38 protein-coding genes are annotated in these 50,707 nt (G+C 65.0%); 25 read left to right on the top strand and 13 right to left on the bottom strand.

All coding sequences use genetic code 11. The features are described from left to right. The 5 genes from NK214_RS20995 to tssB form a co-directional block, all read right to left on the bottom strand. On the bottom strand, positions 1-345 hold a 345-nt coding region (locus NK214_RS20995), incomplete at its 3' end, for a DUF3304 domain-containing protein (RefSeq protein ID WP_253315405.1). A gap of 49 nt (positions 346-394) precedes the next feature. After that, entirely contained in the window at positions 395-1,171 is a 777-nt protein-coding gene (locus NK214_RS21000; protein WP_253315406.1) for a DUF4123 domain-containing protein, read from the bottom strand. A 13-nt stretch (positions 1,172-1,184) separates the two neighbouring features. Then, positions 1,185-3,566: a type VI secretion system Vgr family protein gene (locus tag NK214_RS21005; protein WP_253315407.1), complete on the bottom strand. Its 2,382-nt coding sequence runs from the start codon at positions 3,564-3,566 to the stop codon at positions 1,185-1,187. Positions 3,567-3,623: 57 nt separating this feature from the next. After that, positions 3,624-5,156, bottom strand: a complete 1,533-nt coding sequence (gene tssC / locus NK214_RS21010) for a type VI secretion system contractile sheath large subunit (RefSeq protein WP_253315408.1) — start codon at positions 5,154-5,156, stop codon at positions 3,624-3,626. A gap of 15 nt (positions 5,157-5,171) precedes the next feature. After that, positions 5,172-5,678, bottom strand: coding sequence for a type VI secretion system contractile sheath small subunit (tssB, locus tag NK214_RS21015; protein WP_107799467.1), 507 nt, complete (start codon positions 5,676-5,678; stop codon positions 5,172-5,174). 507 nt (positions 5,679-6,185) lie between these two features. Between tssB and tssK the strand changes: the two genes are divergently transcribed. From tssK to NK214_RS21075, 12 genes are all read left to right on the top strand, one after another. Then, positions 6,186-7,529 (top strand): type VI secretion system baseplate subunit TssK, encoded by a 1,344-nt coding sequence (tssK, locus tag NK214_RS21020; RefSeq protein ID WP_253315409.1) that lies wholly within the window; start codon positions 6,186-6,188, stop codon positions 7,527-7,529. Beyond that, the gene (locus NK214_RS21025; RefSeq protein WP_107799465.1) at positions 7,526-8,188 is read left to right on the top strand and encodes a DotU/TssL family secretion system protein; all 663 of its coding nucleotides are present in this window, start codon (positions 7,526-7,528) and stop codon (positions 8,186-8,188) included. Before tssK ends, NK214_RS21025 begins: the two co-directional genes overlap by 4 nt. Positions 8,189-8,200: 12 nt before the next feature. Next, a complete protein-coding gene (locus NK214_RS21030; RefSeq protein ID WP_235089090.1) occupies positions 8,201-9,844 on the top strand; it encodes an OmpA family protein in 1,644 nt (547 codons plus the stop codon). Positions 9,845-9,969: 125 nt separating this feature from the next. Next, entirely contained in the window at positions 9,970-10,455 is a 486-nt protein-coding gene (locus NK214_RS21035; protein ID WP_107799463.1) for an Hcp family type VI secretion system effector, read from the top strand. 148 nt (positions 10,456-10,603) lie between these two features. Then, complete coding sequence (tssH, locus tag NK214_RS21040) at positions 10,604-13,225, top strand: type VI secretion system ATPase TssH (protein WP_253315410.1); 2,622 nt, start codon at positions 10,604-10,606, stop codon at positions 13,223-13,225. 192 nt (positions 13,226-13,417) lie between these two features. Then, positions 13,418-14,275 (top strand): flagellar motor stator protein MotA, encoded by an 858-nt coding sequence (motA, locus tag NK214_RS21045; RefSeq protein ID WP_107799462.1) that lies wholly within the window; start codon positions 13,418-13,420, stop codon positions 14,273-14,275. Positions 14,276-14,290: 15 nt separating this feature from the next. Further along, complete coding sequence (gene motB / locus NK214_RS21050) at positions 14,291-15,220, top strand: flagellar motor protein MotB (protein ID WP_107799461.1); 930 nt, start codon at positions 14,291-14,293, stop codon at positions 15,218-15,220. A gap of 19 nt (positions 15,221-15,239) precedes the next feature. Then, positions 15,240-15,983, top strand: a complete 744-nt coding sequence (locus tag NK214_RS21055; RefSeq protein WP_253315411.1) for a class I SAM-dependent methyltransferase — start codon at positions 15,240-15,242, stop codon at positions 15,981-15,983. Then, on the top strand, positions 15,970-17,295 hold the full coding sequence (locus NK214_RS21060; protein WP_227103701.1) for an HDOD domain-containing protein: 1,326 nt from the start codon (positions 15,970-15,972) through the stop codon (positions 17,293-17,295). Before NK214_RS21055 ends, NK214_RS21060 begins: the two co-directional genes overlap by 14 nt. Positions 17,296-17,300: 5 nt before the next feature. Next, on the top strand, positions 17,301-18,104 hold the full coding sequence (locus tag NK214_RS21065; RefSeq protein ID WP_227103699.1) for an RNA methyltransferase: 804 nt from the start codon (positions 17,301-17,303) through the stop codon (positions 18,102-18,104). Positions 18,105-18,134: 30 nt separating this feature from the next. Continuing rightward, entirely contained in the window at positions 18,135-18,695 is a 561-nt protein-coding gene (locus tag NK214_RS21070; RefSeq protein WP_235089085.1) for a hypothetical protein, read from the top strand. A 110-nt stretch (positions 18,696-18,805) separates the two neighbouring features. Further along, the gene (locus NK214_RS21075; RefSeq protein ID WP_253315412.1) at positions 18,806-20,788 is read left to right on the top strand and encodes a rhomboid family intramembrane serine protease; all 1,983 of its coding nucleotides are present in this window, start codon (positions 18,806-18,808) and stop codon (positions 20,786-20,788) included. Positions 20,789-20,801: 13 nt separating this feature from the next. On the opposite strand, the gene NK214_RS21080 is transcribed toward NK214_RS21075, so the two are convergent. From NK214_RS21080 to trkA, 7 genes are all read right to left on the bottom strand, one after another. Further along, on the bottom strand, positions 20,802-21,920 hold the full coding sequence (locus NK214_RS21080; RefSeq protein ID WP_253315413.1) for a 2-methylaconitate cis-trans isomerase PrpF family protein: 1,119 nt from the start codon (positions 21,918-21,920) through the stop codon (positions 20,802-20,804). Position 21,921: 1 nt separating this feature from the next. Next, entirely contained in the window at positions 21,922-23,145 is a 1,224-nt protein-coding gene (locus NK214_RS21085; protein ID WP_253315414.1) for a multifunctional CCA addition/repair protein, read from the bottom strand. A 15-nt stretch (positions 23,146-23,160) separates the two neighbouring features. After that, positions 23,161-24,108 carry a complex I NDUFA9 subunit family protein gene (locus NK214_RS21090; RefSeq protein WP_253315415.1) on the bottom strand — a complete coding sequence of 316 codons (948 nt, stop codon included), beginning with the start codon at positions 24,106-24,108 and terminating at the stop codon, positions 23,161-23,163. A 203-nt stretch (positions 24,109-24,311) separates the two neighbouring features. Continuing rightward, positions 24,312-26,207: a lytic transglycosylase domain-containing protein gene (locus NK214_RS21095; protein ID WP_233246680.1), complete on the bottom strand. Its 1,896-nt coding sequence runs from the start codon at positions 26,205-26,207 to the stop codon at positions 24,312-24,314. A gap of 80 nt (positions 26,208-26,287) precedes the next feature. Next, on the bottom strand, positions 26,288-27,742 hold the full coding sequence (locus NK214_RS21100) for a TrkH family potassium uptake protein (RefSeq protein WP_253315416.1): 1,455 nt from the start codon (positions 27,740-27,742) through the stop codon (positions 26,288-26,290). Positions 27,743-27,745: 3 nt separating this feature from the next. After that, positions 27,746-28,138, bottom strand: coding sequence for a VOC family protein (locus tag NK214_RS21105; protein ID WP_199226016.1), 393 nt, complete (start codon positions 28,136-28,138; stop codon positions 27,746-27,748). A 2-nt stretch (positions 28,139-28,140) separates the two neighbouring features. Then, positions 28,141-29,514, bottom strand: coding sequence for a Trk system potassium transporter TrkA (gene trkA, locus NK214_RS21110; RefSeq protein WP_107801804.1), 1,374 nt, complete (start codon positions 29,512-29,514; stop codon positions 28,141-28,143). 183 nt (positions 29,515-29,697) lie between these two features. Here trkA and NK214_RS21115 point away from each other — a divergent pair, with 183 nt between their 5' ends. The 7 genes from NK214_RS21115 (at position 29,698) to NK214_RS21145 (ending at position 37,837) form a co-directional block, all read left to right on the top strand. Beyond that, positions 29,698-30,429 (top strand): glutathione peroxidase, encoded by a 732-nt coding sequence (locus tag NK214_RS21115; RefSeq protein ID WP_107799452.1) that lies wholly within the window; start codon positions 29,698-29,700, stop codon positions 30,427-30,429. A 148-nt stretch (positions 30,430-30,577) separates the two neighbouring features. Continuing rightward, complete coding sequence (locus NK214_RS21120; protein ID WP_253315417.1) at positions 30,578-31,972, top strand: dihydrolipoyl dehydrogenase; 1,395 nt, start codon at positions 30,578-30,580, stop codon at positions 31,970-31,972. A 517-nt stretch (positions 31,973-32,489) separates the two neighbouring features. Beyond that, on the top strand, positions 32,490-33,221 hold the full coding sequence (locus NK214_RS21125; protein ID WP_253315418.1) for a DUF1120 domain-containing protein: 732 nt from the start codon (positions 32,490-32,492) through the stop codon (positions 33,219-33,221). A gap of 135 nt (positions 33,222-33,356) precedes the next feature. Continuing rightward, a complete protein-coding gene (locus NK214_RS21130; RefSeq protein WP_253315419.1) occupies positions 33,357-34,085 on the top strand; it encodes a fimbria/pilus chaperone family protein in 729 nt (242 codons plus the stop codon). Between the two features lie 15 nt (positions 34,086-34,100). After that, entirely contained in the window at positions 34,101-34,772 is a 672-nt protein-coding gene (locus tag NK214_RS21135) for a DUF1120 domain-containing protein (RefSeq protein ID WP_253315420.1), read from the top strand. A gap of 33 nt (positions 34,773-34,805) precedes the next feature. Then, the gene (locus NK214_RS21140) at positions 34,806-37,283 is read left to right on the top strand and encodes a fimbria/pilus outer membrane usher protein (protein ID WP_253315421.1); all 2,478 of its coding nucleotides are present in this window, start codon (positions 34,806-34,808) and stop codon (positions 37,281-37,283) included. Continuing rightward, the gene (locus NK214_RS21145) at positions 37,280-37,837 is read left to right on the top strand and encodes a hypothetical protein (RefSeq protein ID WP_253315422.1); all 558 of its coding nucleotides are present in this window, start codon (positions 37,280-37,282) and stop codon (positions 37,835-37,837) included. The genes NK214_RS21140 and NK214_RS21145 overlap by 4 nt, the downstream gene beginning before the upstream one ends. Positions 37,838-37,847: 10 nt before the next feature. Here NK214_RS21145 and NK214_RS21150 read toward each other — a convergent pair whose 3' ends face one another. Next, entirely contained in the window at positions 37,848-39,155 is a 1,308-nt protein-coding gene (locus NK214_RS21150; RefSeq protein ID WP_253315423.1) for an MFS transporter, read from the bottom strand. Between the two features lie 99 nt (positions 39,156-39,254). Between NK214_RS21150 and NK214_RS21155 the strand changes: the two genes are divergently transcribed. From NK214_RS21155 to NK214_RS21180, 6 genes are all read left to right on the top strand, one after another. Next, on the top strand, positions 39,255-40,637 hold the full coding sequence (locus tag NK214_RS21155; protein WP_253315424.1) for a DUF3404 domain-containing protein: 1,383 nt from the start codon (positions 39,255-39,257) through the stop codon (positions 40,635-40,637). Further along, positions 40,634-41,278: a response regulator transcription factor gene (locus NK214_RS21160; protein WP_253315425.1), complete on the top strand. Its 645-nt coding sequence runs from the start codon at positions 40,634-40,636 to the stop codon at positions 41,276-41,278. Before NK214_RS21155 ends, NK214_RS21160 begins: the two co-directional genes overlap by 4 nt. Beyond that, positions 41,278-42,054, top strand: a complete 777-nt coding sequence (locus tag NK214_RS21165; protein WP_253315426.1) for a DUF2861 family protein — start codon at positions 41,278-41,280, stop codon at positions 42,052-42,054. The genes NK214_RS21160 and NK214_RS21165 overlap by 1 nt, the downstream gene beginning before the upstream one ends. A gap of 83 nt (positions 42,055-42,137) precedes the next feature. Then, positions 42,138-44,402, top strand: coding sequence for a glycoside hydrolase (locus NK214_RS21170; RefSeq protein ID WP_253315427.1), 2,265 nt, complete (start codon positions 42,138-42,140; stop codon positions 44,400-44,402). Positions 44,403-44,806: 404 nt separating this feature from the next. Then, the gene (locus NK214_RS21175; protein ID WP_253315428.1) at positions 44,807-47,398 is read left to right on the top strand and encodes a TonB-dependent receptor; all 2,592 of its coding nucleotides are present in this window, start codon (positions 44,807-44,809) and stop codon (positions 47,396-47,398) included. A 547-nt stretch (positions 47,399-47,945) separates the two neighbouring features. Then, on the top strand, positions 47,946-50,540 hold the full coding sequence (locus tag NK214_RS21180) for a TonB-dependent siderophore receptor (protein WP_253315429.1): 2,595 nt from the start codon (positions 47,946-47,948) through the stop codon (positions 50,538-50,540). Positions 50,541-50,707 lie beyond the last annotated feature (167 nt).

Below are 50,707 nucleotides of genomic sequence, written 5' to 3' on the forward strand. Positions count from 1 at the left end.
TGAGGGGAGAATCTGTCCATTTTTATCCCGTTTGGACGGTGCAAAGGGATTGGGATCTTTTTCCCACTCGACGGTGGACATCAGTCCGGGCCGCCATTGGCGCGGCAGCGCGGCGCAGCAGGATTGTTTGCCGCCGCCGCTAAACGGGCTGACATTGGGGCCGCCGGAGCGGTTGACGCTAAAGCGGTTGATATTGGCGGAGGTGTGGTTATAGCCCTCGACCGGTGCGGGTAGCATCTCATTGGCCGGCTTGCTGCCCATGGCCTGGGCCGGCAATAGCGCGGCGAGGGCCAGCCCGGCCAGGCCGTGTTGGATGGACCGCCAGACGGCGGCGAGCTCAGACATGGTCAACTCCTTGCTTGCGGTGGCGTGGCGCGCGGGTAGTGATCTGCCATCACGGTACCGCGGGCTGTTGCGTCGCCAACTGACTGGCGATCCAGTTTCCGCGCTCCGGCTCTTCCCACAGCGATTGGGCGTCCGCCTGACAACTTAGCGCCGCCAGGTGGTCCAATAACGCTTCCCGGCCGCACAGTTCCGGCTCGTCTTCCTGGCGCTGTTGCAACAGCGCATGGGCTTCGGCATAGGCCTCCAGCTGCTGGCGCTGCTCGACGTTCAGCCGCAGCGCTGGCTCCGCTGGCGGCGGCATGGCGGCCGGGGGGCTGAGCTTGGCCAGCTCACCGTCGCGGTCGCGCCACAGCCAGCGGTCGATGCCGTGGTTCAGCGCAGCGGCTTGCACCGGTGTCAGGATGTGTTGCACCACGCGTAGCAGCCGCGGGTCGTAGTAGCGCAGCAGCGTTCTGGCGCCGTCGTCCAGCTCCGCCAGTAGGCAGCGGCGCAGTTGTTGGACAAGAGTGGGCAGCGGGCTGGGGCTGAGCAGCACGATCCACTGTGGCTGCGACCACAGCAGGCTGAGCGCGCCGTCCAGCCAGTCGCAATGGCTGGGCTGCGACAGCATCACCCGCACCAGCAGCGGCGAGTCCTGCCGCAGATCGCTCAAGGGGGTGTCGTCGAACAGGCGCAGGCATTCCAGCCGCGGCTGGATCATGGCGAGGCGATGGAGCCAGTTGTCGCCGTCGGCGGCCGGGTCCAGCAGCAGGTCCAGGTGGCCGTAGCGCCGCTGCGCCGCGGCTGCGCTGATCTGGTCGAGATAGCGGTGGTGAGGTTCGGTCATGTCGCTTCCTTTCCTAGGCGGCGGTTTCCAGCGGGACCAGCGGATTGGCGTTCGCCAAGGCCAGGCGCAGGCATTCCTTGCACACCGAGGCCGGCAGTTCCGGCAAGGGCAGGGTCTGGCCGCCGGGCGGGGCCATGTCGTAGACGCCGCGCAGTTTGAGGTCGCCGGGGCTGTGGATGTCGATCTTGCCGTCTTGCAGGCGGATGAAGGCGCCGCCGCTGGCTAGGGTGATGCCGTTCTTGGCGTTGAGCAGTAGTTGGCCGTTGACGGTTTGCAGCGTCATATTTTTTTCGCTGCTCAGGTCCAGCGCGTCGCCGTGGGCTTCCAGCTGCAGCTTGCCCTGGCCGGCCACCAGCCGCATGCCCTGGCTTTGCGCCAGCAGGGCGATGGCCTTGACCGCCACCGCGTGCAGCGATTCGCCGCTGCCCAGATTGATGTCGTCGCCGGCCTGAAGGTGGATGGCCTGGCCGGCGCTGGCGAGGAGGGAGGCGGGGGTGGCGTGGGCGATGCCGGCCGGCGCGTGCGCCAACAGCGCCGATCCGGCTAGTTGCTTGCTGTTGTCTAGCAGGGTTTGCAGGGTGTCCAGCATGGGTTTGGGATTGCGGTGCTCGCCGGCCAGGCGCAGCAGTTCCCGCGCCTGGTTCATGGCGGCGTCCAGCTGATCCAGCGCCGCCTGCATGTCCAGTTGCTTGCCGCGCGCCTTGGGTTGGGCGTCGGTGCTGAGGAACAGGCCCTTGGCGGCGCGCAGCGCGCCCCAGCCGTCGGTTCTGAGTTCAAAGCCTTCGCCGCGCGGCGCGCGCTGGCCGTCCACGGCGTGGCCCAGATTGAGCTGGCTCTTGTCGAACTCGGTGGCCAGCTTGATGTGCTCCTGGCCCTTGCGGTCTTCCAGCCGCAGCTTGTTGTTGGCCCAGGTGCGGATCAGGTTGCGGCTGTCCCAGTGCGCGCCGGGGTTGCTGTCGGTGAGCTCGGAATTGTGCAGGCAGCCGCTGATATAGGGCCGGTCCACATCGCCCAGCACAAAGCTGACCAGTACCTCGGTGCCTGGGTGCAGCGGGAAGTGCAGGCCGTATTCCGGGCCGGCGTAAGGCCGGGCCAGCCGCAGCGGGCGGCTGTCGCCGCCGGGCGACCATTCGTCCAGATCGAAAGGCAGGCGCACGCAATAGTGGCCTTGCAGGTCGATGGCGCCGTAATGGGTTTTTTCCGGGGCGACGACGCGGGACGGCAGCGCGCCGGGGAGGCGCGGCGCCGGGGTCAGCCGTTCCTGGCGATAGGGCCGGTCGGCGGGCGTGGCGGTGAAGGCGTTGCGGTAGGCGTCGCGGCGGCCGCCCTGGTGGCGGACGGAGACCAGCAGCCAGCCGTCCGGGGCCGGAGCCAGCACCGGGCCGTCGTGCTTGAAGATCTGGCCGGGGGCGAAGGCTTGCAGGCAGTTGCCGTCGCCGGCGGCGATCCACTGGCGGCAATGCTCGCGCTGCTGGGCGATCAGCACCGCGCGCTGTCCCTGCTCCGGGTTTTTGTAATGCTCGCCCCACTGGTAATCGACGCCGCGGGCGCCTGGGGTCTTGGCCGGCGGGCCGCCCTCGGCCAACAGCGGCTGGTTGGCGTCGCGGTAGTTGTAGTCCTTGCGCTGGAGGCGGGCGCGGATGGGCTGGGCGGCCAGTTCGAAACGGCTCAGGGTTTCTTCGTTGTCGGCCATGCCGGCCTGGGGGCGGAGCTTGAGCTTGACGCCGCCCTGGGGCGGCTGGGCGGGATCGCGGCCGGTGCGGACGTAGGCGTCGATGTCGTCGCCGAAGACAATGGTTTCCCAGGCGGCGTTGTCGGGCTCGGTGAGCAGGTAGTAATAGAGGCCGGCTTTCTCGGCCAGCCGATGGATGAAGTCCAGATCGGACTCCTGATACTGGGTGACGAACTCCAGCTTGGGATAGGGATTGGGGTCTTGGCCGAACAAGGGGCGCAGCCGCCAGGCGACTTCATGGCCGCGATAGCCGTGGCGTCGCAGCACGGTTTCGATGATGTCCGGCACGGTTTGCTGCTGGAAGATGCGGGAGAAGCGGCCTTCGGCCAGGCGGGCGAGCTGGGATTCGACGCGGACCTGATACAGCGCCTCGTCGCGGCTGGCGCTGAGGCGCTGGGCATGGCTGACCACGCCGCGCCAACGGCGCAGCAATTGGGGCGGGGTGTCGGGAAAGAGGGCTGCGTCCGGGTGGGGTCCGTGGATGGAGAACAGCGCGTAGCGGTCCAGCAGGGAGACGAGGTCGATGTCTTGCTGGGCGGAGGTGAAGCGGATGTCGGCGGCGAAGGGCCGGCCCAGGGTTTCGTCCAGAGTGAAGGATTCGACCGACAGCAGCTCGGCCGGCAGTTCGGCGATCTTCAGGTGATAAAACTGTTGCGGCGGCATGGCGGAGTCTCCAGGTGGACTTGCCCCTCGGGCCGTGGAGGCGGCCCGAGGGAGCGCTTAGTTCTTGGCCTTGGGCATTTGCGAGACCAGGGACAGGTTGATGTCCAGGCCTTCCACCTGGAAGTGCGGCACGATGAACAGCTTGACCTTGAAGAAGCCCGGATTGTCTTCGATGTCTTCGACGACGACCTGGGCGTCGCGCAGCGGGTGCGAGGCTTGCAGCTCGTCGCTGGGGTCGGTCATCTCCGTGACCAGGAGCTTGATCCAGGTGTTGAGTTCCAGTTCCAGCAGACGGCGGTCCTTGGTGGCGCCGATGTTTTCGCGCTGGATCAGCTTCAGGTAGTGCGCCAGCCGCGACAGCAGGAAGATGTAGGGCAGCCGCGCGTTGATGCGGCTGTTGGCGCTGGCTTGCTTGGTATCGTACAGCGCCGGTTTTTGCGTGGAGTTGGCGGAGAAGAAGCAGGCGTAATCGCGGTTTTTGTAGAAGGACAGCGGGATGAAGCCCAGGTTGGCGAATTCGAATTCGCGGGTTTCCGGTATCAGCACTTCGGTGGGGATCTTCACCTGATTGCCTATGCCCAGGTCGTACAGGTGGATGGGCAAGTCTTCCACCAGGCCGCCGGCCTGCGGGCCGCGCACTTGCACGCACCAGCCGTTGCCGATGAAGCTGCGCACCATATTGGCGGCAAAGGCGAAGCCGGCGTTGGTCCATAGGTAGCGCTGATGGTCCGGGCCTTTGACGTTTTCGGCGTAGTTGAAGCTGCGCACCGGCACGGTGTCGGGGCCGTAAGGCAGGCGGGCCAGGAAGCGCGGCAAGGCGAGACCGATGTAGCGGGCGTCGTCGCTATCGCGGAAGCTGCGCCATTTGATGTATTCCGAGCGGTCGAAGTAGTTGGCCACGTCCTGGATGGCGGCGACTTCGTCCATGCTCTCCTTGCCGAAGAAGGCCGGTCCCACGGCGCCGATGAAGGGCATGTGGGCGGCGGCGGACACTTTGGCGATGTCGCGCAGCAGGGCGATGTCCTGCGGGCCGCGGTCGAATTCGTAGTTGGAGATGATGGCGCCTATCGGTTCGCCGCCGGGGGTGTCGTATTCCTGGATGTAGGTGTGTTGGTACAGGCCGCTCTGAATCACTTCCGGCGCGTCGTCAAAGTCGTTGCGCAGGTCTTCCTTGCTGACGTCCAGCACTTCGATCTTGACGTTTTTGCGGAAGTCGGTGCGGTCCACCAGGAAACGCAGTCCGCGCCAGGCGGATTCGATTTGCTGGAAGGACGGGTTGTGCATCACCGCGTCCAGCTGACGGCTGATTTGCGCGTCGATGCGGGCGATGTGGAAGTCCAGCAGGCTTTTGTCCAGGCGGTCCACTTTTTGCGAGGATTCCTGAATCATTTTCAGGAATACGTTCACCGCCACGGCGATGCGCTCGTCCAGCGGCGCGTCCGACATCGCTTCCGCGGTTTGGTAAGCCTCGATGGGCTGGGCGCGGGCCACCGGGGACAGGTTGATCTTGGCGCATAGCGATTCATACACGCTGGCCGGGGACTCCAGCACGATGGTGTCCTCGGGCTGCTGTTGTTTCTGGGTCGACATGAGCGGGCTCCTGATTTAGTGGGCGGCTTGGCTGAGCGGGATGATGCGTTCCAGTTCGCTGCGCAGGTTGGCGGAGAGGGAGTCGTCGCGCAGGATTTTTTCCAGCTCGCGGCGGAAGGAGGCGTTGTCCAGCAGATTGGCTTTGAGGTCGCGCAGCAGATTGCGCATCGCCAGCAGCGCGCGCAGTTCCGGAATCCGCGCCGCCACCTGTTCCGGGTGAAAGTCCTTCATGGCCTTGAAGTCCAGTTCCACCGCCATTTCGGAACCGTCGCCGGCCAGCGTGTTTTCCACCACCAGCTTGGCCTTGGGGTTGAGTTCGGCCAGCACCGCGTCGAAGTTGTTTTTGTCGATGGACACCTTTTCCCGTTCCGCCAGAGGCCGCTGTTCCTGGCCATGGCTGTAGTCCCCCGCCACCAGCAGTTTCAGCGGGAGTTCGACTTTCTTCTGCGCTCCGCCGGTATGCAGGTCCAGCTTGATGTTGACCCGCGCGGCGGGCACTTCGTTTTGAAAGCTTTCAGCCATGGTGTTTCCTCCTGCGATCAAGGTTTGAAGCATGTCCATTTCCCCTGCAGGCAAATGGGCGGTTGGCCATGTTTCGCGTCATCGCCGTATTTTTTGGCGATGCGCGATCTGGCGGATATTCTGTGTTTTCCCCTTTTTTTATTTAGGTCAACAAGCTTGCGTTATTTGATTTTGTATTTATGGATGTTTCGTTTTGTTTTTCAATGTTAACCAGATTATGGGGTTTGAGGCAATATGGTCGTTGGGTTGACAGGGGGGCTTGTTTGGTGGCTAGAATACGCCATGTTTATGGCTTCGTGCTCTATTGATTTCAATGTCATAAGTAGTTTATTTGTTTGTTTGTATTGATTTTATGGTTTAATTTTTGAAAATGTTTTTTTGTTTTTATTGGTTATTTATTTTTGATTTTTTATTGTGATTGGCTTGCTGTGAATTTTCAAATAACTCCGTGCGCTGTTTTTCAATGTTACGGCGTGCTGTTTCAGAGCCTAATCAGAGGTTGTCCGCATGAAAGTTTTTCGTCCGATGTGGGTGGAGGGCGCTTTATTGTCCCCTCAGCATTTTCAGCAGCAGTCCTTGTGGTTTTCCCATTTGGCGGCCTTGTTCGGACGTTTGGCTCAGCCCTATTTTTGGGGCTGTTGGGAGGTGGAGTGGGATGAGGCCGCGCTGAGCCTGGGCAAGCTGAAGCTGGAAAGACTGCGTTTGGTCCTGCCGGACGGCGCCGTGGTCGACTGCGCCGAGGCGGACCGCTTGCCGCCGGCGCGGGATTTTGCCGCGCCGGCCGAGGCGCTGAGCGTGCAGGTTTTTCTGGGCTTGCCTTTGTGGGAGGCCGGGGGAGGCAATTGCGAGCGCGAAGGCGAGACGCCGGCGCGGCCCAGGCGGCAACGTTGCGAATACCTGGAAGTGGAGGACTTGTACGACGGCCCGCCGGCGGAGCTGGGGGTGGAGCGAGGCAATTTGCGCTTGCTGTTGGAGTTTGAGGAGCGGGAGGACTATGTCTGTTGCCCCTTGCTGCGTTTGAGCCGCAACGGTCAGGGAAGATGGACGCGGGATGCGACGTTCTGGCCGCCGGCGCTGCGTTTGGACACCGCGCCGGGTTTGCTGGACATGCTTGGGCGGATAGAGGAGATGCTGCTGGCGCGCAGCCGCCAGTTGTCGGAGCGCCGCCGCGAGCGCGGACACGGCTTGGTGGATTTTTCAGTGTCGGACGCGGGCCTGTTCTGGTTTTTGCACTGCGTGAACAGCGCCTGGCCGGTGCTGGCGCATTTGCGGCAGACGCCGGCCAGCCACCCGGAAACGCTGCACCGAGCGTTGGCGCAGTTGTGCGGCATGCTGTCCACGTTTTCGCTACAGCAAGATCTGGCGGATATTCCCGCTTACCGGCATGAAGACGCCAGGCCGGGTTTCCTGCGGCTGGAAGACTGGATCAGGGGCTGCCTGGATACGGTGATCCCCTCCCAGGTGGTGTCGGTGCCTCTGCAGAAAGGGGAGTCGTCGATGTGGCATGGCCAGTTGGCGGATCCCAGGCTGGGCGAGCAGGGCGGCTTTTATCTGTCGGTGAGGGCGGATATGCCGCCGGCGCAGTTGCTGGAGCGTTTTCCGGCGGTGTGCAAGATCGGCGCGCCGGAGGATGTGGAGACCGTGGTCAGCACCGCTTCCGGCGGCGTGCCTTTGAGCGTGCCGCCGCGTTTGCCCGCCGCCTTGCCGGTGCGGATGGAAAACCTGTACTTCGTTCTGGACGCCGGCCATCCGGCCTTCCAGCGCATGCTGGCCGCGCAGGCGTGCTCTTGCTATGTGCCCGCGTCTTTGCCGGGCGTGGTGGTTGAACTCTTCGTGGTGTTGAAATCATGAGCAAGCAATTTCCGCCGGAGGCTTTGGCCCGCAGTTTCCGGGACACCGCGCTGACGGTGTCGATGTTGGCCGACAAGGACGCGCCGGAGCATGTGGAGGATTGGCGCGAGCACGCGGCCGGACTGGTGAGCGCGACGCGCGAGGCGCTGCGTCAGGCCGGCGCAGGCGAGGCTTTGATCGAGCGGGCCAGTTACGCGCAATGCGCCTTGCTGGACGAGGCGGCGCTGCGCCGACTTGAGGGCGCGAAGCGGGCGGCTTGGGCGCGGGAGCCTTTGCAAGTGCGCTTTTTCAACAGTTATCAGGCCGGCGAGGTGCTGCTGGGACAGATGCGGGCGCATTTGGCGCAGCCGGCCGCGGAGCCGGCGCTGGGCTGGTGCTATGCGATGGTGCTGGCCTTGGGGTTTCGCGGCGGGGAGGACGACGCGGCCAGTCAGGTTCTGTTGGGGCAGTTGAGCGCGGGCCTGCCTGCGCCCTTGCCGCTGCCTTCCGGCGAATTCGACGGTGGGGTTGCCATGTTGCGCGGCGGCGCGTCCCGGCGTTTCCGGCGCTTGGCTTTGCCGCTGGCCGCGGCTGGGGCGGGCTTGCTTGCGGTGTGGCTTGCGCATGCCGCGCTGAGCGGTTGGTTGAATGCCGCCGATGCCGCCTTGGCGTTGACGTAAAGGGGGCGGGCGATGCGTATTCACGCGCATTTTTTCTGTTTATGGGCGCTGTCGCTGGCGGCGGCCTTGTGGTGGTTGGCGCAAATGGCGCCGTGGAGCGGCGCGGCGCGCCTGGGCGCGGGGCTGGCGGCTACGGCGTTCTGCTTGGGCTGGGCGGGCTTGAGGCTGCGGCGCTGGCGCCGCGACGGCGCGACGTGGGAGTTGTTGCTGCCGGGTTTGCTGGATTTGCCGCAGGGCTGGCGCAGCGGACGCGCTGCGGTGGTGGAGCTGGAAAGCCGGCGCGGCGCCTATGTGGCGGTGGAGGACGGCGTGCTGAGGGTGATGGTGCCGACTCCGGCTTTGCTGGAGCGCGCGGTAGCGGAACTGGTGGCCTGGCGGCGAGGTTCGCCGCCGGACGCCTTGGCCTTGCGTTTGGACGCGGCGGCCGAATGCAGCGAGCCGGCCTGGTTGGGGCGCTTGCAAGCGTGGCGACAGGCGATTGCCGACGTGGAACGTCGTTTGGCTTGCCGCTTGCCGGTTTATTTATTGGTGGGATTCCCCGCGCCGGCGCGCAGCGCAGGCATGGACGGCGCTCTGGGCGTGGTGTTGCAAGGCGCTCCGTGCGCCAGCCTGCGGCAGTGGCGAGAGCGGTTGGAGGATTGGCGCGGCCGGATGGAACTGCAGCCGCCGGCCTTGGGCGACGAGGGCGCGCGAGCGCTTTTCGATTTGCGTTTGCGCGCCGGCGCGGTGGGAGGTTGGCTGGGCGCTCAGGTCTTGCCCGCCATATTGCAGGGGGCGACGCCGGCCCCGGCGCCCGGCTTGCAGGGCATCGCCTTGCTGCCGGCTCAAGGGCGGGACGCGGCGTTGTCGCCGTGGGGCCGTTGCCGGCAGGCCTTGAGCGGTTTGGCCGTGCGTTCGCTCAGCCTGGACACGGGCGAGCCGGAAGGCGTGCCTAGAAGCTGGCTGTTCGGTTTGGCGCCGGGCGCGCGCCTGCCTGCCGTCTGGCGGCTGGTTTTGAGTCTTTGGCTCTTGGCTTGCCTGACGGCCGTGGCGGCGTTCGCCGCTTCGGCCTGGTCCAACCGAGCGTTGCTGGAGCGCTTGTCGGCCAATGTCGCGCATTACCGCGCGCTGCCGATAGAGCGGGACGAGGCGCGTCGCCAGGCGCTGCTGACGCTGGAAGGCGACGCGCGCGAGTTGCGGAGCCATGTCGATCTCGGCGTGCCTTTGCGCTTGGGATTCGGCTTTTACCGGGCTCAGCCGTGGCGGGAGCGCATTGCCCGGCTGATAGCCGATTACCGCCCGCCGGCGGCGGCTCCGGCCTCGGTGTCGCTGGACAGCCTGTCCTTGTTCGATAGCGGCAAGGCGGTGTTGCGCGCCGGAGCGGAGGCGGCGTTGCAGCCCGCATTGGCGGCGCTGGCGCTTTATCCGGAGCGAAATGTGCTGGTGGCCGGCCATACCGACAGCGTGGGCCAGGCGGAAGCGAATCAGCGCTTGTCGTTGCAGCGCGCCGCGGCGGTGCGCGACTGGCTGGCGCAGGAGACCGGCTTGCCGCTGACCCGTTTTGCCATCCAGGGCTACGGCGCTACGCGGCCGCTGGCGGGCAATGAGGATGAGGAGGGCCGGGCGCGCAACCGGCGAGTAGAGATTACCTTGCTGCCGGCGCTGCCCGTCAGGTGACGGGCGGCAGGCGGCGAGGAGGCCGCAGGGTGCGGCGCGCTCGCTCCGCGGCGTCGAGCTAGGACGAGACGGCGAGCGAGCTTGTTTAAACTTAAGTTATTAAGTTAAGCCAAGGAGGGTTTGATATGGCGATACCAGCGTATATGTGGTTGAAAGACGACGGTGGCGCGGACATCAAGGGTTCTGTGACGGTGCAAGGCCGGGAGAACAGCGTGGAGGTGGTGGAGTTCGACCACGCGGTGCGCATTCCCACCGATGGCAACACCGGCAAGTTGACCGGCACCCGCGTGCATGAGGCGCTGACCCTGGTCAAGGAGTTCGATGCTTCATCGCCTTATCTGTACAAGGCGGTGACCAGCGGCCAGACGCTGAAGGAGGTCGAGTTCAAGTGGTATCAGATCGACGACGCCGGCAGCGAGCAGGAGTACTTCAACATCAAGCTGGACAACGTCAAGGTCGTGTCGGTGGCGCCTAAGATGTACAACATCAAGGACCCGGACCGCGAGCGCTACAACCACTTGGAGGAGGTGGAAATGCGCTACGAGAAAATAACTTGGGCTTACAAGGACGGCAACATCATCCACTCCGACAGCTGGATTGAAAACCGTTAGCGCCGCCGCGCACGGCAAGCGCGGGGCTTAGGCGAGCGGCCGGCTTGGCGGTTCGTCGCAGCGCCTCGCGCTTGCCGGCGGGGGTCCAAGGGAATTAGCGATGCCGGCCTTTCTGGCCGGCATGCGCTTTGTTTGGGAAAAGACGGAGATGACTCTCGATTCTGTTCATTTGCTGCGGAGACTGAACGAGCACTGCGCCCGGGCGCTGGAGGCGGCGGCCGGGTTGTGCCAGGCGCGCACGCATGCCGAAATCACGGTTGAGCACTGGCTGGTGAAGTTATTGGAGCAGGGAGACGGCGATTTGGCCGCTTTGCTGCGGCATTACGAGATCGACGTGGATGAGATCTGGCAAGGCTTGCTGGCCGCGCTGGAGCGCCTGCCTCGGGACCGGCGCGGCAAGCCGGGCTTGTCGCGAGGGCTGCAGGAGTTGCTGCAGGCCGCCTGGTTGATCGCTTCGCTGGATTTCGGCGGCCAGCAGATGCGTTCCGCTCATCTATACCTCGCCTTGCTGGCGGCGCCGGAGCGTTTGTCTTGCCGGCAGGCCTGGCCATTATTCAGTTTGTCCGCCGCGCAGGTGCGCGCGCGCTGGGCCTGGCTGGAGCAGGTGTCGGCGGAATCCGAGGCGTTGGGATCTGTGGAGGCCGCGGCGTCTGCGCCGCCGGAGGCCGGCCGCGACGGGGCCGCGGCGGCGGATGAGCTGCCTGAGGTGTTGAGCCGTTTTGCCGGCGACCTGACAGCCAAGGCGCGCGAGGGTTTGATCGATCCCGTGTTGGGGCGCGACAAGGAAGTGCGCCAGATGGTGGATATCTTGCTGCGTCGGCGCAAGAACAATCCGATCCTGGTGGGCGAGCCGGGGGTGGGCAAGACGGCTTTGGCCGAGGGCCTGGCCTTGCGCATTGCGGCGGGCGAGGTGCCGGAGGCATTGCGCCGGGTGCGTCTGCTCGCGCTTGATCTGGGCTTGTTGCAGGCCGGCGCGGGGGTCAAGGGCGAGTTCGAACAGAGGTTGAAGCAGGTGATAGAGGCGGTGCGCACGGCGGCGGAACCGATTTTGCTGTTCATCGATGAAGCGCATGTGCTGGTGGGCGCCGGCAATTCCGCCGGCGGCAGCGATGCGGCCAATCTGCTGAAGCCGGCGCTGGCGCGCGGCGAGCTGCGGACGATAGCCGCCACCACCTGGTCCGAGTACAAGCAGTATTTCGAGCAGGACGCGGCGCTGGAGCGTCGTTTCCAGATGGTGAAGGTGGACGAGCCGGACGATGCCGCGGCCTGTTTGATGCTGCGGGGTTTGAAGCCGCGCTATGCCGAGCATCACGGGGTGGCGATCCGCGACGAGGCGATCACGGCGGCGGTAAGCTTGTCGCGGCGCTACCTGGCCGGCCGGCAGTTGCCGGACAAGGCCGTGGATTTGATCGACACGGCGGCGGCGCGGGCGCGGATGAGCCTGGAAGGGGCCGCGGCGGAGCTGCAGGGCGCGCAGGCGCGGGTCTTGGCGCTGGAAAGCGAGAGAGAGGCTTTGCGGGAGGATGCGCGGCTGGGCGCGGGCAACGCGCAGCTTGAGTCCCGCCTGAGGGCGATCGAGTTGGAACTGGCGGCGGCGCGGCTTGAGAACGAGGCTTTGCAAGGGCGTTACCAGCAGGAACGGCAGGGCGCCGAGGCGCTGCGCAGGCTATGCCGGGAGTGGGGCGGGCGGCCGGACGGCGCGGCGCGGCTGGCCCAGGCGCGGGCCGATCTGGCGGCTTTGCAAGGGGAGCGCCGCCTGGCGGCCGCCGACGTGGACGCCGCCTTGGTGGCGGAGGTGATTGCCGATTGGACCGGGGTGCCGGTGGGCAAGCTGCTGGCGGATGACGCGGCCAATCTATTGGGTTTGGCGCCGGCCTTGCGGGAACGGGTGCGCGGTCAGGAGGCCGCGGTGGCCGAGATCGCCCAGTCCCTGCTGGCGGCCAAGTCCGGATTGGCGCCGGGGCGAGGCCCCTTGGGCGTGTTCTTGCTGACCGGGCCGTCCGGCGTCGGCAAGACCGAAACCGGCCTGGCCTTGGCCGATCTTTTGTTTGGCGGTGAGCAGGCCTTGCTGACCATCAATCTATCCGAGTATCAGGAGGCGCATACCGTCTCGCAATTGAAAGGCTCGCCGCCGGGTTATGTCGGCTATGGCCAGGGCGGGGTGCTGACCGAGGCGGTGAGGCGGCGGCCGTACAGCGTGATCTTGCTGGACGAGGTGGAAAAAGCGCACCGCGATGTGCTGAACCTGTTCTACCAGGCGTTTGACCGGGGTTTCATGCGGGATGGGGAGGGCCGCGAGATCGATTTTCGCAATACCCTGTTTCTGATGACGTCGAATCTTGGCAGCGAGCTGTTGCTGGAACAGGAGGGGGAGTGGGAGCGCGGGGCCTGGCTGGACGCGTTGCGCCCCGTGTTGCTGGCCCATTTCCAGGCGCCGCTGCTGGCGAGGATGCAGGTGGTGCCGTTTGGGCTGCTGTCCGAGTCCGCCTTGGCGGAGATCGCTCAATTGAAGCTGGCGACGCTGGCCGCGCATCTGAAGGAGTCGCAAGGCATTGAGCTTGAGGCCGGAGAGGACTGCGCGCGGGCGATGGCCGGCGCTTGCGGTAGGCGAGACAACGGCGCGAGGGGTCTGGATCATCTGATCCGGCAGCAGTTGTTGCCGGAAATGGCGGCGCAGTGTTTGCAGTGGCGTTTGGAGCGGGGGGGCATGCCGGCGCGGATTGCGCTGGCGGCGGGGCAGGACGATCAGCTGGAAATGACGTTGTTGTAATCGTCCCGGAGCCTCGCCGATACTTGGCTTCGTCATTTTTCAGCTCTAGTGAATATCACCTTCCATGTTTTTTGCAGCTGGGAAAGCGGATTGATACAATTCAATCCGCTTTTTCTATTATGAATAGAATAAAAGTCGTGCTGTAATGGAAATCGCAGCGATCCGAAAAATCACAAAGACAGGACTTGACGCATGTTCGTCGGAATCGGGTACCTCATAATTCTTGGCTCCGTGCTGGGGGGATTCGTCGCTGCGGGGGGGCATCTCGCCGCGTTGATGCAGCCGCTGGAGGTGGTGATGATCGCGGGCGCCGCGCTCGGCGCTTTCGTGGTGGCCAACGGCGGCGCGCCGCTGAAGGCCACGATGAAGGCTTTCCCCACCGTGTTCAAGGGCACGCCTTACAGCAAGGCCTTCTACATGGAGTTGTTCTCGCTGCTGTTCGAGATTCTGACCAAGGTGCGCAAGGAAGGCCTGATGTCCATCGAGGCCGATGTCGAGAATCCGGAAGCCAGTCCTGTCTTTTCCAAATACACCACCGTTCTGCACGACCACCACGTGGTGGAATTCATCTGCGATTACCTGCGCCTGATGGTGGGCGGCAACCTCAACGCTTTCGAGATCGAGAACCTGATGGACGTGGAGATCGAAACCCACCATCACGAGGGCGAAGTGCCGGTCAACGCGGTCAAGGGCCTGGCCGACGGCTTGCCGGCCTTTGGTATCGTGGCGGCGGTGATGGGGGTGGTGCACACTATGGAGTCCGTGGGCGCGCCGCCGTCCGAGCTGGGCATGCTGATCGCCCACGCGCTGGTGGGCACCTTCCTCGGTATTTTGCTGGCCTACGGCTTCGTCGGCCCGCTGGCCACCATTCTGGAGCACAAGCTGGGCGACGGCACCCGAGTCTACCAAACCATCAAGGTCACCATTCTGGCCAGCCTCAACGGCTACGCGCCGCAAGTGGCGGTGGAGTTTGGCCGCAAAGTGCTGGCTTCGCATGATCGTCCGTCCTTCAAGGAACTGGAAGACCATGTGAAACAGGCGAAGAAATAAGCGGGGGGCGCGATCATGGCTGACGAATCGCAACGGCCCATTATCGTCAAACGCATCAAGAAGGGCGGCCACGGCCACCATGGCGGGGCCTGGAAGATCGCCTACGCCGACTTCGTGACCGCGATGATGGCCTTCTTCCTGCTGATGTGGCTGCTGGGTTCCGCGTCGCAGGGCACCTTGAACGGCATCGCCGAATACTTCAAGACGCCGCTGAAGGTGGCGCTGTCCGGCGGCGCCGGCGCCGGCGACGCCACCTCGGTGATCAAGGGCGGCGGCAATGATTTGACCAAGCAGACAGGCCAGGTCAACAAGTCCGGCTCGCCGCAAGACGAGATCATGCGCAAGCAGCAGGAAAAAGCGTCGATGGAGCAGCTGCAGAACAAGATCCAGAGCACGGTGGATCACAGCGAGCTGCTCAAGGAATACAAGAATCAGCTCAAGCTGGAAATCACCCCGGACGGGCTGAAGATCCAGATCGTGGACGAGCAGAACCGTTCGATGTTCGACTCCGGCAGTTCGCGCATGCTGCCGCATACCCGCGTCTTGCTGCAGCAGCTGGCGAAAGAGCTGAACATGATGCCGAACAAGATCAGCATCTCCGGCCATACCGACGCCAAGCCATTCGGCAGCGGCCAGGGCGGCTACAGCAACTGGGAGCTGTCGGCGGACCGCGCCAACGCGGCGCGGCGCGAGCTGGTGGCGGGCGGCCTGCAGGACAACAAGGTCTTGCGCGTGGTGGGCCTGTCCTCGGCCAACCCGCTGGTGAAGACCAATGTGTTCAGCCCGGAAAACCGGCGCATCGCCATCGTGGTGCTGAACAAGGAAGCCGAGAGCAATATCCTCAACGACGGCTACAAGCCGCAGATGAACCAGGATGTGATTGGCGGGCCCGCGGAGGGCGGGGCGGAGCCGGCAGAGGCGCCGGCGGAAGCGCCGGCCAAATAATGCCGATGCGAGCGTTGCCTTGTTGAGCCGCTTGCGCCATCTGGGCCTGCAAGTGCTGGCGGCCTTGGCGGCGATGTATTTCGTCGCCCCCGCCGCCCAGCCCTTGGCTTGGGCGATCCTTCAGGGCCTGTGCGCGGCGGCCTTGGCCATTTTCATGCGCCTGCCGGGCTGGCAGCGTTTGCTGCACGGGCTGTTCGTGCCGGCGCTGGCCTTGATGCATCAGGCGGCCTTGCCGCCTTGGGTGTATTTGCTGGGACTGGCGCTGACTGTCGCGCTGGGCCGCAACGCCGTGCTGGAACGCGTGCCCTTGTATCGCTCTTCCGCTCAGGCGGCGGAGCGCCTGGCCGAGCGCCTGCCGGGGCGGGCCGCCTTGCTGGAGGCCGGCTGCGGAGACGGCAGGCTGGCGGTCTGGCTGTGCCGGCTGCGGCCGGATGTCAGGGTTAGGGCGCTGGAAAGCGCCTGGGGCAGCTGGTTGTTGGCCCGCGCGCGCTGGTGGCTGGCGCGGCGGCCGCGGCGGCTGGAGTTCGCCTGCCGCAGTTTTTGGAGGGAATCTTGGGGAGAGTACGATGCGGTGTACGTGTTTCTGTCCCCGGAGCCGATGGCTAAGGTCTGGCGCAAGTTTGTGGCGGAAGGCCGGCCCGGCAGCCTGCTGGTCAGCAACACCTTCGCCGTGCCCGATGTCGAACCCGATGAACGCATCCCGCTGGGAGGCGCTTTGCAAACCGAATTACTGATCTGGCGCCACCCACATGGAGCTTGCTAACTGGATCAAGTCCATCGCCGAACGGCGTTGGCCGATTCTGCCCAATACGCTGGGCGAGCTGAAGGACATCTGCGCTCGCCACAGCGATCTGATCAATTTCACCGACCTTGCCAATCTCTGTCTGTCCGACCCCTTTCTGCTGTTGGACCTGGTCCGGGTGGTGGGCGGTTCGCGCGCCTTGCAGCGCAATGAAAGCATTCCCTCGGTGGAGCAGACGCTGCTGCTGATGGGGCTGGAGGCGGTGACCAACCGCTTTGGCCGCGTCGCCGCGCTGGAGGCGGTGCCGGACAAGCTGGACGCCGAGGTGCTGGAGGCGGTGGAGGACTGGCTGGGCCGTTCCCGGGTGGCCGCCTTGCTGATCAAGGAGTGGCTGTCTCTGCAGGGCGATCACAAGGTGGAAGACTGTTTCGTGGCCGCCTTGCTGTACAATCTGCCCGCCTGCCTGTTCATGATGCAGCGCAATCAATTGCCGGACCGCCCGCTGCTGCAGGAAATGTCCAACGCCTTCGATTGCGATTACGCCCAGGTGCTGGAGCAATTCATCAAGCTGATGCCCTTGCCCACCGGCCTGAACGCCCTGCTGGGGCCGGGCAGTCCGACCAAGCGCCGCCAATTGCTGCGCCTGGCGATGGCCACCGCCAACTCTCTGGAGCAAGGCATTTGGCGCAGCACCTGGCAGGTGGGCGTGGAGGCCGCGGCCAAGCTGATAGGCTGCGCGCCGCATCTGGCGCATCAGGCGGTGGTGCACGCGGCCTTGTCGGTGGCGCGCCACCCCCGGGCGGTGGGCTATATGTACCCGGTGCGCAGTCTGTTGATGCTGGAAGGGGAGTACAAGCGGCCCAGCTTGCAGAAAACCGCGGCCTTGAGCGACGCGGAGCAGATGGAAAAGGCGATACGCGAATCCATCCGCCACCTGGCCAACGATCTCAAGTTCGAGCGGGTGTTGTACTACCGTTACGATCAGGACGCGCATGCGCTGAAGCTGCGTTATCAGCTGGGCCTGGGCGACAGCCATCCGCTGCGCAAGCTGGCCCTGGGGCTGGAGCCGGGCTCTTTCTTCGCGGTGTTGACCAGCAAGCCGCAAAGCTTTCACGCGCCGGCCCTGGTGCGCCAGCAGTTGGAGCGGCGCTACGAGGACCTGTTTTTCGAGCATGTCGGGGACAATGAATTCGCCCTGATCACCCTGTTTGTCGGACATGCGCTGTCCGGCGTGTTCTATGTCGACAACGGCCATAGCGGCCAGGCGATTGACGAGGACAGTTACCACCGTTTCAAGGATTTAGTGGCGCGCCTGACCCTGCTGCCGCAATAGGACACATGTCGTACATCAGCAAAACCATCACTTCCGCCCATAACGACGAAATCAAGCAATTGGCGCGCCTGGCACAAAGCCCGCGCGAACGCCGCAAGCAACAGTTGATGTTGCTGGAGGGCATTCATCTGACCGAGTCCTGCCTGGACGCCGGCATCGTTCCCGAGCGGGTGTATCTCAACGAGGCGGCGCAAGCGCATCCTGAGGTGCAGGCCTTGTTGCGGCGCCTGAGCGCGCCGACGGTCGTGGTCACGGTGCCGGAAGCGGTGTTGGCCAAGGCCACCGCGCTGGCCAGCGCCGGGGAATTGCTGGCCTTGTGCCCGCGGCCGCAAGCGCGGCCCTGCCCGGAAGCCGCGTCGCGGGTGATGCTGGAGGATATCCAGGATCCGGGCAATCTGGGCACCATTCTGCGGTGCGCGGCGGCGGCTGGCGTCAGCGAGCTGATGTTGTCCAAGGGCTGCGTCGACGTCTATTCGCCCAAGGTGCTGCGCGCCGGCATGGGCGCCCACTTCGTGCTCAATATCCACGAGCAGGCCGATCTTTGCGCCGAACTGGCGCGCTACGACGGCCGCAAGCTGGTCACCCATCTGGAAGGCTCGACTTCTTTGTACGCGCAGGACCTGCGCGGACCGGTGGCTTTCGTGTTCGGCAACGAGGGCGCCGGCGTCAGCGCGGAGGCGCTGGCCCTGGCCGATGCGCGGGTGCGGATTCCGATGCCGGGCCACGCCGAATCGCTGAATGTGGCGATGGCGGCGACAGTGTGTTTGTTCGAGCGGGTGAGGCAGCTGGAGACGGATTTCTCATCCTGAGCATTGAGAACGCTGGACTAGGGGGGATATATGACTAGGTTCGCGCTGGCGGAGCGCATTCTGCCCAATTATCAGTTTGTCGAGACGCATTCCCGCATTCTGGCCGCCGATGCGGCCTCGACGCTGGACGCGGTGCAACGCGTCGCGCCGGCGGACGACCCTTGGGCGCGGCGCTTCATGGCGCTGCGCGAACTGCCCGGCCGCCTGAGCGGCGCCTTGCCCGGCAATCGTCCGCCGTTCGGCATGCACAGCTTCACGCCGCTGGCGCGCGACGGCGATAGCGAATTGACGCTGGGCCTGGCGGGCGCCTTTTGGCGCGCGGACTTCGGCCTGCGCGAGATCGGCGGCCTTGAGGATTTCATGGCTTTGAATGAGCCGGGCGTGGCCCGGCTGTTGCTGAGCTTTCACTGCGAAACCGTCGCCGAAGGCGTGCGCCTGTCGACTCAGACCCGCGTGCATTGCCCCGACGCGGGCACCCGTTGGCGTTTTGCGCCGTACTGGTATCTGATTCGTCCGGTCAGCGGCCTGATCCGCCGGCGCATGCTGCGGCAGGTGGAGCGGGAGTTGTTGCGCGACCCGGCAAGGGCTTGAAGCCTTGCGCATGAAAATTGAGTAGCGTTTGATTTTTATTTTGCCTGGTTTGCTTTATCATGCGCCGGAGATATTTAAACGGCAAATTGAAACAAAGGAAACCAGCACAGATGAATGAGACCGCGCTTGATTCTTCCCCATCCCGCTTCGGCGGGCTTTCTTCTTTTCTGCGGCAGCAGTGGGCCACCATCGGCCTGGTGCTCGCCAATCTGATCGTTTACGTCTGGATGGGCGCCTCGGGCGTTTCCTGGACTGAGCCCGATCCCGAGCAACTGGTGAGCTGGGGCGCCAATCTGGCGCCGTTCACTCTGGGCGGCGAAAGCTGGCGGCTGTTGAGCAGCATGTTCGTGCACGGCGGCGCCATGCACCTGCTGCTCAATATGTATATGTTGCTGCTGATCGGCCCCTTGGCGCAGAAGCGCTTCGGCGGCATCGGCTTTCTGGCGATTTACCTCGCCACCGGCCTGACGGCGGGCCTGGTCAGCGCCTGGTGGTACGGCACGCATCCGGTGACCAATCTGCTGATGCAGAGCAGCATCCGCCTGGTGGCCAGCGTCGGCGCGTCCGGCGCCTTGATGGGCCTGGCCGGCGCGCTGTGCGTGGCCGGCCTCAGCGACGCCGACATGGGCGGCTCGCAGGGCAAGGCCTTGGCGCAAGTGGTGCTGTTGAACCTGGGCATGGGTTTCATGGTGTCCGGCGTGGACCAGGCCTGCCATATCGGCGGCTTGTTGGCCGGCCTGCCGCTGGGCGTGCTGGGGTGGCTGAGCCTGCGCCCGTTGCGGCGGCATTTGATGTTCGCCGCGCTGGCCGGCGCGGCGGTGGCCGGAGCGCAGCCGGCGAGCCAGGCGCTGGGCTCCGAGGAACTGAGTGAAATGGCGGCCAAGGTGCGTCAGCAGCGGCAGGAGGAGTTGGAGCAGGCGCGGCTGGAGGCGGAGAAAGCCCGGCGCGTGGAGTTGGCGCGCAGCGAGCGGGCGGCGCGGCCCAAGCCAGTGAGCCGGGAGCAGGCGGCCGGCGTGGAGATTCCGCTGAATCTGAGCGGGGTGTACGGTTCGGGCGTGTTGAGCGCGGATGGCGCCCGCCTGTATCTGGTCGACACCGAGCAAAACAGCCTGGAGGTGGTGGACCTGCGACAGCAGCGGCTGGAGCGCAGCATTGCCGGCCCCAAGCTGTTGGTGCCTAAGAATGCCATTTGTGGCCAGAATCTGTGCCGTGGCATTGGTGCCTGGTCGGTGGCGCTGAGCTCAGACGAGCGCTGGGCCTTGGTGCCGGGGATGGCGAACGACGCGGTGGCCTTGGTGGATTTGCGGACGGGCGGCATCGTCCACCGTTTCGCCACCGGTAAATCGCCGAGCCAGGTACTGTTCAGCCGCGACGGTCAGCGCGCCTATGTGATCAATGCCGGCGACAATACCTTGAGTACCCTGGATTTGGCGCAGCGCCGTGTCATCGGTCAGCCGGTGCGCTTGGGCGAGCCCAGTCAGGAAGTGGGCGCGCGCTTCAACAAACCGTTGCTGCGCCTGAACACCGTCGGCGACAAGCTGTTGTTGAGCGATGCGCGCAAGGACACGCTGCAATTGCTGGACCTGCGCTCGATGCAGCCTAGCGGCAAGCCGCTAAGCTTGCCCTCGGACGCGCTGGATGACTGGGCGGCGGACCCGGCCGGCAATCTGTGGTGGCCGACGCGTGGCGATGTGATGTGGCAGTATCAAGGCGAGCCGTTGGCAGCGCGTCAGGCCTGGCTGCATTGCAAGGCTGAGGGTTGGCAGAAGCTGGCAGCGAGCCCGGACGGCGCCTGGTTGGCCAGCCACAAGGACAGCGGCGGAGCGATCCGCTTGCTGAGCCGCCGCAGCCTGAGTACCGTCGGCGTGTTCCCGGTGAACTCCATGCCGCGGCAGCTCTTGTTCAGTCGCGACGGCAAGACCCTGTTGAGCGTGCACTATCACGGCGTGACGATTTACACCTTGGACAAGAGCATGGATGCGGCGGCCTATGTCGCCGAGAACGAAGAGGCGTATTGCAATGTGCGCACGCCGCAGCAGATGGCCGCGGCGAAAGAGCGCCTGCGGCAGTCTGGCTGGCCGATGCTGCCTTGACGTGGCCGTTCCGTTACTCCAGCGGGATGTAGACTTCGCCGCGCATCAGCGGCCTGGCGGTGCGGGTCATCACCACTTCGCTGATGGTCCAGCCGTATTCGTCCGAGTGGCCCAGCACCGCTTCCACCGTTTGTCTGCCGCTGGCGTGGCTGAAGGTCAGCGGCATGCCGCGCACCGGCGCGCCGGCCACTTGCTGCGGCAGCGTGCCTTCGGTGGCGCAGGCGCAGGCCAGCGCGATGGCGCCGGTGCCGGTGTAGGCGTGGTGCAGCGAGCGGCCGGAGGTCAGGATGCGGGCGTTGATCTGGCAATCCTCGTCCCGGCTTTCCGATAGCAGGCTGATCCGCGGCGAGCCGGGCCGTTCCCGCCGGGCGGCGAAAATGTCGGGCGCCAAGCCCATGACCACGGCGGCGATTTCCCGCGCCCATTCCAGCCGGTGGCGCGCTGTCTCAGGCAAGGCCGCCATTTCTTCGTCGCCCTTGAGGCCGAAGTCCCGGGCGCGGACGAACACCGTGGGATTGCCGGCGTCCACCAGGGTGGCTTCCACCCGGCTGCCGTCCGGCAGCGTCAATTCGTCCACCAGCTTGCCGGTGGGGTAGAGTTCGCCGGAGCTGCCGCCGGCCGGGTCCAGGAAACGCAGCCGGATCGGCGCGCCGGGAAAGGCGACGCCGTCGATGCGGTAGTCGCCTTGCCAGACCGGCTGGCCGTGCATGATTTCCAGTTCGGCGACGATGCGCTTGCCGACATTGGCTTGCCAGATGCCGATGGAGGCCACGCCGTCGCGCGGCTCCACCAGTTTTTCCATCACCGCGAACAGCGGCACCGCGGCGCTGAGGTTGCCGCAGTTGCCGGACCAGTCTATCAGCGCGTGTTCTATCGATACATGGCCGAACAGGCAATCGACGTCGCAATCGTCGCGCCGCGACGGGCTGAGTATCATCACCTTGCTGGTGCTGGCCCGGCCGGTGCCCAGGCCGTCGATCTGCTTGCCATGCGGATCCGGGCTGCCGATGGCGCGCAAGAGCATGCGTTCCCAGGAGGAGGTGTCCTCGGGCAGCGCATCGGCGCGGATGAACAGACCCTTGCTGGTGCCGCCGCGCATCAGCGTGGACGGCAGACGGTAGATCGCGGCCATGTCAGTGCGTCTCCAGTTGCTCCTTGCGGACGGCGATGGCGCGGGTCCGGGCGCGATCTATCGCTTCCGGCAGCGTGCGCTTGTCTTCCCACTGGCGGGCGATGCCGCCGGCGTCCACCGCCAGCGCCGCGTCCAGCAGCGCGGACAGGTAGTCCGCCTGCGGATAGGGCCGGTCGTGGAAGCCCAGGCGTCCGCGCGCGTCCGCGCGGCAGGCGTCCAGCATCAGCAAGAAGCGTTCCGGCCGCCGCAAGGCGTCGGTTTGCTTGAACAATCTCAATATTGTGCTTGGCTTCAATTCGAAAGCACAGTGTACTTTGGTATGGCTCAACAGCGTGACGCGCGCCAGGTCGCGACAGTCGGCCGGCACCCGCAAACGCTGACACAGCGTCAGCAGCGGGGCTTCGCCGGCGGCCTCGTGGCCGATGTGGCGCGGCAGCACGTCCGCCGGCGTCAGCGCCTTGCCCAGGTCATGGGTCAGCGCGGCGAAGCGCGCCGCCAGCGGCAGGCCTTGCTCGGCGGCGCAGTCCAGCGCCCGCATCACGTGGTCGCCGGTGTCGATTTCCGGGTGGTGGTCGGCCCGCTGCGGCACGCCGAACAGCGCGTCCAGCTCCGGCAGCACGCGGGCGAGGGCGCCGCAGGCGCGCAGGACCAGGAACATGCGCGACGGCCGCTCCTCCATCAGGCCCTTGGCCAGCTCCTGCCACACCCGCTCCGCCACCAGGGCGTCGGCTTCGCCGTCCGCCACCATTTGCCGCATCAGCGCCATGGTGTCCTCGGCCACGGCGAAGCCGAAACGGGCGGCGAAGCGCGCCAGCCGCAGGATGCGCACCGGGTCTTCGGCGAAGGCGGGGCTGACGTGGCGCAGGACGCCGGCCTCGAGATCGCGCCGGCCGTGGTAGGGGTCGATCAGGCTGCCGTCCGCCGCCTCGGCGATGGCGTTGATGGTCAGGTCGCGTCGGGCCAGGTCCTGTTCCAGCGTCACGTCCGGCGCGGCGTAGACGGCGAAGCCGTGGTAGCCCTTGCCGGTTTTGCGCTCGGTGCGCGCCAGCGCGTATTCCTCGTGGGTGTCCGGGTGCAGGAACACCGGAAAGTCCTTGCCCACCGGCTTATAGCCCAGCGCCAGCAGATCTTGCGGGCTGGCGCCCACCACTACCCAGTCGCGGTCTTTCACCGGCAGTTTCAGCAGGCGGTCGCGCACGGCGCCGCCGACGATATAGCATTGCATTGATCCGTTTCCCGTTCAGCGCGCGATCTGGCGGCGGTAGGCGGACATCTGCAGATTGAATTCCTCCGTGCCCAGCAAGGCCGGCGCCAGCGCTTCCAGCGCCGTGGGGCTGAAGCCCAGCAGAGCGGCGGGGAAGGGCTGGTCGCTGACATTGTCCACGCTCAGCGAGCGCACATTGTCGCGGCTGATCAGCGCGGGACCGGGCAGGCATTCCATCAATGCGGCCTGCAGCATGGCCAGGCCCTGCGGCAGCGCGATCACCGGGCGCGGCTTGCCGATATGGCGGCCCACCAGGCTTACCAGTTCGGCCAGCGTGTAAACGCCGGGGCCGGCCAGGTCCAGGCTTTGGCCGATGGCGGCGCGGCGCGACAGGCTGGCCGCCACCGCGTGGGCGACGTCGCCGGCCCAGATCGGCGCGAAGCGCGTCTTTGCGCCGGCCAGGGGCAGAAAGGGCGCTTTGCGCAGCAGGCCGGCGAACATATTGAGGAAGCTGTCGCCGTGGCCGAACACCACGGACGGCCGCAAGAGGGTCCATTCCAGGCCGCTTTCGCGCACGCGCGCTTCGGCGCGGCCCTTGCTTTGCTGGTACAGGCTGGGGCCGCGCTCGTCGGCGCCCAGCGCGCTGATGTGGATCAGCCGGCGCACGCCCTGGCTGCGGCAGGCCGCGATCACCTTCTCGGTCAATTGCACATGGGCTTTGTCGAACTGCGCAGCGCTGCCGTGCAGGATGCCCACCATATTGATCACCGCGTCGTGGCCGGAAATCAGTTGTTCCAGCGCTTCCGGACGGTGGATGTCCGCTTCCACCAGCTGCGCGCCGGGCAGCACCAGCAGCGAGGCCTTGGCACGTTCGCGCCGGCGGGTGGCGATGGTCAGCTGGCAGTCTTGTTCGGTCAGCCGTTCCGCGATGTAGCTGCCGATGAAGCCGCTGCCGCCGATGACGCAGATGCGTTGATAAGTCATGGGTTCCCTTTCTTCGAGCCTGTTCAAAGCCTGCTGCGCGTCGTCGATACGGCGTTAAAAACGATTTCGAAATGCTCATGTACCGCATGTACATTCCGCTTTCTCTATCGTTTTCGCCTTGTCTCGCTCTCGCTCGCTAGCCCTTGAACAGGTTCTTTATGGTACTTGTGGGAGGGCGCGCCGCCCTTGGGCGGCGCAGGCTTTCAGCGGGACGGCACCACGCCCATCCGGTTTTTCAGCGAGATGTTGGCGTGGCCGAAGGTGCTGGAGTAATAAGCGGCGTTGGCCATCACTTTCTGCACGTAGTCGCGGGTCTCGGTGAAGGGGATGGTTTCGGCGTAGATGGTGCCGTCCAGCGTGCGGTCCGCCTGCCAGGCGCGCGCGCGCCCCGGGCCGGCGTTGTAGGCGGCGGTGGCCATCACTTCGTTGCTGGACAAGCTGTCCAGCACGTAGCGCAGATACCAGGTGCCCAGTTGCACATTGGTTTCGATGTCGTTGACCGCGTATTGGCCCAGGCCGATTTTCTTGGCCACCCATTTGGCGGTGGCCGGCATCAGCTGCATCAGGCCGGAAGCGCCGACGCCGGAGCGCGCCATGGTAATGAAGCGGCTTTCCTGGCGGATCAGGCCGTAGACCCAGGCGTCGTCGATGTCCAGTTGCTTGGCGTAGCGCTGGGTGACGTCGCGGTAGGGCGTCAGGTAGCGCAAGGAGTAATCGTGTTCTTCCTTGGTGCGTTCGGCGCTGTAGATGGCCATATCGTAGAAGCTGGCGCGGCGGCCCACTTCGGCGGCGGCCAGCAGTTCGATGTCGCTGCGGTTGCGCATCGCCCAGCGCCATTCGCGCTGCGCGTCGGCGCGGAACTCGGGCTTGACGTGGCGTTCGGCCAGCTCCAGCAACGCCAGCGCGCGTTTGATCGCCGGCTCCTCGCTCATCTGCTTGATGTCGTCCTTGGCCGGGCCGCTTTTACTGGCCGGGGTGGACAGGCTGTTGCCCAGTTCTTCCAGCGACAGCAGCGCGTAGTAGTTGTGGCCGATGCTGGCCTGGCTGAACAGCGGCGTCGCCTCGTTCTGCCGACCCAGCTGTTGCAGCGAGCGGCCGCGCCAGTAGCGCCAGGCCGGTTTGGCGCTGACGGTGACAGGCATGGCGCGGATGATTTTCTCCAGCTGGGTCCATTGCTCCAGGCGCAGCGCCGAGCGCGCCCACCATTCCCATTGCTCGGAGGTCAGCTGGTCGGCGTCGGCCTTGTCGAACCACTGCAGCGCTTGCGCCGCCTGCTGTTTGCGCGCGGACAGCAAGGCCAGTTGGCCCCAGGCGAAGCCGGCGCGTTCCTTGCTCAAGGACTTTTCGTGATCGAGCAGTTTGCCCAGGCCGTTGCTGATATTGGCCTTGCCCTTGATCACGATGTCGTAGACCGCCGCTTCCTGGCCGCCGGGGGTGGACAGATCGGCGTTGGCCGGCTTGCTGAGCGCGGCGTTGTCCAGCGGCAGGCCGGTGTTGGCGGCCAGTTGGCGCGCCTGGCTCAGGTAGTTGCCGGCCAGGAGCAGGCGGGCGCGCTGCCACAGCCAGTCGCGCTTCACGACGCCGCGGCGCGCGGCCTCGGCGATCAGGCGGTTGCAGCCTTCCGGCAGCGGACGGCTTTCCAGGAAGCGGTCCAGATCCGTCGGCGCCTTGCCCTGATTCAGCTCGTTGAGCTGACCGTAGCAGCTGGATTCTTCGTCCCGGCCTTCCGGCGGCAGTTTTTTCCACTCCGCGGCGAAGCGGCTCCAGCTTTCGCGCGCGGCCAGTTTTTTCAGCCATTCGTTGCGCACGCGCTCCGGCATCAGGCCTTCGTCCACGCGGGCCAGGAAGTTCTGGGCCGGGCCGTCGTCGTCGCCGTCCAGCGCCTTGAGCGCCAGCCAGTAAGCCGGGTAGTCCTTCAAGGGGTAGTTGGACGGCATGCCGCCCGCCAGGCTGGCCAACTGGCCCAGCTTGTTGCCGCGAAAGGCGTCGCGGGCGGCGATCAGTTCGTCGTCGGCGCCTGCGAAGGCGGGCAGGGCGGCCGTCAGCGCCAGGCTGAGGGCGAGCATGCGGCTGGGGGCGGTGAATGTCATAGGGTTCATGATCCGGTTTCGTCTTTATTATCCGGCGCGGGGCGCCGCTTTGGTTCAGACCCGCGCGCGGCGGGTAAATTCTTCGCGTCCTATTTGCGCCAGAAGGCCGGCGTGAACAGGATCAGCAGGGTAAACACTTCCAGCCGGCCCAGGAGCATGGCCAGGCTGCAAGTCCATATCTGGAAGTCGGACAGCGACGCGTAGTTCGACGCCGGCCCGACCACGCCGAGCCCGGGCCCGGCATTGTTGATCGAGGCGATCACCGCGGTGAAGGCGCTGAGAAAATCCAGGCCGCTGGCGATCAGCGCGAAGCTTAGTATCACTATGCACATGCAGTAGACAAATATGAAGCCCATTACCGACAGCATCACGTCTTGCGGCACCACTTTGCCGCCGATTTTCACCGGGCGCACCGCCGCCGGATGCAGCAGCCGCGTCATTTCATTGACGCTTTGCTTGCTCAGCATCAGGGTGCGCACCATCTTGATGCCGCCGCCGGTGGAGCCGGAGCAGGCGGTGACGCTGGACAGGAAGAGCATCCACAATGGCACGAAGATAGGCCAGCGCGCGTAGTCCACGCTGGCGAAGCCGCTGTCGGTGGCGATGGAGATCAGATTGAAGCTGACGTGGCGCAGCGCGGTGGGGAAGTCGTAGACGCGGTGGGCCCACAGATAGGCGCTCATCGCCAGAATGCTGCCCAGCAGCAGCCACAACATGGCTTTGGCCTCCGGGTCGCGCAGATAGGCGCGCAGCGAGCGCTGACGCAGCGCCAGGAAGTGGGTGGCGAAGTTCATCGCGCCGACTATCATGCCGAAGCTCAGGATCAGTTCCACCGGCAGGGAGTCGAATGCGCCCACGCTGCTGTCCCGGGTGGAGAAGCCGCCCAGGGACAGCGCGGCGAAGGCGTGGCACACCGCGTCCAGCCAGTTCAGGCCGGCGGCTTTCAGGGCCAGGGCCACCGCCAGCGTCCAGCTGCTGTAGACCAGCCACAGGTTCTTGGCGGTTTCGGTGATGCGCGGCGCCAGCTTGCTGTCCTTCATCGGCCCCGGCGTTTCCGCCTTGTACAGCTGCATGCCGCCGATGCCGAGGATGGGCAGGATGGCCACCGCCAGCACGATGATGCCCATGCCGCCCATCCAATTGAGGAAGTGGCGCCAGAAGTTGAGCGAGGCCGGCAGGGCGTCCAGGCCGCTGATCACGGTGGAGCCGGTGGTGGTGAGGCCGGACATCGCCTCGAAGAAGGCGTGGCTGAAGGACATGTCCGGCCGCGCCAGCATGAAGGGGAAGGAGGCGGTGATGGCGAAGCCCACCCACAGCGTGGTGACCAGGATGAAGCCGTCGCGCGGCTTCAGTTCGCGCTGGTAGCGGCGGGTGGCGGACCACAATGCGAGGCCGATGGCCAGGCCGGCCACGGCGGCGGTGACGAAGGTGTCCAGCGCGCCGTCGCGGTACAGGATGGAGACCAGAGCCGGCGCGAGGAAGGTGCAGGAGAACAGCATGATCAGCTTGGACAGCACATAGAGGATGGCGAGTATCTTGCGCATGTCTCAGTCCCGCGGCTGGTAGAACTCGAGCGGCAAGCCGTCCGGGTCCGCGCAGAAGAAAAAGCGCGCGCCGGTGTATTCGTCCACGCGGACATCCTCCACCGCCACGCCCTCGGCCAGCAGGCTTTGGCGACAGGCGGCGAGATCGGCGCAGGCGAAGGCCAGGTGGCGCAGACCGCAGGCTTCCGGCCGCGTGGGGCGCGGCGGCGGCGAGGGAAAGCTGAACAGTTCCAGCTGGCCGCCGCCCGGCGCGGCCAGGTCCAGCTTCCAGGACTGGCGCTCGGCGCGCCAGTGTTCGGCCAGGATGGGCAGGCCGAGGACGCGGTGGTAGAAGTCGCGCGAGCGGGCGTAGTCGGAGGCGATGATCGCCACGTGGTGCAGGCCGGTCAGATGCATGGTCACAGAAAGCCCAGTTTGACCTGAATGAGTTTTTCCACCTGGCGGATCACCCGGCGGCGCGACAGGAAGATGATCAGATGGTCGCCGTTTTCCACCGTCAGATCGTGATGCGCCATCAGCACCTGTTCGCCGCGGATGGCTGCGACGATGTGGCTGCCGTGCGGCATGTCGATCTGCTCGATGCGGCGGCCGGTCAGCCGCGATTGCTGCGCGTCGCCGTGGATGATGACTTCCATCGCCTCCGACGCGCCGCGGCGCAGCGGATGCACCGCCTCCACGTCGCCCTGGCGGATATGGGCCAGGATGGAGCCTATGGTGGACAGGTGGGGCGAAATCACGATGTCGATGCGGTGGCCTTCCAGCAGGTCCACATAGCTGGTGCGGTTGACCAGGGCCACCACCCGGCGCGCGCCCATGCGCTTGGCCAGCAGCGTGGACATGATGTTGTCCTCGTCGTCGTTGGTCAGCGCGCAGAACACATCCATCTCGTCCACGTTCTCGGCGTCCAGCAGCTCTTCGTCGGTGGCCTCGCCGCGCAGCACCAGCGCGTGCTCCAGCCGTTCCGCCAGCCATTGCGCGCGTTCCGGCCGCGCTTCTATCACTTTGACGCTGAAATCGTTCTCCAGCAGTTTGGCCAGCCGGTAGCCGATATTGCCGCCGCCGGCGATCATGATGCGCCGCAAGGGCCGCTCGCTGAAGCGCAGCTCCTTGAGCATGGCCTGCACGTGCTCGCGCGCGGCGACGAAGAAGACCTCGTCGCCTTCCTCCAGCACGGTGTCGCCGTCCGGCACCAAAAGCGTGTCCCGGCGGTGGACGGCGCAGACGCGGCAATCCGCGTCCGGCATGTGTTCGCGTATATGGCGCAGCGGCATGCCCAGCAGCTTGCCGCCGGAGTGGGCGCGGGACACCACCAGTTGCAACTTGCCATCGGCGAAGTCCAGCACTTGCAGCGCGCCGGGGTAGGCGAACAACTGATAGATGTGGTCGGTGACGATCTGTTCCGGACAGATGGCGGATTCGATGCCGAAGTGGGCGAGCGGATCGCCGTGCTCGGATTCCAGGTAATCGCTGGAGCGGATGCGGGCGATGCGGGTGGGGATGTTGAAACAGGCTTCGGCCATTTTGCAGGCCACCAGATTGGTTTCGTCGTCGCGGGTCAGCGCCAGCACCATGTCGCTGTCCGCCGCGCCTGCATCGGCCAGCACCTGAGGATGGGCGGCGTTGCCGGCCACGGTGCGGATGTCCAGCCTGTCCTGCAGCTGTTTGAGCCGCGCGGCGTTTTGATCCACCACTGTGATGTCGTTGTTTTCCGAAAGCAGGTTTTCCGCCACATTGGCGCCGACCTGTCCGCCGCCGAGAATCAGAATCTTCACCGCGTTGGCCTGATTGTTGGTTTGTTTATGCAATTTTAACGGTTAGCGCGGCCGCTTGCTTGTCGATTAAAAAAGCAAATCAGCAGCCTTGCCACAATCAATTAGACGAATTTGCTCTCAGCTATCAGAATGCATCCATCGATTTATTAAACCTGTCAGTCAATCCAAACAAGGAGTCTCGCCATGTTGCAAAACCGTGAAGGCCAACGCGTACCGAATGTCACTTTCCGTGTTCGTGACAACAACGAGTGGAAAGATGTCAGCACCGCCGAACTGTTCGACGGCAAAACCGTAGCGGTGTTCTCGCTGCCGGGCGCGTTCACCCCCACATGTTCCTCCACCCACCTGCCGCGCTTCAACGAGCTGGCGCCGGCCTTCTTCGCCAACGGCGTGGACGCCATCCTCTGCGTATCGGTCAACGACACCTTCGTGATGAACGAATGGGCCAAGGATCAGGAAGCGCAGAACCTGGTGATGATCCCGGACGGCAACGGCGATTTCACCGCGGGCATGGGCATGCTGGTGGACAAGCAGGACCTGGGCTTCGGCAAGCGCAGCTGGCGCTACTCCATGCTGGTGAAGGACGGCGTGGTGGACAAGATGTTCATCGAGCCGCAAGAGCCGGGCGATCCGTTCAAGGTGTCCGACGCCGACACTCTGCTGGACTACGTCAATCCCAGCGCCAAGAAGCCGGACCAGGTGGTGGTGTTCTCCAAGACGGGTTGCCCGCACTGCGCGCGCGCCAAGGCGGTGCTGAGCGAAAACGGCTATGACTTCGTCGAAGTGCCGCTGGACAACAAGGTGCGCGGCAAGGTGCTGGGCGCCGTGGCCGGCAAGATGACCGCGCCGCAGGTGTTCATCAACGGCCAACTGATCGGCTCCGCCGACGAAGTGGAAAAGTACTTCTCCAAGTAAGCCTCAACCGTGTTCGTCCCCGGTGGCTCGGGCCCTGATGCCACTGGAGTTGTTGCGGGCCGGATGCTCCGTCCGGCCCTTTTTTTACCGGGATACGAGACGGCATGCCCAGCGTGCCGTGCCGTATCCCGATACCGAAAGGAATGAAATGCATACCTTGAACATCGATGTCGCCGTGATCGGCGCCGGCACCGCCGGCCTCGCAGCCTACCGCGCCGCCAAGGCTCGCGGCGCCAGCGCCGTGGTGATTGAAGGCGGTCCTTACGGCACCACTTGCGCCCGCGTCGGCTGCATGCCGTCCAAGCTGCTGATCGCCGCCGCCGAGGCCGCGCACGAACTGCGTCACAGCGCGCCTTTCGGCGTGCATGTGGACGGGGACGTGCGCATCGACGGCCGCGAGGTGATGGACCGCGTCAAGCGCGAGCGCGACCGTTTCGTCGGCTTCGTGCTCAAGGGCGTGGAAAGCATTCCGCCGCAAGACCGGCTGCGCGGCTACGCGCGCTTCATCGACAACACCACCTTGCAAGTGGACGAGCACACGCTGGTGCAGGCGCGCCGCGTGGTGATCGCCACCGGTTCCTCGCCCTTGATCCCGCCGCCGTTCCAGGTGTTCGGCGACAGATTGATCATCAACGACGATGTGTTCGATTGGGACACGCTGCCGGACAGCGTGGCGGTGTTCGGCCCCGGCGTTATCGGCCTGGAACTGGGCCAGGCGCTGTCCCGCCTGGGCGTCAAGGTGCGCCTGTTCGGCCGCGGCGGCGGCGTCGGCCCGCTGTCGGACCCCGCTGTGCGCGACTACGCCAGCCGGGCGCTGGGCCGGGAGTTCTATCTGGACCCGGACGCCAAGGTGCTGGAAATGGGCCTGGTCGACGACAAGGCGCAAATCCGCTACGTCAATCTGGACGGCGAAGAAGTCTGCGAGCGTTTCGATTACGTGCTGGCCGCCACCGGCCGGGCGCCCAATGTGCGCGGTCTGGCGCTGGAAAACGCCGGCCTGGAACTGGACGCGGGCGGCGTGCCCAAGTTCGATCCGCGGACGCTGCAGTGCGGAAATTCGCCGATTTTCATCGCCGGCGACGCCAACAACATCCTGCCGCTGCTGCACGAGGCCGCCGACGAAGGCAAGACCGCCGGCGACAACGCCGCGCAGTATCCGGCAGTACAGCCCGGCCTGCGCCGCTCCAGCATCGCCGTGGTGTTTTCCGATCCGCAGATGATGATGGTGGGCAGCCGCTTCGCCGATTTGCCGGCGGATGGCTTCGTGGCGGGCGCCGTCAGTTTTGAAGACCAGGGCCGCAGCCGGGTGATGGGCGTCAACCAGGGTCTGCTGCATGTATACGCCGAGCGCGGCAGCGGCCGCTTCCTGGGCGCGGAAATGATAGGTCCGCGCGCCGAGAACCTGGCTCACTTGCTGGCCTGGAGCCATCAGCAAGGCCTGACCGTTGCCCAGATGCTGGAGATGCCCTTCTACCACCCGGTGATAGAAGAAGGCTTGCGCACCGCACTGCGCGACGCCGCCACCAAGCTGGCGCAAGACTGAGTCTTGCCGGCGGCATTCCCAAGCGGGATGTCGCCGTTTTTCCGCCCGTCCATGGTCCCCGCCATGGCGGGCTTTTTTGCGTCCGCCTAAGACCCGCTAACCAAACCCCTGATCCTGTGTTGCGCCTCCTTGTCGTACGGCTGGCGCTGCCTGCGTCGGCGCGTCTTGGCTCAGCTACGCTGCGCGGCTTGTTAGCGGCTCTAAGTGGAAGGCCATGAGTGAAATCCTCAACAACTCTAAATATTAATATATTAATTATTTAGATTTATTGATTTTTTTGAAGTGATGTGACTGAGGTTTGTTGTGCGTTTTGTATTTGTGAATATTGAAATTAAATTGGTGTGCTTGTTGTTTTTTTAGGAAAAATCCTATTGTGGCTGTTCTCGCGAAAAAGCAAGATGGCCTCGCCGCGAATCAATAAGCGGATGTCGCCGGAATGGGGCGGCTGTCTTGCAAGAAAACATCGTTTAATGCGAATGATTTGATTGCGAACTTTCATCTAATTGGAGGTTGAATTGTGAAGAAGCAGAATATGATTTTGGTGGTGGCCACGGTTTTTGCCGGAGCCGCTCAATGGGCTTCGGCAAATAGCGCGGATTTGCTGATTACCGGCAAGCTGGTGCCGCCCGCGTGCACGCCGGCTTTGAGCGGCGGCGCGGTGATTGATTATGGCGATATCCCGGTATCCAACCTGAGCAATGGCGCAGCCTACACACTGGAAGATCGCAATGTCAGCCTGACGGTAACCTGCCAGGAGGATACCGCGCTGGGCATCCGCATCACCGATGCTCGCACGGAGAGCAAGCCCTTGCTGGGTAGCGAAATTCCGCTGCCGAATTTGCACCCTTCCGGCAGCCATGCTGTAGCCCGGCTCAACGAGCAAACCATGGGTTTGGGGAACGATGCGGAGGCGGGAAAACTGGGCGTTTGGTGGCTGAGCATGGAGTTTGACAAGCTGAAGGCAACCAATAGCGCGAACGCGGAGGTGGGCGATACCAAACTATTGTACTCGTCTAATAATGGCGCAAGTTGGGCCGGGACGAATACCACTCCGCTTAACTCGCATTACGGCGGCGCCAATGTCACCACTTTCGCCATCAAAGGAAAAACAAATAGTACCCCTGCGGTAGCCTCCGTACATGAGTTCCCCATGGTGGTGGGGGCGGCATTGAATACCAAGGGGCGCTTGAGTGTGAAGGACGACACCAAGCTGGACGGCAAGGGTACTTTCACTATTTATTATCAGTGATTGGGTTGCGCGAGTCGGCGCTGAATAAGTCTTGAGTCAGCGTGCTTGAATACGGGCCGGCGGCATGCTTGCCGGCCCGGTTGATACGGTTTGACGCGGTGAATCAACGCCGTCCTTGATGGAAAAGAGTTTCATATGATGCATGCGCTGAATGTGTTCGCCGTTGCGGTCCGCGGCGGCGCTATGGCCGGCGCCTTGGCGCTGGCCCTGCAGCCCGCGGCGGCCTGGTCCGCCGGCGTGGTGCCGGAAACCTCGCTGGTGGTGGTGGAGGAAGGCGACGGCGAGGGCGTGATCAACGTCAAGAATACCGACGCCCACGCCAGCCTGATGTATGTCCGGCTGGAAAACCTGCCCGAGGACCCGGAGCAGCTATTGCTGGCGACGCCGCCGATTTCCCGGGTGGAAGGCGGGGAGAAACAACTGGTCCGCTTTTTGTTGAAATCGTCGCAGCCGCTGCGGACCGAGCGGCTGATGCGGGCGTCCTTCGAGGGGATTCCCGCGGTATCCGCCGATAAGGGGCATCGCATTCAGATGACTTTCAATCAGAACCTGCCGGTACTGATCCGTCCCAAGGGCCTGCCGCGCGAGCGGGAGCCGTGGGTCAAGCTGCAGTGGGGCCTGACGGAAGACGGCCGGGTGGAGGTCAAAAACGACAGTCCTTACGTGGTGCGCCTGTCCACGCACAAGGTGGAGTTGCAGCCCGGACGGCAAGGGCTGGAGCTGCCCAAGGCCTATATCCTGCCCGGCGAGCGCTTGCAGCTGGCGTCGGCCGGCCAGACGCCCTTGGACGCCACTCACGTCAAGCTGTGGCCGGCGACCAGCTACGGCTATGCGGTGGACTCCTTTACCGCGACCTTGAACTGAGCGGCCTAGCCCGTGATGAAATATCGTCAAGCAATCGCCGCCGCGCTATGCGCATCCATGCCGGTGCTGGCGGCGAACGCGCCATTCGCGCTGACGGCCGAGGTGGTGCCGCCCAGCTGCACGCCCGGCTTTTCCCATAACGGCGTGATCGATTACGGCCTCATCCCCTGGTCGGCCTTGAGTCCAGGCGCGACGCTGCTGGGCGAGCGGGAGATCAGCTTGCATGTGCAGTGCGATCAGCCGGCGCTGGTGGGTTTGAGCATACGGGACAACCGCGGCGACAGCCGCGCCGGCATCGCCGCCATGGCCGGGCTTCAGACGACGGGGGCCGCATCGCCGTCGCTGCCGGCGGAGGCGGAGCAGACTCTGGGCCTGGGCCGGGACAGCCGCAAGCAAGCGCTGGGCTATTGGTGGCTGAGCCTGATCGAGGCTCATGCGGACGAGCGTCCGGCGACGCTGATGCGCAGCGCCGGCCGGCAGGAAGGCTGGTCGCAGGCCGGCGGCGAACCGCTAAACCTGCGTTACGGCTATGCCTTGGGCTCGCCGCAGCGCCAGGCGCTGCAGCCGGCCGGCACCCACGTGTTCAAGCTGCGCGTCGGCGCGGCGCTCAGGGGGCGGCAGGCGCTCAGCGCGCGCGAACCGGTGCACTTGGACGGTCACGCCACCGTCACGGTTTTCTATCCCTGACGTCTCCATCCATCCAATCTTGGGTCCTGTTAGATGAAGTGTTCAATTGAATGGCTGCTCAGACCCATTCCGCTATTGCTGTGGCTGGCCGGGGCGTTCCCGACGGCGTCGCTGGCGGAGACCGGGGCGCGCGACGCGCCCGGCGAGGGCGTGCAGTTTGACCTGGGCGTGTTGAAGGCGAGCGGCATCGATCCCGGCGTGGCGGAATACTTCAGTCTGGGCGCGCGCTTTGCGCCGGGCAGGAATCGGGTGTCCTTATTTGTCAACGGCGCCGGTCGCGGCGGCGCCGAGGTGAGCATAGACGAGGGCGGCCGCCTGTGCGTCGACGACGGATTCTGGACGGCAGCCGGCTTGCTGCCCGCGGACGGCCAACCGCCGGCGGAGGCTGGCTGCCGCGAGCTGACGGCTTTTTATCCGCAGGCGGTGGTCAAGCTGCGGCCGGAGCTGGCGCGGGTGGACATCCTGGCGCCCAGCGGCGCCTTGCGGCGCGAGCAGGAGCCACTGGGCGGCTACGACAGCGGCGGCACGGCCGGCCTGTTCAATTACGAGGTGCTGGCCATGCGCAGCAGCGGAGGCGGGCGGAGCCAGCAGTATCTGCAAGGTTTCACGGAAATCGGCTTCAATTGGCGGGACTGGATGGTGCGCAGCCGGCAAAGCTTCGCGCGCAACGAGGCGAGCAATCGTTTCCAGTATCTGTACAGCTATGCGCAGAAGACCCTGGTGGACAGCAAGGCCATCCTGCAAGTGGGCGAGTTGTCGCTGAACAACCCCCTGTTTGCCGGCGTGAATTTCTCCGGCGCGCAGTGGCTGCCGCAAGGGGCCTTGCTGCCGCGCGGCAATCAGCCGCAGGTCAGGGGCATCGCCCAGAGCGAGGCCCGGGTGGAGGTGAGGCAGGCCGGCGCTTTGGTGTACAGCACGCTGGTGCCGCCCGGCGCTTTCGAATTAAACGATGTGCCCATCCTGTCGGCGGGCTTCGATCTGAATGTCACCGTCACCGAAAGCGATGGCGGCCAGCACGCCTTCACCGTGCCGGCGGCGGCGTTTTTCGCCAGCCCGGGCGGCGACGTCGAGGGCTTCAATATGGCGGCGGGCAAGATGCGTCAGTTTGGCGGCCAGGACGGCGACACGCCGTGGTTGTTCTCCGGCAGCCGCAGTTGGCGGCTGGGCCGGGAACTGGACCTCAGCCTGGGCGGCCTGTGGTCCGAACGCTTTCATTCCGTCGGCGGGGCCTTGTCTTATCTGTTGAGCCCCGGGCTTGTGGCCGGCATGCGCGCGGTGGCCTCCCGCGACGGCGAGGCGGGGCGGAGCGGCGCGCAATACAGCGCGTCCTTGAGCGCGAGCTGGGGCGAGCGCCTGTCGGGCGCGTTGAACCTGAGCCGGCAGAGCGTCCACTTTCGCACGCTGTCGGATTACGCGGCTCGTCAACAAGAGGCGTCGGCCGCGCTGACGCAGTACGGCCTGTCCTTGTCCTACCACCATGAACTCATGGGCGCGTTCAGCCTGGGCGCGACCCGCTCGCATCACGGCGGCGACGCCTCGCAGCGCTTGAACGGCGGCTGGTCGCGGCGGATGTGGGGCGCCAATGTCTCTTTGAACGTGGGCCGAGATTTGAGTCGGGGCGCGGGCGCGCATCGCAATCAGTTTTACTTGAACGTGGATCTGCCGCTGGAGCGCGCCAGCCTGAGCGCGTATCTGCAACGCTATGGCCAAAGCCAAATTTTGGGGACCAGCTACCGCGAAGTCGTCAGCGACAGCTTGAATTACGGCGTGGCGGTGGATCGCGACGCGGACCGGAACAGCACCGGCTTCAACGGCAATCTGCACTGGATTCCGCGTTACGCCCAGCTGGGTTTGGGCATGAGCCAGCGCGGCGGCGCGCAGTCGTACAACGCCAGCCTGCGCGGCGGCGCGCTGCTGCATGAGGGCGGACTGACCTTCTCTCCCTATCCGCTGCGCGACAGCGTCGGGGTGCTGTCGGTGGGCGGCTTGCCCGGCGTGAAGTTCAGCACGCCCAGCGGCCCGGTGTGGAGCGATGGCGACGGCCATGCGGTATTGGCCAATCTGAACGCTTACGCCGATACCCGAGTGGAACTGCAGACGCCTAGCCTGCCGCGCAATGCGGACGTGGCGAACGGCTTGAAAGTGGTGCGCGCCGGACATGGCTCGGTCAGCCGGGCGGAGTTCTCGGTGCTCAAGACCCAGCGCTTGCTGATCCAGATCGCGGCGGAGGACGGCGAGGCCTTGGCGTCCGGCCTGAGCGTGGTGGATGGGGAAGGGCGTTTCATCACGCTCACCGGGAGCGGGGGCGAGGTGTTTCTGGATCAGGCGACCGCGCGGAACGGGCTGTATGTGGAGTCTCCGCCGAGGCGGCGCTGTCGCTTGGACTATGTCTTGCCGGACGAAGACGCTTCAGCCTTGTACCAAACCGTCAGGGCGCGCTGCGCTCCGGGTTCGCTGCTTGAAGCGGACGCGTCGGAGCGCGGCGCCGGAGACCGAGGAGTTGAGGGATGAGCATGGGGAAATGGGTTTTGATGGCGCTGACGGCCTTGAGCGCCGGCGCGGCGGCCGAGGAAGGGCCGTGCGCGTTGAGCTTGAGCACGCCCAATCTGGACTATGGCGTGCTGCCCTTGGCCGCCTTGCGAGAGGGCTTCGGCCGGGGTGAGCCGGGGGGCGGTCTAGAGGCGCGGACCTTGAGTTTGCAGGCCGTTTGCGAAGGGCCCCGGGCTTTGGCCCTGCGTTTCAACGGCCCGGCGGCGGACGCAGCCTCGTTCCGCTTCGGGCCTCAGGGCGCGGTGCGCCTGATCTTGCGCGCGGCGACGCTGGATGGCCGCGACGCCTATTTTCGCGTGGAGGGGGAGAGCGGCGGCGAGCGCCTGCGCTCGGCCCCGCTACGCCCCGGCCAACTGGTGCGGGTGTATCCGGACAGCGGCGGCGGGACGGGGCGGGCCTTGCGCTTGGAGCTGGAAGTCCAGCCGCTCTTGCCGGCCGGCGCGACGCATGTCCGCGAGCGGGAGCGCTGGCGGATGGACGGCGTGTTCGAACTGCAGGCCTCCGCCGCGGAATGAAGCGCCGGCCTCAGTCGCGCAGCGCGCGCAGCCAGTCCAGCCGTTGCCGCCAGATCACCGGCGCGGCGCTGAGCAGGTGCAGGGTGGCCAGGATGTTGAGCGCGGCGGTGGCCAGCAGCAGGATGGCGATGCTGTCGTAAAGCTTCAGCGCCAGCGCGCTGCCGATGGCGGCGGCCACCATGTAGAAGCCGTTGGCGATATTGTTGGCGGCCACGGCCTGAGAGCGGAAATCGTCCGGGCTGGCGGTTTGCAGCCAGGTGTACAGCGGCACGGTGAAGAAGCCGCCGAAGAAGCCCAGCAGCGCCACGTCGACCATATTGCGCCAGCTGCCGGCGCGGGCCAGGTAATCGGCCAGGCCGATCAGCTCGCCGCGGTAGTGCGGCAGCGCGGACAGCGCCAGATCGCCGCCGAACAGCGTCATGCCGACGCTGCCCACCAGCACCATGCCCAATTGCAGTTTGCCTTGCGACAGCTTGGCGCACACCACCGAACCCAGGCCGATGCCGATGGAGAACAAGGCCAGCAGCAGGGTGTAGACGGCGGCGTCCCCGCCCAGGTGCAGGCGGGTGAAGGTGGGCAGCTGGGTGGTGTAGACCGCGCCCATCAGCCAGAACCAGGAAATGCCGAGGATGGCGCAGCGCACGTCGCGGAGGCGCCAGGCGTCGCGCATCAGCAGCACGGAGTCTTTGAGGAAGTTGAAGGACAGCTTCAGCTGCGGCGCGCCGGGCCGGGCCGGCGGCATTTCGCGGCTGGCGCCGTAACCCAGCACGGCGGTGGCCAGCAAGGTGGCGGTGATCAGCAGCGGGCCGCCGGTGGTCAGCATGCTGCCGCCGATCTGGCCGATCAGGATGGCGAGAAAAGTGCCCATCTCGATCAGGCCGTTGCCGCCCACCAGTTCTTGTTCTTTCAGATATTGCGGCAGCACCGAGTATTTGAGCGGGCCGAAAAAGGCGGAGTGGGCGCCCATCAGGAACAGCGCGGAAAGCAAGAGGCCGGCGGAGTGCAGGAAGAAGCCGGTTCCGGCCAGCAGCATGATGGCGATCTCGGCCAGCTTGATCCAGCGGGCGATGGCGGCCTTGTCGTGGCGCTCCGACAATTTGCCGGCGGTGGCGGAAAACAGGAAAAAGGGCAGGATGAACACGCCGGCGGCCAGATTGACCAGTTGTTCCGGCGGCAGCCCGGCCAGGCTGAGTCCGTGAAAGCTGATCAGCACCACGATGGCGGTTTTCAGCAGATTGTCGTTGAAGGCGCCCAGGAACTGGGTGCCGAACAGCGGGAAGAAGCGCCGGGTGGCGAAGAAGGAAAAGCCTGCTTTCACGGGGATGCCGATCTTGTGTCATGAGCCGGAAACGCATGCTAGCGGATTCGCGCCGGCCTGTCAGCCGAGCGGCGGCGGGTTTTCCGTATAATGCGGCGCATGAAGCTACGTCTGTGTTGTTGCCTATTGATCTGCCACGCGGCCTGGGCCGGCGAGCTGTCGTCGCGGCTGGACGCCGCCTTGGCCGAATCGCGGCCGGCGCGGTCTTTGGCGCTGACGCGGATTCAGTCGCTGGACGAGGGGCTGATCGCGCCGGCGTCGTTGCAGCCGGCCTGGTCCCGCTACAGTCTGCGCGCCTTGCGGCAGCTGGAGGCGCACGAGCGCCGCTGCGAGGGGGATCTGTCTGCCCTGCCGGCGCTGTGGCGGGATTTCGAACGTCGGCGCTGCGCGGACGGACGTCTGCCGGACGACTGGCTGCGTCTGCATCCGGTTCATCCCTTGGGCGGCAGCAGCGCCGTGCACTGGCGGCAGGGCCGGCCGCGGGCGGCGGCGGCGGACTGGCTGCATGTGCGCGAACGCGACGACGATCTGGGGCTGTTGGGCGGGCTGTCTGACGACAATCTGGACGCCTTGCTGGCCGGCGCGCGTTGGCTGTGGCAGGACGGCGCGCTGTGGCGGCTGCGGGACGGCCAATGGCGGCTGTACCCGGCCGCCGCCTGGCGGGAACGGGCGGAAGCGGCCGGGGTCAGGGTGTCCGCGGCCGGCGCGGGCGCCTGCGCGGAGCGCCAGGACGGACTGTGCTTGAACCCGACGCCGGCGCCGGCCTGGCCCTGGCGGGCTTTACTGGCGGGCCTCGCCGGGCTGGCGCTGGCCGCCGGCGGCTGGCTGGCCTGGCAGCGGCGGCGCCTGGAACGGGAGCGGCGTTTCGCCTTGCAGATGCTTACTCATGAATTGCGCACCCCCATCGCCGGCCTGGCCGGCGTGGTGGAGGGGCTGCGCCGGGATTTCGACCGCCTGCCGGATTCCGCTCAAGATCAGTTCGGACATTTGGCCGGCGGCGTCAGCCGCCTGCGTCAGTTGGCCGAAGCCAGCCGCCATTACTTGTCCGCCGAACGTCTGGACGAAGGGCGGCAAGCGGTGCGGCTGGCGGAATGGCTGGACGCGATCGCGGAGCGGCATCAGGCCGCGTTTTGTCTGAACGAGGACGCGACCGTGCTGTTGCCGGCCTATTGGCTGGGCTTGTGCCTGGACAATTTGCTGGCCAACGCGCGCCGGCATGGCCGGCCGCCCTGGCGCGTGCAGGCAGATTGGGACGGCCGCAATTTGACGCTGACGGTGTGCGACGGCGGCCGCCTGAGGGATTACCGGCTGCGCCGACTGGCGCGGCGCGACGGCGGCGGCGAGGGCATGGGGCTGGGTCTGGCCATCGTCCGGCGGGTGCTGAAGCGGCTGGGCGGCCGGTTGAGCCTGTCCGGGCCGCCCACGCGCTTTAGCTTGCAACTGCCCGTCAAGCGGGCGCCGCGACAGGATTCCCCGCGATGAACACCTTGCTCTTGATTGAAGACGACGCAACGCTGGGCGACGGCCTGAGCCGCTTTCTGGAGGACGCGGGTTATCGCTGCCTGTGGCTGCGGCGGGCGGAGGATGCGGCCGCGCAGTGGCTGCGCGCCGATCTGGTCATCCTGGACCGCAGCCTGCCGGACGGCGACAGCCTGCGGCATTTGCCCGGCTGGCTGGCGCAGAAAGCCTTGCCGGTGATCGTGCTGACGGCGCGGGTGGAGGTGGGCGACCGGGTGGCCGGGCTAGAGGCGGGCGCGCGCGACTATCTGAGCAAGCCTTTCGCCCATGCCGAGTTGCTGGCGCGGATTCGCGCCCAGTTGCGGCCTTTGGGCGACGGCAGTCTGAGCCTGGGGGCCTTGAGCCTGCAGCCGGCCAGGCAATCGGCGAACTGGCAAGGACGGGAGGTGGCGTTGACGCGCACCGAGTTCGAACTGCTGGCGTTGTTGGCGCGCATGGCCGGACGAGTGATGAGCCGCGACGAATTGCTGAATCAGGTCTGGGGTTACGACAGCTTTCCGTCCACGCGCACCGTGGACACTCACATCCTGCAATTGCGGCAGAAGCTGCCCGGCATCGCCATCAAAACCGTGCGCGGCGTCGGCTACCGTTTGGAGAAGAACTGATGCTGCGCGCATGGTGTTTGTGGCTGGCGCTGGCCGCGCCGGCCGTCGCGGATCCGCTGGCGGCCTTGAACCGCGCCTTGCTGGGCGCGGACGACGCGGCCGCCTGGCAGGCGCTGTCCGAGAGCTGGCCGGCCTTGCGCAGCCAGGCGCAGCGGCAAGCCTGGGCGCAGGCCTTGGCGGCGCTGAGCGCCGAGCACTGCGGCAAGGACGCGCCGCTAACGCTGCCGGCCTGGCTGCCGCAGCTGACGCTGGAGCTGGCGCAGCGCGACATGCCGCTGGCGCGCGCCTACCGGGTGGTGCTGAGCGGCCGCGGCGCGCTGGAGGACGCCCGGCTATTGGACGTTCAGGGGCATGATCTGCTGCGCGGCGGCTTGCTGGAGCGGGAAGACGGCCAAGGCTTCCGCCTGGAAAGCGCGGACCTGAGCCGGCCGCTGGCGGCGGGCGCTTACCGCTTGCAGCTCAGCGCCGCCGGCCGGCAATGGCAGGCCGAACTGGCCTTGCCTGAGGTGGCCAATCTGGATTGGCTGTCGCGCAGCCCGCTGGCGGTGTCGCGCTTGCCGCCGCCGCGCGCGGCCTGCGCCCAGCCCTGGCTGGAGCAATCGCTGTTGCGTCGCAGCGACTACAGCTTTGTCTGGTGGCGGCGGCGCGAGCTGGGCGAGGCGCTGCGCTGGCCGCCCGGCCGGGGCGAGTTATGGCAGAGCGTGGCCCTGGTGCGCGCGGAGGCGCGCGGCCAATTGGTGTTGAGGCTGGCGCACCGTCAGGTGGGGCCGCGCTGAAATCCTGACATTGGCCTGACAATCGGGGCGGCCTTTGCCTTTTTAATCTCTCCGTCTTGATTCCCATACGGAGAGTGCCCGCAATGCCGATATCCCCTCATTCCCTTGTTTTTGCGCTGGCGGCGATGTGTCTGCCCCTGAGCGCCTGGGCGCAGATCCGGCTGGAGAACGCGCAATGGAGGGTGGCGCTGGACCCGGCCACCCTGGCGGTGACCGCGACGCCGGCCGGACAGCCGCCGCTGACGGTGTCGAGCGGCGGCCCGGCGCGCGCGGTGGCGGATCTGAACGCGGACGCGGCCGGCGCCGCCTGGTCCTGGGAGCGCGGCCGTTATCGCTTGAGCGCGCGCCTGGACGGGCCGGACCTGACGCTGACGGTTCAGGCCGGAGCCGGCGCCGTGGAGACCGTGCCGCTGCTGCGGCAGCCGGCGGCGGCGATGGGGCGCGGCTTGCTGCTGCCCTTGGCCGAGGGCAGTTATGCGCCGGCCGGCGACCCGCTGTGGCTGGATTTCCTGCCGCGCTTCGCCGGCGACGGGCTAAACACCTCGGAAAACCTCAGCCTGCCCTTGTGGGGCATGGACTATGGCGCGAGCAGCCTGCATTGGCTGCTGCTCAATCCCTTCAACAACCGTTTGAAGGTAAGCCGGGACGGCGCCGGCCTGGGGCTGGCGCTCAGCCATGATTTCAACGCCTTGAACCGGCGGGAGCCGATGACCTTGCTCTTGCACCTGGCGGACGGGGACCTCTTGGCCGGGGCCAAGCGTTATCGGCAATGGCTGATCGGGGCGGGGCGTTTCGAAAGCCTGGCCGACAAGATGCGCGCGCAGCCGGAAACCGCCAAGCTGGTGGGCGCCAGCCATGTCTATCTATGGGGCAACGATTTGCTGGGCGCGGAGGATGTGCGCGACTGGGGACGCTGGCTGAGCTTGCTGCGCGGCGACAGCGCGCTGGCGCGGCGGCTGAGAGGGCGCTTCGACGCCGAAGCCGCCGCGGCGCTGCGGACGGCCTCGGCCCGGCCCGACGCCTACCAGCGCCGGGTGCTGTTGGCGGCCTTCAATCAGGCGGCCACGGCGGAGGCGCGCGCCGGCTGGTTGAGCGCCGCGCCGGCGTGGAACAAGCTGGCCGAGCCTTACCGCCGCCTGCGGCGCGAGGTGAGGGAAGTGTTCGGCGCGGCCTTGGGCGAGCCTGACGATTGGGGCGGCGGCTTGTCGCTCCGCACACTGCGGGCCTTGCGCGCGGCCGGCCTGGAGCGCCTGTGGCTGGGCATGGACAATTGGGAGGGCGGCTTGTGGCAGCCGCAAGCGATGAAGGCGGGCGTGCGCGCCGGCTATCTGATGGCGGCCTACGACTCCTATGAAACCGCCTTGCCGCCGGGGCAGCGCGAGGATTGGCTGACGGCGCAGCAGGGCGCCGCCGCGTACCGGAACTGCGGTATTACCTTGGCCAGCGGCCGGCGCAAGAGCGGATTCCAGCAGTCCGGCTATTACACCAACCCGGATTGCGTGCGGCCGGTCTTGCGTCAGCGCAGCCAGGCGCTGCATCAGGCGCTGGGTTTCAACAGCTGGTTTCTGGACGCCTACGCCACCGGCATGGTGTTCGACGATCATAGCCCCGGCCGGCGGACCAGCCAGGCCGGCGTGGCGGCCGGCAATGAACGCAGCATGGCCTGGGTGCGGGACCGCTTCGGCGTGCCGGTGGGTTCGGAAAACGGCAACGCCGCCACCTCGCGCGGCATCGCCTTCGCGCACGGCATGCAGGTGCCGGTGCTGGGCTGGGGCGATCCCGATCTGCAGAAAAATCCCAAATCGCCGTACTTCCTGGGCCGCTGGTTTCCGGCGAATCAGCCTGAGGTGTTTTTTCGCTCCGTGCCCCTGAAACAGCCGTATCTGAATATTTACTACCAGCCGGGCTACCGCTTGCCGCTCTACCAGGCGGCGTTCCACGACTCCATCGTCACCAGCAATCACTGGCTGTACGACAACCTGAAGTTCAGCAACGCCTATGCCGACAATCTGCTGACGCAATGGCTGTACAACACGCCGCCGCTCTGGCACCTGAGCGCGGAGAGCCTGGAGAAGCGGCTACCGCTGATGCGCTGTGCCGATCAGGTGTTCCGGCCGCTGCACCGGCAACTGGCGACCCAGGCCATGACTGGTTTTGCCTGGCTGACGCCGGACCGCTTGTCGCAACAGACCCGCTTTGCGGACGGCAGCCGCTTGACGGTGAATTTCAGCGCCGAGCCGCGGCAGCTGGAAGGACGCGAACTGGCCGGCCGGGCGATGCGGGTGCAACTGTCCGGGCAGCCGGAGCGCACGGTTTCCTTAAAGGATTGCGAGCCGGCTCCGGCCTGATGGACCGCGGTTTGGCCCGGTGTTCCGCAGGCATGAGTTAAATGCATTGATTTAATCGTCTATCTGATTTTTACACATGTCATAAAAATATCGTGCCACACAGCGCATTGGCAAAATGACAACGCGCCGCTGTAAACGCCACAGCGGCGGCCTGCGCGCCGCCATCGGGCGTAAGCCTTTGCCGGCGGCCTTTCCGGCCGCTGGCGGCGCGGCGGTTTTCATCCAGAACGCCGCCGTGGGCGGAAAGACGGTATGTGACGATTCATGATGTCGATTGACCGTCTGTAATAAATGCTCCAAGCATCGTGTCAGGCCATATGACAAATAGTCTGCGGCTGGATGATCTGCCGAAAGCGTGTCTAGAGAAGCGCGCTAAGCAGGTTAGACACATGACTGGAGAAATCATGAGAACTAGCAAGAAGAAGTTGGTGCTGGCCCTGGCCCTGGCAGGCCTGGGCGGCCAAGCCGGCAGCGTTTGGGCGGCGGAATCGAGCAGCGGCACCCTGGACCGGGTGGAAATCACCGGGTCCAACATCAAGCGCAGCATCAAGCAGGAAAAAGCGCTGCCGGTGACGGTGGTTCGCACCGAGGAAATGAGCAAGCAGGGCTTCACCACGGTGGAGCAGGTGGTGAATTCGCTGGCCAGCAACCAGTCCAGCATGGTGGGGGCTTCGTCGGTGCAGACGGTGTCGGGCGGCGCCTCCTACGCCAGCCTGCGCGGCCTGGGCTCGCAGTACACGCTGGTGCTGCTGGACGGCCGCCGCGTCGCCAGCCAGGCGATTGGCGGCTACGCCACGGATTTGAACGCCATCCCGCTGTCGGCGATTGAGCGCATCGAGGTGCTGCGTGACGGCGCCTCCGCCATCTACGGCACCGACGCCATCGGCGGCGTGATCAACTTCATCACCAAGAAAAGCTATCAGGGCGTGACGGTGGCGGGCGAGCTGGTGTCCACCGACCACAAGGGCGGCAATACCGGCAGCGCCAGCATCACCGCCGGCATCGGCGATCTGAACAAGGACGGCTACAACGTTTACGGCTCCCTGAGTTATCAGAAGCTGGACGCCATCACCACGCTGAACCGTTCCTTCGCCAACAAATACCTGACCGCGGACAATCTGAGCGGCCGGGTCTTCCCGTCCAACTTCACCTACAAGGGCAATGCCTACAACCCGACGGCGCCGAATTGCAAACCGCCGTACGCCAAGCCGATAGACGCCAACTCCTGTGGCGAGAACGCCACCCTCTACATGGACTTGACGCCGGAGGTGGAGCAACTGACCGCCTTCGCCAAGGGCACCAAGCAGATTGGGGAGCATACCCTGTCGCTGCAGTACATGGGCGCGCGCAACCTGAGCACCACGCGCATCTCGCCGGCACCGCTGGCCAAGATCGCCACCCTGAAGGCGGGCGACAAGTATTATCCGACCCATTTGCCGGACGGCACGCCCACCGACGGCAGCGATGTGGTGATCAACTCGCGCGCGGTGCCGCTGGGGCCGCGCGTGACCGAGAGCCTGTCCACCACGCAGCGGCTGGCTTTCAACGCCGAAGGCTTGCTGGCGGGCTGGGATTACCGCGGCGGGGTGGCCTACTCCGAGAACAAGACCATCATCAATTACAAATCCGGCTATGTGCACGGCGACAAGATCGCCGCCGCCTTCCAGGACGGCACCATCAACCCCTTCGGCGATTCCGCGCCGGGCGCCTGGCAGAGCGCCGAGCTGAAGGGCGACGGCTGGATCGCCAAATATCAGACGGTGATGGCGGACTTCAAGGTCAGCAAGGAGGTGTTTCAGTTGCCGGCCGGCATGGTGGCGACGGCTTTCGGCGTGGAAACCCGGCGGGAGAAGCTGGACAGCCAGATCCAGGACATCGCTCAGTTCGCGCTGGGCTCCGGCATCGCCGATTCCAAGTCCACCAGCGGCAGCCGCGGCGTGACCGCGGCCTATGTCGAAGCGGACATCCCCATCTTCAAGAACTTCGACGCCCAGCTGGCGGCGCGTTACGACCGCTACACCGACTTCGGCAGCTCCTTCAACCCCAAGATCGCCGTCAAGTATCAGCCTATCCCCCAGGTCTTGTTCCGCTCCTCGGCCAGCAAGGGCTTCCGCGCGCCGACGCTTTACGACGTGTTCACGCCCAATAGCAAGACCTATACCGCCAACAAGTTCAACGACCCCTTGCGCTGCCCGGGCGGCACGCCGGCCAACGGCGGCAACAAGGTGGACGATTGCAACACCCAGTTCGAAGCCTTGCAGGGCGGCAACAACAATTTGTCGCCGGAGAAGGCCAGCTCGCTGACCTTCGGCATCGTGATCGAGCCGATCAAGGAAATCACCGCCAGCGCGGACTTCTGGTGGACCACGGTGAAGGACACCATCGGCGCGCTGGATCCGGGCGTGATTTTCGCCGATCCGGGCAAGTACGCGGACAAGTTCGTGCGCAACCCCGACGGTTCGCTCAACCATGTGATCACCACCACCCAGAACCTGGGCACTTTGAGCGCGGCCGGCGTGGACATCAGTCTGGCTTTCCGTCTGCCCAAGATGGCTTGGGGCAATTTCGGCGTCAATCTGGACGGCACCTACACCTCCAAGTACCAGCAGCAAATGGAGCCTAAGGGCCCTTATCTGAGCTCGCTGGGCGGTTGGTATCAGAATATTCTGCAGCCGACCTTGCGCTGGAAGCACAGCCTGGCGTTCAACTGGGCCCAGGGGCCGTGGAGCGGGGTATTGGTGCAGAACTACTCGTCCGGCTACACCGACCTGAATCCCAACGATGAAGGCCATAATGTGCGCCCGTACTCCAACTGGAACCTGTCCGGCAGCTATGTGTGGGACAAGAAGCTGACCATTACCGCCGGCATCCGCAATCTGTTCGACCAGGAGCCGCCGTTTAGCAACCAGACCAAAACCTTCCAGTACGGCTTTGATCCGGTGGTGGCGGACCCGGTGGGGCGCGCCTACTTCCTGAAAGCCAGCTACAAGCTCTAAGCCTCGCCAAGGCGGTTTGATCAAGCCCCGTCGCGCCGTTTGGCGCGGCGGGGTTTTATGTTTTTGGAATGAATTTGGCTGGGGGCATGCTGCTAAGTTGGCGTGGTTTAGATTGGATATGAATGTTTTTTTACATGCCTGCCATTAAAAAAACGAATGCATAAGTTTTTGCAAAATTAGTCTAATCTGAAATTCTTGTACGAATTTGTCGTAAAAATGCAAAAAAGCAACAATGGCAAGTTGTTCTCACCATGGAAAATGACATGGAATTAGCGGCTTTCTGTAAAAGCTGCTGGCAAAAATCAGGGGCATAGTCTATTGATTTTCAAGCGCTAACATGATTTTTGCGCATTTCTCCGTCAAAAGGCGCGTTTAAACGGGGCGCCGGACGAGCAGGATCGCCCCTCAACAAATATTGACGGGGGGCAACAATCCTTAACACACTCGAAACACGGTCATGACGTTCGATTGTCGACGACCTGCAGTATCCAGCAAACGTTCGTCAGAAGCGCTGCTGGTTTCCGTGTGCAGTTAAGGAGAAATCAAGTTGAGAAGTCAAAAGAAGCAGCTAGTGCTTGCCCTGGCCATGGCCGGCATGGCGAGCCATGCGCCGTTCGCATTCGCCGCTGAGGCGAACTCCGGTCAACTGGACCGGGTGGAGATCACCGGTTCCAACATCAAGCGCAGCATCAAGCAGGAAAAGGCGCTGCCCGTCACCATTCTCAAAACCGAAGACCTGGCCAAGCAGGGTCTGACCACGGTGGAGCAGGTGGTCAACAGCATCGCCGCCAACCAGTCGTCGCAAGGGGCCAGCGCCTCGGTCGGCGCGTCCTCCGGCGGCGGCTCTTTCGCCAGCTTGCGCGGCCTGGGCAATCAATACACGCTGGTATTGCTGGACGGCCGCCGCATGGCCAATCAGGCGATTGACGGCACCTCCGCCGACCTGAACGCCATTCCGCTGTCCGCCATCGAGCGCGTGGAAGTGTTGCTGGACGGCGCCTCCGCCATCTATGGCACCGACGCCATCGGCGGCGTGATGAACTTCATCACCAAGAAGAGCTTGAAGGGCTTCAGCATCGGCGGCAGCCTGGCCAATCCGCAGCATGGCGGCGGCGATGAAAAGCGCGTCAACGCCTCCTACGGCATCGGCGACTTGAACCAGGACGGTTTCAACGTCTACGGCGCCATCGACTACCTGAAGCAGGATATGGTGATGGCGGGGCAGCGCGACTACGCCCATCAGGTCAACAAATTCACTGGTACCAGCGCTAGTGCATGGCCGGGCAATTATATCGATGGCATCACCGGCAAGTGGGTGGCGCCGTCCGCTCCGAATTGCCGCCCGCCGTTTTCCCAATACGTCAGCGACGCTAAGCAGGGTAACCGATGCTTGGAGTACTACTCCCTGTATCCCAGCATCATCCCGCAGGTGGAGCAGATTTCCGGCCTGATCAAGGCCACCAAGCGCATTGGCGACAACCACGAGCTGTCGCTGCAGTACACCCGGACCGAAACCATCACCACCGCGCAGAACGCGCCGCTGCCGACTGCCGGCGACATCACCCGCGCCAACGCTGTGGACCCGAGCAAGCGCGACAAATTGTATGTGCGCACCATTCCGCTGGGCAATCGCGAGACCGAGGCCAACTCGGTCACGCAGCGCCTGATGCTGAATATGGAAGGCCTGATCGCCGGTTGGGATTACCGCGCCGGCATCGGCCGTTCGGAAAACCTGATCAAGGAAAACCTGACCTCCGGCTACGTCAGCAAGAGCAAGATGCAGTCCGCGGTCGATAGCGGCGCTTTGGATCCGTTCGATCTGTCCGGCAATAATTTGGCAGTCTGGCGCTCGGTGGGCATGACCGGCCAGACCAAGGAAGCCAAGTCCACCATCGACATGGCCGACATCAAGGCCAGCCGCGAAGTGTTGCAGCTGCCGGCCGGCATGTTGGCGATCGCGCTGGGCGCGGAAGTGCGCCGCGAGTCCTTGAGCACGATCTACAACAAAGCGGTGACCCGCGACGCTTTGAGCACAGGCCAGGACAAGACTGAAGATTCCAGCGGCAGCCGTTCCGCCTACGCTTTCTACGGCGAGGCGGACATTCCGGTGCTGAAGAACCTGGATGTGCAACTGGCCGCGCGTTACGACCACTACAGCGATACCGATAGCTCGCTCAACCCGAAAGTCGCCTTCAAGTTCCAGCCCAGCTCGCAAGTGATGTTCCGCGGCTCGGCCAGTACCGGCTTTCGAGCTCCGTCGCTGTACAATATCTACCGACCGAACCAGTTACAGCTAACCCGTAGCTATGTTGATTATGGCGCTTGCCCTGACGGCGTGAATCCGGTACCAGGCGCGGATAGCTCGGCCTGCTCTGATATGCAGCGCAATAAGCGTATTGCGGGCAACAAGAAGCTGGAGCCGGAGAAGTCGTCCTCGCTCTCCTTTGGCATGGTGATCGAGCCGGTCAAGGACTTTACCGCCAGCGCGGATTTCTGGTGGACCATGATCAAGGGTCAGATCAATATTCTGGATGAAAGCGCCATCTTTGCCGACCCGGCCAAGTATGCGAATCGTTTTGTTCGCGACAGTAGCGGTAATCTGTCCTACATCATCGACGACTACGACAACCTGGGCAATCTGAGCACCGCTGGCGTCGACATCAAGCTGAACTGGGTATTGCCCAAGACTTCGGTTGGCACTTTCACCGCGACGTTGGACGGCACTTATCTGTCCAAGTACTCCTATCAGACCGAGAAGAACGGCCCGTATTACAGCAACCTGGGTACTTTCCAGGATGGTGGCCCCACCTTCCGCTGGCAGCACAACCTGACCCTGGGCTGGTCCTATGGTCCGTGGAGTACGATGCTGGCGCAGAACTACAAGTCCGGCTACACCGATTCCAATCCCTACCTGAAGCAGGGGCAGCCTTTCCATCAGGTAAGACCGTACTCCACCTGGAATCTGTCCGGCTCCTACGCCTGGAACAAGCAACTGACCGTGACCGCCGGCATCAAGAACCTGTTCGATCAAGAGCCGCCGTACTCCAACCAGATGACGCGCACCACGCAGCAGAACTACGATCCGCGCTTTACCGATCCGATGGGCCGTTCCTTCTTCCTCAAGGCTAATTACAAGCTCTAAGACGGCGGGAAATTGGATGGGGCGGACTGGGTCCGTCCCGTTCTCGGGCCCGGCGGCGCGCCGCCGCCGGGCGAATCAGAAGACAGTGGATATAAACATGACGAGCATCACAGCCAGAGGAATCGGCGGTCCCCCGCCCAAGCGCCGCATCGCGGGCTTGGTCGGCG

This window comes from Chromobacterium sp. S0633 (assembly GCF_024158805.1).
Classification (GTDB): Bacteria; Pseudomonadota; Gammaproteobacteria; order Burkholderiales; family Chromobacteriaceae; genus Chromobacterium.

Bases quoted from the DNA above. Each gene is read 5' to 3' on its own strand.
- tssC (WP_253315408.1), bottom strand. From the start codon at position 5,156: ATGTCGACCCAGAAACAACAGCAGCCCGAGGACACCATCGTGCTGGAG.
- NK214_RS21100 (WP_253315416.1), bottom strand. From the start codon at position 27,742: ATGCGCAAGATACTCGCCATCCTCTATGTGCTGTCCAAGCTGATCATG.
- motA (WP_107799462.1), top strand. From the start codon at position 13,418: ATGTTCGTCGGAATCGGGTACCTCATAATTCTTGGCTCCGTGCTGGGG.
- NK214_RS21070 (WP_235089085.1), top strand. From the start codon at position 18,135: ATGACTAGGTTCGCGCTGGCGGAGCGCATTCTGCCCAATTATCAGTTT.
- NK214_RS21035 (WP_107799463.1), top strand. From the start codon at position 9,970: ATGGCGATACCAGCGTATATGTGGTTGAAAGACGACGGTGGCGCGGAC.
- NK214_RS21090 (WP_253315415.1), bottom strand. From the start codon at position 24,108: ATGACTTATCAACGCATCTGCGTCATCGGCGGCAGCGGCTTCATCGGC.
- NK214_RS21155 (WP_253315424.1), top strand. From the start codon at position 39,255: ATGAAGCTACGTCTGTGTTGTTGCCTATTGATCTGCCACGCGGCCTGG.
- tssB (WP_107799467.1), bottom strand. From the start codon at position 5,678: ATGGCTGAAAGCTTTCAAAACGAAGTGCCCGCCGCGCGGGTCAACATC.
- NK214_RS21075 (WP_253315412.1), top strand. From the start codon at position 18,806: ATGAATGAGACCGCGCTTGATTCTTCCCCATCCCGCTTCGGCGGGCTT.
- NK214_RS21080 (WP_253315413.1), bottom strand. From the start codon at position 21,920: ATGGCCGCGATCTACCGTCTGCCGTCCACGCTGATGCGCGGCGGCACC.
- NK214_RS21025 (WP_107799465.1), top strand. From the start codon at position 7,526: ATGAGCAAGCAATTTCCGCCGGAGGCTTTGGCCCGCAGTTTCCGGGAC.
- tssK (WP_253315409.1), top strand. From the start codon at position 6,186: ATGAAAGTTTTTCGTCCGATGTGGGTGGAGGGCGCTTTATTGTCCCCT.
- NK214_RS21000 (WP_253315406.1), bottom strand. From the start codon at position 1,171: ATGACCGAACCTCACCACCGCTATCTCGACCAGATCAGCGCAGCCGCG.
- NK214_RS21170 (WP_253315427.1), top strand. From the start codon at position 42,138: ATGCCGATATCCCCTCATTCCCTTGTTTTTGCGCTGGCGGCGATGTGT.
- NK214_RS21135 (WP_253315420.1), top strand. From the start codon at position 34,101: ATGAAATATCGTCAAGCAATCGCCGCCGCGCTATGCGCATCCATGCCG.
- NK214_RS21115 (WP_107799452.1), top strand. From the start codon at position 29,698: ATGTTGCAAAACCGTGAAGGCCAACGCGTACCGAATGTCACTTTCCGT.
- motB (WP_107799461.1), top strand. From the start codon at position 14,291: ATGGCTGACGAATCGCAACGGCCCATTATCGTCAAACGCATCAAGAAG.
- NK214_RS21065 (WP_227103699.1), top strand. From the start codon at position 17,301: ATGTCGTACATCAGCAAAACCATCACTTCCGCCCATAACGACGAAATC.
- NK214_RS21085 (WP_253315414.1), bottom strand. From the start codon at position 23,145: ATGCAATGCTATATCGTCGGCGGCGCCGTGCGCGACCGCCTGCTGAAA.
- NK214_RS21165 (WP_253315426.1), top strand. From the start codon at position 41,278: ATGCTGCGCGCATGGTGTTTGTGGCTGGCGCTGGCCGCGCCGGCCGTC.
- NK214_RS21095 (WP_233246680.1), bottom strand. From the start codon at position 26,207: ATGAACCCTATGACATTCACCGCCCCCAGCCGCATGCTCGCCCTCAGC.
- NK214_RS21105 (WP_199226016.1), bottom strand. From the start codon at position 28,138: ATGCATCTGACCGGCCTGCACCACGTGGCGATCATCGCCTCCGACTAC.
- NK214_RS21140 (WP_253315421.1), top strand. From the start codon at position 34,806: ATGAAGTGTTCAATTGAATGGCTGCTCAGACCCATTCCGCTATTGCTG.
- NK214_RS21030 (WP_235089090.1), top strand. From the start codon at position 8,201: ATGCGTATTCACGCGCATTTTTTCTGTTTATGGGCGCTGTCGCTGGCG.
- NK214_RS21175 (WP_253315428.1), top strand. From the start codon at position 44,807: ATGAGAACTAGCAAGAAGAAGTTGGTGCTGGCCCTGGCCCTGGCAGGC.
- NK214_RS21120 (WP_253315417.1), top strand. From the start codon at position 30,578: ATGCATACCTTGAACATCGATGTCGCCGTGATCGGCGCCGGCACCGCC.
- NK214_RS21130 (WP_253315419.1), top strand. From the start codon at position 33,357: ATGATGCATGCGCTGAATGTGTTCGCCGTTGCGGTCCGCGGCGGCGCT.
- tssH (WP_253315410.1), top strand. From the start codon at position 10,604: ATGACTCTCGATTCTGTTCATTTGCTGCGGAGACTGAACGAGCACTGC.
- NK214_RS21005 (WP_253315407.1), bottom strand. From the start codon at position 3,566: ATGCCGCCGCAACAGTTTTATCACCTGAAGATCGCCGAACTGCCGGCC.
- NK214_RS21160 (WP_253315425.1), top strand. From the start codon at position 40,634: ATGAACACCTTGCTCTTGATTGAAGACGACGCAACGCTGGGCGACGGC.
- NK214_RS21145 (WP_253315422.1), top strand. From the start codon at position 37,280: ATGAGCATGGGGAAATGGGTTTTGATGGCGCTGACGGCCTTGAGCGCC.
- NK214_RS21060 (WP_227103701.1), top strand. From the start codon at position 15,970: ATGGAGCTTGCTAACTGGATCAAGTCCATCGCCGAACGGCGTTGGCCG.